We start from the raw sequence: 57,671 nt of genomic DNA, 5'->3' as shown, positions 1-57,671 counted from the left end.
CCCCATTTACATTCATAACATTCTCCTACAATGTCACAAAGTGACATGAAAATATAAAATTACGACATCAACATAAAATAGCGATGTCAATATAATGATTATAGCAAAAATGAAAGAAGCGAGGAGACAAAATGGATATAAAGTTTAATGAGAAGGAAAAACAATTTCATCTTTTTAATTCAAAGATTAGCTACGTAATTGGAATATGCCTAGACGACGAAATCGGCCAGCTGTACTTCGGAAAAAGAATAAATGAAAACCAGGTGGTGCTTGACTACCAGTCTGCAGGATTACGTCCTTTGTGCTGTAACGTTAAGGAAGAGGAAAACTACACTAAGGAGCTGGCTCTTTTAGAATATCCAGCTTTCGGTAATGGAGATTTTAGAGATCCTGCTTACGAGATTCTTCAGGCTAATGGCTCTAGAGTAACAAATCTAATCTTTAGCGGATATCGTATTTACGATAGCAAGGAGACTATACCAGGACTTCCTGCTACATATACAAATACTGATGATGAAGCAAAGACTCTTGAAATCATCTGCAGGGATGAAGTGGCTGGAATAGAAGCTACATTGTATTACACCATTTGGAAAGATTACCCTGTAGTCTGCCGTCATACCAGAATCAAAAATGTAGGAGTAGAAGAATTTAAGATAGAAAAAGCCTTAAGCTGCAATCTTGATATTCCTGATATCAATTATGAGCTTATGCATTTTGAAGGAGCCTGGGGTAGAGAAAGAACACCTATCACACGCGACGTATCCCATGGCATCGCATCAGTAGAAAGCATGCGAGGTCATTCAAGTGCAAACTACAATCCATTTGTAATAATGAAGCGCAAGAATACCGATGAATTTAAGGGCGAGGCTATGGGCTTCAGCCTTGTGTATAGCGGCAATTTCACTGTCATGACTCAGGCAGATACCTTCGGAAAGCTTAGATTCAACATGGGCATAAACCCAAAGTGGTTTAGCTGGCCATTGGCTCCACAGGAGTACTTTGATACACCAGAGGTTATCATCACCTACACTCAGGATGGATTAAATGATTTAAGCCAGAATCTTCACAAGCTGATGAACAACAACCTGGTTAGAAGCTGCTATAAAAACAAGCCAAGACCAATCCTTCTAAACAACTGGGAAGCAACAGAGATGGATTTCACAGAAGAGAAAATCCTTAAGATTGCAAAGAAGGGCAAGGAGGCTGGAGTAGAGCTTTTTGTTCTTGATGATGGTTGGTTTGGAGCAAGAAATGACGACCATGCAGGACTTGGAGACTGGGTAGTAAATACTGACAAGCTTCCAGAGGGAATCACAGGATTGTCTAAGAAGATTAATGACATGGGTCTTAAGTTTGGCCTTTGGATTGAGCCAGAAATGACAAACGAGGATTCCGATATGTACAGAGCACATCCTGATTGGGTACTGGCTGCTCCAAATAGAAAGAGAACCTTAGGCCGTCACCAGATGGTGCTTGATTATTCAAAGCCAGAGGTTGTTGACAATCTTTACGAGCAGCTTTACAAGGTGATATCTACAGCAAGTATCGATTATATCAAATGGGATATGAACCGCTCTATCACAGAATGCTTTAGTCAAAATCATGATGCTAAGGAGCAGGGAACAATTTATCACAAATATATCTTAGGGGTATACAGCCTTTACGAAAGATTAAAGGAAGCATTCCCTGACATCCTGTTTGAATCATGTGCCAGCGGTGGAGCTAGATTTGACGCAGGAATGCTTTACTATGCACCTCAGGCTTGGACATCAGATGATACAGATGGCTACGAGCGTGTAAAGATTCAGTATGGCACTAGCTTCGGTTATCCGATCGCATCAATGGGCTCTCACGTATCAGCTTCTCCAAATCTTCAGACAGGCAGAAGCATGAAGATTAATGACAGAGCCAACATCGCTTACTTTGGAACCTTTGGCTACGAATTAGATTTAAATGAAATCAGTGATGAAGATTTTGAAGAGGTAAAGAAGCAGATTGAGTTTATGAAGGAGAACCGTGAGCTTTTCCAGTATGGCACAATCTACAGATTGCAGTCTCCATTTGACCATAATATTGCAGCTTGGATGGTTGTTTCTGATGATAAGAAAAAGGCAATTCTTACCACGTACAAGAAGGAAAATGTGCCTAACATGGGTATCGAAAAGGTGAAGCTTGCAGGCCTTAATCCTGATTACCAGTACACAATCAACGGCGTTGCTAAGATGTACGGTGACTATTTAATGGAAGCTGGAATATCTATGAGCGAGAAGAATAAATTCTGGTTTGAAAGTGATGGAGATCATTCTTCGCGAATCTATGTGTTAGAAGCGTAAGAACATAAAACATTTAGCACTTTCAGGGGTACTTATAAAAGCAAAATATAAATATCAAGTAATATGATAACTCCCAGCTTCGGCTGGGAGTTTTGGGGTAAATTTGCGTAAATCGTAAAATCCATATATAATAGCTCAGAATGTTTTTAGAATGGAGTTATTTATGTTATTAGATTTACTTACAAAGATTGATGATGTGATGTATTATCCAATCCTTATTATTGTTATGGGTGTTGCAGGATTATATTTCACATTTAGAACCAGATTTGTTCAGATTAGACTTTTTAGAGAAGCCTGCAGGCTTGTAATGGAAAAGCCAGAGGACAAGGCTCATGTATCATCCTTTCAGGCGCTGATGGTGTCTACAGCATCGCGAGTTGGAACAGGAAATATCGTAGGTGTATCTACTGCTATTTGCATCGGTGGCCCAGGTGCCATGTTTTGGATGTGGATTATGTGTATCATCGGCGCAGCCAGTGCTTTTGTAGAAAGTACACTAGCGCAGATATATAAACAGAAGGAAGATGATGGCAGCTGTTATGGTGGTCCTGCTTACTATATAGAGAAGGCGCTTCATGCACCATGGTTATCGGTGTTGTTTTGCATCTTTTTGATTTCTACTTATGCATTTGGATTTAATTTACTTTGCTCATATAATTTGCAGTCGTCATTTGCGGCGTATAGTTTTTATGATCCAAAGCTTACACCAATCATTGTAGGAGTAATAATTGCGGCTCTTGTAGGATTTTGCATCTTAAGCGGTGGAAAAAGAATTATTAAGCTGACAGAAGTGCTAGTCCCATTTATGGGAACCGCCTATGTGGTAGTTGCTATAATAGTTATTCTTGTAAACATCACTAATGTGCCAGCGATGTTTGCAGTAATCTTTAAGAATGCATTTGATTTTAAATCAATCTTCGGTGGAGTTGCAGGTTCGTGCCTAATCTACGGAATCAAAAGAGGATTGTATTCAAATGAAGCAGGTGTAGGTTCAGCTCCAAATGCTTCGGCATCAGCAAATGTTACTCATCCTGTAAAGCAGGGATTAGTACAGACAGTATCCGTTTACATTGATACAATCTTACTTTGTACTGCAACAGGACTTATGTGTCTGAGCTCTGGTGTTGCACCATCTGCAGAAGTAAGTGGAATCCTTTATGTGCAGAAGTCTATATCTACAGTGTTTGGTCATTTTGGCCCAGCATTTATCACTGTTGCAATGATTCTTTTTGCATTCACTACATTACTTGGAAACCTTTATTATGTAGATAATGCTTTGATTTATCTCAACGGTAAGAAGAACCCAAGCGCCAGATTCATGGTAATATTCAGATTATGCTGCGTAGCAGTCATTTTCTTTGGAGCAATCATTTCCATGGACACAGCCTGGGCTGCCGCAGATATTACCATGGGACTTATGACAATCATCAACCTCCCATGCTGCGCTCTTTTGTACGGAGTAGTCAACAAGACCTTAAAAGACTACGAAAAGCAAAAGAAGGAAGGCAAGAACCCTGTATTTATTGGAAGTCACGTAGGACTAAAGGAAGATGAGATAAGCTTCTGGAAATAAATTCAATATGTATATACTAAAACTCCCAGCTCGTGCTGGGAGTTTTTTGAAATATAATATAATTGTTCTAGGATATTACTATCTATGGGGAAAAAATAGCTATAGATAGTAGTCATATGGAAGGACATTACTACCTGCAGTTGAAATATAGCCATAGATAGTAGTCGCTCGAAATGATGTTACTATCTGTAGGAATAAAATAGTCTTAGGGTAGTAGTTTTTGTTAGAGCCACTACTATCTGTGGGCGAAAATATTATATAGGTAGTAGCTAATATGTGAATGTCTACTATCTGTCATGAAAAATGGCTTGCAGGTAGTAGACTGACTAGAAAATGCTACTATCTAGGCAGAATAATTAATGGTAGATAGTAATGTATTAAAAAAATAATAACGAAACACAGTGTTTTAGTAATTTTCCTAACGAGAAAATAAATTTTATACAAACTAGAAAGCTAATATGTTAAAATATCTCTAACCAAATCTTATAATCTGAGTAACAAAATTGCTATTCATACATAAACTCGGGAGGCTTAGATTATGGGAGAGACAAAAATAGTAGGATACAAAGATATATTAAAGATAGCTAATTGCAGGAAGCTATTATTCTCAAATCTTATTAACAGATTTGGAGATTCAATAGATGCCATTGCATTTACCTGGCTGGTGTATCAGTTGACAGGTAGCGCAACTTGGTCAGCGATCATATTCGGACTTAATCAGCTACCAGGAATAGTTGTGCTTCCACTGGCTGGAGCATGGGTAGAGGGAAAGAACAAGAAAAAGATTATCGTATATACGGATTTGCTTCGCGGTATGGTGATAGCAGGATTTGTAGTTTTGTATTATCTGCATTTGGTTAATCCTTTTATCATGGCTGGATTCACACTACTTATCACTACCATTGAATCCCTCAATGAACCTGCAGCAGGTGCCTTTGTGCCAGAGATTGTTCAGGGCGACTATTATACTGTTATGCAGAGTATGAAGATGACAATTGCTCAGGTGGTTAATCTTGTTGGAATGTCATTGGCTGGAATTATTATTGCAGCTTTTGGAGTGGGCGTTGCAATGCTTATTGATGTGGCTACATTTTTTATTGGAGCATTCATTATCCTATTTATTGATTACAGCAAATGTAAGGTTCAGAGTGCAAGCATCAGCGAACAGGATTATATGACCAAGCTCAAAGATGGTTTTAAGTATATGAAGGGTAATGGCACTATCATTTATTTCTGCCTTATGGCAGTATTGTTAAACTTTGTGCTTTCACCACTCAATTCTTTATTAACACCACTTGTATCTAGTGTATATATGAAGGATGCTGATTTTTTGAGTATTGTTATGGCGGGGCAGTGGGTTGGTGCAATCATTGCATCACTGGTTTTGCCAAAGGTTATATCGAAGATTTCATTTGATAAAGCTGTTGGTTGTCTTGGAGCAATTGAGGGGGTGGCTTGTCTTTTGCTTTCAAGAGGAGCGTTAGTAAAAGACAGTATGAGTCTTTCGATTGTGTTGGCAACGGGTAGCATGTTTATAATCGGACTAACAATGTCTATCATCGCTGGTATGTTAAATGTGGAATTGGTAAAGAAGATAGATACGGACTATATGGCTAGATGTAGCAGCGCTTTTAATGCAGTAGGAACAGCTTCACTACCAGTTGGAACATTTTTTGTAACACTAGCTACAGTTAGGCTAAATTGTGACACTATACTTTTATTCACAGGAGTGCTTGGAATCATTATTTTTGGTGGAATCTATTTTGTGAAAAAGATAAGCAACATTAAGGAGAAGAATATAGATGCAGAACAATCTATCAGAGAACATCAGAGCAAACAGGAAGCGGATGCTTCTTACCCAAGAGCAGCTGGCTGAGGCCATGGGCGTAACAGTGGGCACAGTGTCAAAATGGGAAAACGGCAACTGTGTCCCTGATATAAACACAATGATGGATTTAGCCGATTTCTTTAATCTTTCTATGGATGCGCTGGTTGGGTATTCCATGGTATCAAAGAGAGTGGATGATATTATCGAGGAATCATTTGAGTTATACAGGGAACATAGGCTTGACGAGGCAAGGGAGCATCTCGATAAAGCTGTAGTGAGATATCCTAATGATGTAAAGATTTTGAAGAGAGCTGGCAGTGTATATTACATAAGCTGGTATCAGGAGCAGGAAAATGAAGGTTATAGAAATCGAGCTATAGAATTTTTAGATAGAGCATTGCGAATATTAGCTGATTCTCCAGAAAACAAAATTGATGAGATGGAAATCCTTAAGCAGCGTGCACTTGTTGAGAAGGACAAAGAAAAGCAGATAGAAATTATAAAGCGAATAAATGTAGATGGAATATTTAATGATTTACTGGGAGAAATATACTGGAAACAGGGCAATAAGGATGAAGCATTAGATTGTTATACAAAAAAGCTGCATTTAAGCATGTTTGATACGAGGAATGTAGCTGGTCACATGGTTGATTTCTTTCTATCAAGTAAAAAGTATGATGACTTGATAGAATTAAACGAATGGCTGGATAGTACGGCAGTGGGGCTCATGATTCCTGGAAAGATATCTTATCTGACAAGATATATAGCCATGATAAAAACAATCAAAGCTATGTGTTACGAACTTATTGGAAATCATGAGAAAATGATGTCGGAAATAGCGTTAGCCATCGAGCATGCGAAGGCCTTTGATGTAAGCCCAGTGTATGATGCATATACAAATATTAAATTTGTTTATGGGCCTAAGAAAGATATACCTATTACATTTGATGAAAAAGAGGGTGATACGCTCTTGGTAATTAAACAAATATTAGAAGAAACATATAACCAGGATGACCTGGGCTTCACCAAAAAAGAACTGCAAGCTATAAAGCGAGTGCAGGAGTATATGGAAAATCTTATTTGACGCGCGTCAAATAAGATTTGACTAAGGGCTACTGAGAAGTTTTCTCAGTAGCCCTTTTCTTTGCAAAAATAGGCTACCATTTTTACAAATCCATGTTAATATAATAGGGCTGAATTAGTTGATAAAATTAGTCGTTCCTAACTGCCACTGGCATGGGGTTAGGGAGTGTAGCACATAGAACAGGAGTATAGATATGTTAGAAATCAAAAATCTTACATACAAGGTTGATGATGAAAATGATTCCGTTAAAGAAATCATTGATGGTCTTGACCTTACAGTAGAAGATGGTAAGTTTATCGTCATCACCGGTCCTAACGGTGGCGGTAAGTCCACACTTGCTAAGCTTATAATGGGAGTCAATCAGTTGACAAGCGGACAGATTATCCTTGATGGTGTGGATATCTCAGATAAAAATATCACTGAGCGTGCAAAAATGGGAATCAGCTTTGCTTTCCAGGCACCAGTTCACTTCAAGGGAATCAGAGTAATCGATTTACTTCGTCTTGCAGCAGGTGAGCACATTTCTGTTGCAGTAGCTTGTGAGTACCTTTCGAAGGTAGGACTTTGCGCTAAGGATTATGTAGAGCGTGAGGTTAACGGTTCACTTTCAGGTGGTGAGCTTAAGCGTATCGAAATCGCCACAGTACTTGCACGTGGCACAAAGCTTTCTATTTTTGATGAGCCAGAGGCTGGAATCGATCTTTGGAGCTTCCAGAATCTTATTAAGGTATTTGAGAACATGCGCAAGGATATCAATGGAACTATCATCGTTATCTCACACCAGGAGCGCATCCTAAATATCGCAGATGAAATCGTAGTTATTGAAAACGGCAAGGTTAAGAAGCAGGGACCTAAGGATGAAATTCTCCCAGAGCTTCTTGGCACATCAGCAGCTGTTGGAGCAGCCTGCGAAAAGTTAGGAGGTGACCAGTAATGGCTCTTGATGCAATTCAAAAGAACATTTTACACGAGGTTGCTGATTTAGATGGCATACCTCAGGGTGCATATAATATTCGTGCCAACGGTTCCAGCGCAGCACGTAACACTACTGCCAACATCGATATCGTTACAAAGGAAGATAAGCCAGGTATCGATATCATCATCAAACCAGGCACAAAGGGCGAAAGCGTTCATATCCCTGTAGTTCTTACACAGAGCGGTCTTAAGGATATGGTTTACAATGATTTTTATGTTGGAGAGGATGCAGATGTTACTATCGTAGCTGGCTGTGGTATTTCCAATTGTGGTGACCAGGATTCTCAGCATGATGGTATCCACACCTTCCACGTTGGCAAGAATGCCAAGGTTAAATATGTTGAGAAGCACTATGGTGAAGGCGACGGAAAGGGCGCTCGTATCCTTAATCCTGTAACAAACGTATATCAGGAAGAGGGCAGCCATGTTGAGATGGAAATGGTGCAGATTAAGGGTGTAGATTCTACAGTTCGTACTAACTATGCTGAGCTTGCTGAAGGAGCAACACTTCTTATCCACGAGGCACTTATGACTCACGGCAGCCAGAAGGCCACATCAGATTACAAGGTACTCCTTAATGGAAAGGATGCCAGCACAGATGTAGTTTCTCGTTCTGTTGCAAAGGATGATTCAGAGCAGATTTTTGAAGTAGCAATCGAAGGAAACACAGCCTGCAGCGGTCATGCAGCATGTGATGCCATCATCATGGGTAACGCACACGTAGTAGCTATCCCACGTCTTGATGCAAAGAACGTAGATGCAGCCCTCATCCACGAGGCAGCCATCGGCAAAATCGCCGGCGACCAGCTCATCAAGCTCATGTCACTTGGCCTTACAGAAGAAGAGGCTGAGGAGCAGATCGTAGCCGGCTTCTTAAGATAAAAAGGCTTCCCCCTGGGGGTTGCTAGGCTCCAGTGGAGCCTGTTTAGCAACGACCGAGCCGGAAGGCGAGACAAGCTGTCAGCGTAGCTGACTGATGAGGGGTATAATGTGAAAAAATCAAGAATTTAATATCTAAAGTTTGTGTATTTCGGTTTTCAACCCTCCAAAGGTGCTATCATTGTGGTAGTTACTTTTGGAGGTTTTTTTATGGCTATTGCACCTATTGGCGGATTAAGTTCATATAGTCCAATTAGTAGCGTTCAACCTATGAACTATGCCATTGACAATGATGCTGATTTTTCAGATGTGTATACTAATGAATCAGTAAAAAATGGTGCGTCTGTTACAGGCACATCACCTGTACAATATCCTAATGTCACAGTGCAGGAGATTGATAGGGATTTTACAACTGTAGATCCATATCAAAGGCAAAAGCGCAACATTCAGGTATCTAGTGACTTCAATGACATAGCCACTAAATTCCTTTCGGGAAACACATCCTATGGAGTAAATGGAAGGGGCAGCACATACAACACATCAGGCTCACGCTTTGATGCCTACGCATAAATATTTAATAAAAAAGGGATCATATGTTATATGGTCCCTTTTTGCGAAAATAATGTAATGGAGGGGAACATGAGATTCAAGAAGCTATCTATCAGAATTACAGTCTATATTGTTTTAGCTACTACGATAGGATTTTTAACACAGACAATTCTGGCATCCAATAATATGCTGAATATTATGGAAAATGAAGCAGAAACAGAGCTGGAGGGTGTAGTAGAACAGATATCTGCAAGACTGGATGCCTATACACAAAAAGAGTATGCATATCTGGATGGATATATGACATCATCTGAAATGGCTGCTATTATAGAGAATCCTTTTGATGAGGAAGTACAGGCGGCAGCGCAGAATCATACAATGCAATTCATGAATGCAATTCCTAACAGCAAGAGTTTGTTCTATGTTGAATATGATGGAAAAGTATTAACTCATACACGTCCAGATATGGTAGGTTTCCAAAATGATGCTGATCTGATAAAGATGATTCAGGGACTATACTATAATGCTGAAGGCACAAATGTATACAATAGCGTAACTGCAGTGTCTCCTGCTACTGATGAGATTAGTCTTATTTTTGCACGTTCATCATATAAGGCAAATGGTCAGCCGGCAGGATATTGTTCAGTAGAAATTGATAAGACAGAATTCTATGAGCTTCTTGATAATGGTGTTCATATTACTCCTAATCAGGATGTTGTTTTGACTGGCGTGCGAAACCCGGTAGTTTATTATTCCAACAATCCAGATGAAATCACTAATGAATCAACAAACGTAGCAGTGCAGCAGGTCCTTGAAAAAATCAATGCTGGGGACACAGCTGAGGAAGGAATTATAGCATACAAGCAGGCTGGAACCGGTAAAGAGATGTATGGATTTTATAAATACATGTCAGCTAATGACTGGCTGTTGTTTGTTGGCGCAGATATAGACCAGCTTTATGCTCAGGCACATAGCGCATCCAGACAGATGCATCTTTTAGGAACAATTATTGTTATATTGATCGGTATCCTTCTTGTATTTATTATTGGTCACATGATTAAGCCAATCACAAAGATTCAGGAAGCCTTAACGCGTGTAGCAGCCCTTGATTTGGGAGATAATAAAGAGATTGAACAATTTGAAAAACGAGCGGATGAAATAGGAAAGCTGGCTAAGGATACTAAGAGCGTTATCTTCAATCTGAAGGGCGCGGTAGGTGTATTTAGAGAATACAGTAACCTTTTGGATGAAAACTCCGGCAATCTGGATGATGCATCAAAGCTTTTGACAGAGATTACATCAGATAACAAGGGCATAGCTGATAATCTTGCAGTTAAGATTAATGAAACTAACGATGCTATTGAAAACATCCATGCTGAAATTGAAAATATCGTATCTCTCATGGATGTTGTATCTGATAAGGTGGAGATTGGTCAGGAAGATTCAGAGAAGATAATAAAATCTGCAGCTGAAATTAACGAAAAGATTAATGATGAAATCAGTACAAATATGGCAACTTTGCAGGAGACTATGGCACACATGCAGGAAGCTCTAGAAAGTCTTGATGCGGTTGAGCAGATTAATGTATTGGCTGAAGACATCATGTCTATCACATCTCAGACCAACCTGCTTTCACTGAATGCTTCTATTGAGGCGGCTCGTGCAGGCGAGGCAGGACGAGGATTTGCGGTAGTTGCAGGCGAAATCGGTCAGCTGGCAGACCAGTCTAAGAATACAGCGATGAACATTACAGAGATAGTTGCAGCCAGCAACCAATCTGTTGCAAATGTTCGTGACGAGGTTACAAAGCTTATCGACTTTATTAAGAATGATGTAATGGCAAGCTTTGAAATATTCTCAGCGCAGAGTCAACATTATGATGAAGGAATTCAAACAATCAAGGAGGCGGTTGGAGAAATCGGAGATGTAATGAAGTCTCTATCAACATCAATCGATGAAATCGCACGTCAGATAACAGCAGTTACTGATGCATCTCTTGAAAATACAGACGGTGTTTCAAACATCCTTGGTAAGAATACAGAAACAAATGATGTTTCAGGGAACATAGAAAAGCTTGCTAAGGAAACAAAGAACAATGCAAATGATTTGAAGCTAGCCATTAATCAGTTCAACGTGGATTAAAATTCAGGAAAAGAGTGGCAAATGTCACTCTTTTTCTTTTGTGTAAATAATAGTAAAATATAATCACGTTTAATAATAATTAGGGAGGTAGACTAATGAGCAAGGTACTGATTTTTATGGCAGAGGGCCACGAGGAAATCGAAGCGCTTACAGTTGTTGATATTCTTAGACGTGCTGATATTGAAATAGAAATGGTTTCTATCACAGGCAACAAAAAGGTGCCAGGTGCCCACGGTATCGCAACATACTGCGATAAGCTGATTGAAAACACTGATTTTGAAAGTGCAGATATGCTTGTGCTTCCAGGAGGAATGCCAGGTACACTTAATCTTGAATTATGCGAGCCTCTCATGGATCAGGTTCATGGCTTTAATACATCTAAAAAGGGACTTGCAGCCATCTGTGCAGCACCAACTGTTTTTGGTAAGGCTGGTATCCTTAAAGGAAAGAAGGCCACCTGCTATCCTGGTATGGAGAAGGATTTGCTAGATGCAGATTTTTCTACAGACCCAGTTTGTCACGATGGCCACATCATCACAAGCCGTGGCATGGGAACAGCTATCCCATTTGCACTTGAAATCGTAAAGACCTTCAAGGGCGCAGATGTAGCAGACAAGCTTGCCAAGGGAATAGTTTATAACGTATAGGAAGGATTATAGGAATAAATGGAAAGAATTAAGAGCTTTACAATCAATCACAACATCCTTACACCGGGATTCTACATCTCACGTGTGGATGATGGAGATATCATCACTTACGATTTGCGTACTCGCAAGCCAAACGCAGGTGATTACATGGATAATGCAACAATGCACTCAGTTGAGCACATGATTGCAACATATATCCGCAATTCAGAAATCGCAGACCACGTTATCTACTTTGGACCAATGGGATGCCAGACAGGATTCTATCTTGTTGTAAAGGGCGTTGATTCAAAGAAAACATTCGAGGTTGTTAAAAAAGTATTTAAACAGACAGTAGACCACGAAGGCGACGTCTTCGGAAAAAGCGACATCGAATGCGGTCACTACGAGAACCTGGACATTGCCCTCGCCAAAAAGGAGTGCCAGCGTTACTTAGACGTCCTCAACTCATGGACAAACATGGAATTCACATATCCATCGTAAAAAGCTCGTTGTAACTAGTAAGAGTAAAAATAGCCTGTAGGTCTCAAGAGTCTAAAAGTAGCCTGTAGGTAACAAAAAAATATGTTTCCCAAGGAGACATCCCGTCGAGATCGAATATAATTTTTTGTAACCGTAATTCATAAGAGTAAAAATAGCCTGTAGGTAACAAACTATTATGTTTCTCAAGGAGACATCCCGTCGACGGGGAAATATATTTCTTTGTTACCGTAACAGGCGAGAGAAAAACTTAGAGACCGTAACAGGCGAGCCATAAACTAGGAGGTAGAAAATGAAGTTAGGTATTATTGGTGCAATGCAGATAGAGATTGAGAATCTGAAGCCTTCGATTGAGAAGCCAAGATTCGAGACCATCAGCGGCGTTGATTTCATTTCAGGCGAAATCAATGGCGTAGAGGTAGTAGCAGCCGTTTCAGGAATCGGCAAGGTCTTCGCTGCAATCTGCACAGAGATTATGATTTTACATTTTGGAGTAGACCATGTGATTAACATTGGCGTGGCCGGTTCACTTGTAAAGGACCTTAAGGTTCTTGATGTAGCTGTTGCAGATTCTGCAGTTCAGCACGATATGAACACAACAGCTCTTGGAGACCCAGCAGGTCTTGTTTCAGGAATTAACATTGTTAATTTTCCAGCTGATGAGAAGCTTAAAAAGGCAGTTTGTGAGGTTCTTGATGCAAAGGGAATCTATCATCAGACAGGTGTAATTGCATCAGGTGATTTGTTTGTAGACACTGATAAGCAGCGTCAGAATATCCGCATGAAATTCGATGCAATTGCTGCTGATATGGAGGGCGGAAGTATCGCTCACACATGTTATGTCAATAATGTTCCATTTACACTTATCCGCTCTATTTCCGATGCAGATGGTAGTGCAATGGACTACAATACCTTTGCTGGTAAGGCCGCAGAGCAGTCAATTAGCATTGTTTTAGATGTCATTGCAAAGTTAAAATAATAACAATCTGACATCAAATCGCAAAATTTGACCCTTATTAGGTAAAGAATACACTCTACAAAATACACAAAAAAATAGATAATATAACACAGTTAGATAAAAATTTAACAAATTATCAAAATAGGATGTACAATGTACATCCTATTGTTGTATAATGTCAATTGTCTTTTAGGAAATTCTAAAGTATTTAAAGGAGATGTAAAATGAATCACACACAGATTACTGACGAGTACTTAGAGAAAATGGACGCTTACTGGCGTGCAACTAACTATCTCGCAGCAGCACAGTTGTATCTTCTTGACAATCCACTCCTTCGTGAGCCACTCACAAGAGAGCAGGTTAAGAAGAAAATCGTAGGACATTGGGGAACAGTACCAGGACAGAACTTTATCTATGTACACCTCAATCGTGTAATTAATAAATATGACCAGGATATGATCCTTATTTCTGGTCCAGGTCACGGCGGAAACTTCTTCGTGGCTAATACATATCTTGAAGGCTCTTACAGTGAGGTATATCCAAACGTAAGCCGTGATATCGACGGTATGCAGAAGCTTTGCAAGCAGTTCTCATTCCCAGGCGGTATCTCAAGCCACGTTGCTCCAGAAAACCCTGGTTCAATCCATGAGGGTGGTGAGCTTGGATATTCTATCGCTCACTCATTTGGTGCAGTATTCGATAACCCAGAGCTCATTGCAGCTTGCGTTGTTGGTGATGGCGAGGCTGAGACAGGCCCACTTGCTACATCATGGCAGTCAAACAAATTCTTAAATCCTATTACAGATGGTGCGGTTCTTCCAATCCTTCACCTTAACGGATTCAAGATTTCTAACCCTACAATCCTTGCTCGTATGTCACACGAAGAGCTTGTAAACTTCTTCACAGGTATGGGCTGGGAGCCACACTTCGTAGAGGGTGATGACCCTAAGGTTATGCACAAGAAGATGGCAGAGACTCTTGATGAGTGTATGGATAAGATTAAGGCTATCCAGAAGCACGCTAGAGAGACAGGCGATGCTACAAGACCAGTATGGCCAATGATCGTTCTTCGTACACCAAAGGGATGGACAGGCCCTAAGGTAGTAGACGGAAACAAGATTGAAGGCTCATTTGCAGCTCACCAGGTTCCAGTTATGATGGACAAGCCAGAGCACATGGAAATCCTTGAGAAGTGGTTAAAGAGCTATCATCCAGAGGAGCTCTTCGATGAGAATGGTCGTCTTATTCCTGAGCTTGAGGAGCTTGCTCCAAAGGGAGACAGACGTATGGGTGCTAACCCACATGCAAACGGTGGTAAGCTTCTTCACGACCTTAGACTTCCAGATTTCCGCGATTACGCAGTAGATGTTCCAGCTCCAGGCGCTGTTGAAAAGCAGGATATGATTGAGCTTGGTGGATACATCCGTGACGTATTCAAGCTTAACGAGGATCAGAGAAACTTCCGTATCTTTGGACCAGACGAGACAATGTCTAACCGTCTTAACAAGGTATTCGAGGTTACAAATAGAGATTGGAACTCACCAATCGAAGAAGGCACAGATCAGTTCCTTGCAAAGGATGGTCGTGTAATGGATTCAATGCTTTCAGAGCACATGTGTGAAGGCTGGTTAGAAGGTTACCTTCTTACAGGTCGTCACGGCTTCTTCGCAAGCTACGAAGCTTTCATCAGAATCATCGATTCAATGGCAGCTCAGCATGCTAAGTGGCTTAAGGTTTGCAACAGCCTTCCATGGAGACGTCCAATTGCATCACTTAACCTTCTTCTTACATCAAATGTATGGCAGCAGGATCACAACGGATTTACACACCAGGATCCAGGTTTCCTTGATCACATCGCTAACAAGAAGGCAGACGTGGTAAGACTTTATCTTCCACCAGATGCTAACTGCTTGCTCTCTACAATGGATCACTGCTTAAAGAGCAAGAATTATGTAAATGCAATCGTTGCATCAAAGCACCCAAGACCACAGTGGCTTACAATGGAGCAGGCTGTTAAGCACTGCACACAGGGTATTGGTATCTGGGATTGGGCTTCAACAGATACAGGAGAAGAGCCAGACATCGTACTTGCTTGCTGTGGTGACACACCTACACTTGAGGCTCTTGCAGCTGTTGACATCCTCCACAAGGAGATGCCAGAGGTTAAGGTTCGTTTCGTAAACGTAGTTGACCTTATGAAGATGGAGCCAAGCAACAAGCACCCACATGGTCTTACAGATGTTGAATATGATTCAATCTTTACAAAGGATAAGCCAATCATCTTCGCATTCCATGGATATCCAACACTTATCCATGAGCTTACATATACAAGAACAAACCGTAACATTCATGTATATGGTTACCATGAGGAAGGTACAATCACAACTCCATTCGATATGAGAGTTCAGAATAAGATTGACCGTTTCAACCTTGTTATTGCTATGCTTAACAACATGCCACAGATTGGTAACAAGGGCGCATTCCTCAAGCAGAAGATGAAGGATAAGCTTGTTGAGCACAAGACTTACATCCATGATGTAGGTGTTGATATGCCTGAAATCGCTGAGTGGAAGTGGACAGGACTTAACTAATTAAATTCCAATAATAATATAAGCTCATTGCCTGTTGTGCAATGAGCTTATTTTTTGTATGATGATTGTATTGGGTGGGTGAATGTTATGCATAGCATTATTAGAAGATACAATGATCTTAAAATAGGCAAAAAGCTTATTATTATATTTTTATTAATTTCTATAATACCTATTATTCTTTTACAGGTATTTCATTTTACTAGTGTCAGGAAAACTATGACTTCTCAAGTGGATGAAATCATCCAAAGTGATTTAATCCAGATTTCAGAGAGAACAAATCTCAGCTTAGAGAACTATACCAATTTAATGTATCAAATATATGTGGATGAGAATGTTATCGACCAGGTAATGATTCTGATGAACGGTACCCCTACAAGACGGGCGGCGGCAAAAAGCGATATTAGAGAGTTGCTTCATAGATACACAAGTGTGGTAGAAGGAGTGCGTTCTATCAGCCTGGTGTGTAAGAATGGGGAGTCGGTAACATACGATTTTGCTACAGATTCATCTATGTATAATATATGGAATCGTTTTAAAGATATGAGAATAGCGCCACCATACCTGGATGCGGAAAGCAAATCTGGGATGGTCATTACTCCTAGTATGAAGTTTGATGAGAATGGAGTGAAAAAATACTATTTTCATATATCAAAACGACTATATAACTTTGATCAGTTGGAAAAGGGTAGCATAGCAACAGTCATAATGACGATTGATGAAAAGATGCTTAACAGTATTTGCAATTCATCGGAAGAAAGTAAGACAGGTATCAACTTCATCTTGGACGACAATGGCAAGGTAATCTCATATCCTAGTGAAGCTTATGTAGCAATGAGCACTGGGGAAAACTTAGAAGCCTTTGTACGAGAAAGTGGATATTTGCAGAGTAGCCATAATATTGGAATCAATGAATACAAGGATGAATCTACTGGATGGACTTTCGTAAATGCCTATGATACAGATGAGATGTTGAAGGATGTCAGAAGGATTCAAATAATAACAGTGTTAATAAGCGCTATCATCATAACAGCAGTAGCAGTGATTATTATTTACACCACAAGAACCTTCAATAAATCTGTAAATACAATAGTAGAGGGAATGCAGACAGTTCAATCGGGTGATTTGGATAAGCGTATATCAATAAACAGCAATGATGAGTTTGGAACAATATCCAAGAACTTTAACATAATGACAGCTAGAGTGAAGGAATTATTGCAGCAAATATCATCTGCAAAGGATAGACAACGTCATGCAGAACTAAAGGCTTTGGAGGCTCAGATTAATCCCCATTTCTTGTATAACACTCTTGATACCATTAATTGGATGGCAATAGAACATGGCGAAAATGATATAAGCAAAGCGTTAAGCAATCTTGGACTTATATTAAGGCATTCGGTTAGTAAAGTAGAGGAAAAAACGCCTATTGAAGCTGAATGTGATTTCTTAAAAAGATATCTGGATTTACAGCAGATAAGATATGAGGGCGCCTTCAGATATGAAATAAATATTCAGCCAGAGTTAAAACGACTGTATATACATAAGCTTTTAATTCAGCCATTTGTTGAAAATGCAATTATCCATGGATTTGAAGGGATAGAAGAGGGGGGCATACTTTCAATAAACATGGATGTGTCAGAGGATAATAATTTTTTACAGATTAGTATTGCTGATAACGGTAATGGATTTGGTGAAGAGCTGCTAAATAAGATGAACGATAGGGAAGCGGTAATGAGCGATGATGATATGGAAAAGGTAGGGTTAGGTCTTAGAAACGCTTTTTCTAGGCTTGTAATGTATTATGGAGGAATGGCTCACTGGAATATAAATAGTGTTGAAAAAATAGGAACCGAAATAACTCTTTATATACCAATGAGCGAGTGTGAGTAGTATGAATATTGTTATTGTGGAAGATGAAATAAAAATAAGAAATGGTCTATCAAGGCTTTTATCCAGCTATGAAGAACATGAAGTAATTGCCAAGGCGAAAAACGGTAGAGAGGGATTGGAAACCATAGAAAGCCTTCATCCTGATTTGGTATTCACTGATATTAAAATGCCAGAGATGGATGGACTACAGATGTTAGAAGAAATAAAAAATCGCCAGATAAAATGCCATAGCGTAATACTTACAGGCTATGCCGAGTTTGATTATGCCAAGCGTGCTATCACCTGCGGAGCTGATGATTATTTGCTTAAGCCGATTACCGTGGATGCGGTAGACGGGGTGCTAAAATCCATCTCTGCCAAGATTAGTGCAGAGGCCACTAGAATAGACGCTGATCCTGCATCTTACATTAGAGCAATAGTTTCTGGAGCCCTTGAAAACAATGATGAAAACATAGGTAAGGCTGAGCGGATTTTTGAATTATCAAAAGGATATGAATTATGCTTTTTAAGAGGATATAGCACAAGCGGATGCTTTGACAAGACTACCGTTATGGAAAAGTTTAAGGAATATAAGGGCTTGTATGTATCTGAAGATAATAAGGATTTGTTCATGCTTTATGATAAGTCTACCGGTAAGTATTCATCTGACGAGGAAATAGTAGCCATGCTTGACCGCAGAATAGATGTTGTTGATTGCCTAAAGGATTCGGTATGGTATATGGCAAGCTTGTCTGGTTTGAAGGACTTAAAAGATATTGCTCTTAAATCAGATAAGAAATTTTTGTATGGGGAAATGTTAGATACCAGAATTGTAATAGAGGGTAACACGGATATCGTATATACGGATTACAAATATAGTAAAGATACAGAAAAAGAAATAGAAAAAATACTTGTGAATAATGATGAGGAAGGCTGGCAAAAATGGAGTGATGGCTTTGCCAAGGGATTCATAGGAAAAGCCTACGATCCATATTCTGTAAGAAGTGCATATCAAAGCTTTGCAGGGTTTATTTCGCAGCTTGCCATTAAAATATGGCCTGATAAAGGCAGGCAGCTTAGGGAATTAGATACAGTAGAAAAGATATCAAGGGCAAAGCTGTTATCTGAAATAAAGGAATGCTTGGACGAGGCGGCAGCAGTAGTGTTTGCTGGTGAAGCTACCCGTGATGATATTCACAATTATACTATACTAAAGGCAATAGCCTACATCAGAGAGAACTATGCTAACAAGATTTCCCAGGAAGAGGTAGCAGATTATTTGTCTATAACCCCAGAATATTTGAGTACGCTTTTTCATAGGGAAATGAACAAAAATTTTTCTGCATTTGTTAATGAGTTTCGTGTCAGCCATGCTAAGCGGTTGCTTACAGGTAGCAATCTGAAGATATACGAGATTGCAGAACAGGTAGGTTTTACAGATACCAAATACTTTAATAGAGTATTTAAGGATATAGAAGGCGTCTCACCTAAGGAGTTTAGAGAAAGATGAAAAAAGGTCTGAAACTAATAACACTGGCTATGTGCATTGCAATTACAAATACAGCCTGTGGAAGAAGTACTTCTGATGTGGAAAACACACCTGATGAAAAAGAACAATTGTTGATATGGTCTTACTATGAAACAGAAGCACAGGCTAATGGGCTGGATAAGTTAACAGCCAGCTTTAACAAAAGCCAGGATAAATATCAGGTGTCATGGGAGTATGTTCCAATGACAGAATTTGACAAGAAAATCTCCAGGGCATATACAGAACAAGAGCTTCCTGATGTGGTAATTATTGATAATCCTGATATGAAAAAATTCATTCAGCTGGATATGTTTGAAGACATATCTGAGTATGCCAGTACCCTTAATCTAGATACAGATTATTATGAGGCATCTGTAGATACTATCAAATACAATGATAAATACTACGGAGTTCCGTTTAACAGCAACAATGTTTGTTTGATATATCGAAGTGATTTGTTAAAAGAGGCAGGGGTTACACCACCTAAAACCTGGGATGAGCTTAGTGAAACAGCAAAGCTATTATCAAAGGATGGTACCTATGGATTTTTGATGAGTGCCATGGATTCTGAGCAAGGCTCATTTCAGTTATTGTCATGGGTGATGGCTGCCTCTGATTCTGATACACAGCTTACCAGGGAAGCACTCAGTGAATCCTATGATTATTTAGCAGGACTTATAAAAGATGGCTGTATGCCGGCGGATTGTCTTAACTACAGCCAAACAGATATTGCAAGAAGATTTATAGAAGGGGATATAGCTATGATGGAAAATGGACCATGGGTTTTTCCGATGCTAGATGAAGCAGGAATTAGCTATGGCCTTTCACCTATGCCTATGAATAAAAGAAATGCAGTAATACTAGGCGGAGAAAACTTAGGAATAATCAAAGGTAAAAATGTAGAAGGATCCATTGAGTTTATAAAATATTGCATGGAAAAGGGCGGAACGGAAAGATTCTGCAGCGATGCAAATCTACTTCCATCCAGAATAAAATCTGCAAATGAGATAATAGTGGATAATCCTAAGCTGGAAATTATTAGTCAGCAAATGACTTATGCAATCCCTCGTACAGGAATAGAGGGATATTCTAGAATATCAAAGCAATTACCTAAGAGCTTTGCAGATGTAGTGACAGGAGAATTAACACCAGATGAAGCAGCAGGTAAAACCTTGAACTAAAATTTGGATGAATTTTTTCCACCTTTTTTAATTTATTAGAATTTTTTAAAATCAAAACCTCTCTTAGAATACTTATATAAACAAAGGAGATACAAAGTATCTCGGGGGTAAGTATTCGAAGGGAGGTTTTTTATGAGATTTAAGAAAGCCGTATCAATGGCATTAGCAGGTGCAATGGCAGCGTCACTTATGGTAGGCTGCGGCAGTTCAGGAAGTGGAACAGAAGCAACTGGTTCAGGGGAAGGAACACAGACAGCTCAGACAGGGGACAAGCAAGAGGTAGTTATTTGGGATTACTTTGAGACAGATGCTCAGAAGAAAATGATGGAATCCCTGATTAATGGATTTAACTCATCACAGGATGAATACGTAGCAAGTCATACCTATGTACCATTTGCTGATTATGAGAAGCAGTTAACACTTGGTATTGCATCAGGGGAGCTTCCAGACGTAGTTATTCTTGATGGATGCGATATGGCATCATTTATAGCAATGGATTTGTTTGGTGACATTTCAGATGCTGATATTGATTGGTCAGAGTATCTGGAAGGACCAATGAATTCTACAATGATGGACGGCAAGCATTATGGTCTTCCATTTGCAACAAACTGTACAGCTCTTTTCTACAACAAGGATATTCTTGATGATGCAGGAGTTCCTTATCCAGATGAGAACACTACATGGGACGAATTCCATGAGATGGCTAAGAAGCTTACAGACTATGGTGTTACAGGATTTGGTAATGCAGCAATAGGAACAGACGAGGGTACATTCCAGTGCCTACAGTGGTTATACACAGCTGGTGGTTCATACACAGATATTGAAGGTGGCAAGGATGCATATCAGCTTATGCAGGATATGATTAACGATGGTTCATGGTCTAAGGAGTGTGTAAACTGGGCACAGACAGATGTTTGCAACAACTGGAAGGCTGGCAACATTGCTATGATGCAGAATGGTCCATGGCAGATTCCAGGTATCGAAGCAGATGCTCCTGATATGAACTATGGTGTAACTGTTCTTCCTAAGAAGGATGCTTCAAGCGGCCAGGCTACATCTATCCTTGGTGGTGAAAACATGGGCGCTGTTAAGAAGGATAATATGGACGGAGCAAAGGCATTCCTTGAGTACTACAATCAGACAGATGTTATGGTAGATGCAATGAAGCAGTATGGTTCATTCCCACCTAAGACAGAGGCAGCTAAGGATAGCTATTGGACAGATGATCCTATTCAGGCAGAGTTCATTACACAGCTTGAAACTTCTATTCCAAGAGGACCTTCACCAATTTGGCCTTCATATTCAAATGCAATTCAGACTGGTTTCCAGGAAGTACTTACACTTGCTAAGTCGCCAGATCAGGCTGCAAAGGATACACAGGCAGCAGTTGATGCCGTTAAGTAAGAATTAACATTTGGCGGGGAAGTAATTCCCCGCCATTTTTAGAAATAGTTATTTTGGAGGGATGTTATGATTTCTAGAAAAAAGAAGTTGAATGGACCAGGGAAAATGGGATTTTTGTTTTCTCTTCCAGCAGTAATCTATATGCTTATCTTTGTTGGATATCCCACAATTTCAAATATCATTCTTAGTTTAAAGAATGTTAATGTCTTTAATTTTTCAAGACCAGAGGCACAGGAATTTATAGGTCTTTCAAATTATGTAGAGTTATTTACAGACGCTAATTCTGTAATGAGCCGTGCTATTTTGAATACTTTAATATTTACTGTAGCTTCAATCTTTTTCCAGTTTATTATTGGATTTATACTTGCATTATTATTTAGTAAGAAGTTCCCAGCATCAGCATTTTTCAGAGGTGCAACAATGATATCCTGGTTGCTTCCAGTTACTGTAGCAGGTCTTTTATTTAAGTTTATTTTTGCAAGCTCAGGTGGTATAGCAAACCAGCTATTAATGCAATTGCATATTATTAAAACACCAGTTGATTGGCTATTGAATGGCCCAACTGCTATGGTGGCTATTGTAGTTGCGAATATTTGGATTGGAATTCCTTTTAATATGATGTTACTGCTTACAGGTCTAACAACTGTACCAGCAGATATTTATGAAAGTGCAAAAATCGATGGGGCCAATAAGCTTCAGACTTTGTTTAAGATAACAATTCCAGTGATTAAACCAGCAATTATGTCTGTTTTAACACTTGGCTTCGTATATACCTTTAAAGTATTTGACTTAGTTTGGGTTATGACTAAGGGTGGACCAATCAATGCAACAGAATTGGCTTCAACATACGCTTACAAGCTGTCATTTGAACAGTTTGAATTCAGTAAGGGCGCAGCTTCTGCAAACATTCTATTTTTAATTCTATTTGTAGTAGGAATGTTCTACATCAAGCTAATAAATGCAGAAGAGGAGGTAATGTAGGATGAAAAGAGAAAGAAAAGAAAACACCATAAGCTTTATCATTGGAGTGGTGATATTCGTTATTCTTATGTTTCCTCTATATTGGATGATTGTTACAGCGCTTAAAACTCAGGTGGAAATCTTCCAGGTTCCAACACCAATGTGGCCTAAAAAACTTACACTAGAAGCTTTCCAAAGCCAGTTTTCTGAATCATCAGCAACAATGAAGGGCTTTAAGAATAGCTTTTTAATAGCGTTTTCTTCAATGGTAATATCAACAGTATTATCTATACCAGCAGCATACGGACTAGCAAGATTTAGATTTAATGCCAAAAAGCTGCTGATACTGTTTTTTTTAATGATGCAAATGTTGCCATCTACACTTATTTTGACACCACTTTACATTATGTTTTCAAAAGTGGGATTATTAAATAATTACTTAGCGCCAATCCTTGCAGATGCGACTTTGGGAATTCCCTTCTCAATCATCATTCTTCGTACTTATTTCCTTTCTATACCAAAGGAGCTAGACGAGGCAGCGGCAATAGATGGCTGCAATCCGGTAACATCATTTTTTAAAATAATGTTGCCGATTGCAAAGCCAGGTGTGATTGTAGCAGCGGTGTTCTCATTTGTTTATGCATGGGGCGATTTGATTTATGGAATCACATTTATGACTGATCCAAATATGAGACCAATCACATCAAACATTTATAATTATGTTCAGCAATATCAGACACTTTGGAATGCAACAATGGCATTTGGTCTTGTGGCAATCTTCCCAATAGTATTGATATTCATATTTATGCAGAAGTATATTGTTAGTGGACTTACAAACGGAGCAGTAAAAGCATAGGGGGAACAAATGAAATATAATGCAAATTCATCAATTCCAATCAGTGACATAAAAATCACTGATGAGTTTTGGAATAAGTACAGAGATTTAGTAGGAAAAGTAATCATTCCATATCAGTGGGATGTTTTAAATGACAGGTTAGAGGATGTTGAAACCAGTCATTGCATTGAAAATTTTAAGATAGCGGCAGGTTTATCAAATGGAAAATTTGAGGGAGCAGTTTTCCAAGATACGGACCTTGCAAAATGGTTAGAGGCTGTTGGATTTTATCTGGCAGCCTATGGCTGTGATGAAAAGCTGGAAGCTATGGCAGACGAAGCTATAGATTTAATCGAAAAGGCGCAGCAGCCTGATGGATATCTTGATACATATTTCATCATCAATGCACCTGATAAAAAATGGAAGAATCTATGTGAAGGCCATGAATTATACACTGCAGGACATTTTATGGAAGCCGCAGTTGCTTATTATGAAGCTACAGGCAAAAGAAAAATTATAGACGTAGTATGCCGCTTGGCGGATTTGTTATGTGATGTTTTTGGTAAGGAAGAGGGCAAATGCCACGGATACCCTGGACATCCAGAGGTGGAGGTAGGACTGGTAAAGCTATACAGAACTACAGGTGTTAAAAAGTATCTTGATTTGGCAAAGCATTTTATTGATATCAGAGGTGTAGGAGATAATTATTTTCTTAATGAAGAAAAGCAACCTGATTTTGAGAGAATCTTTCCAGAATTTATAAATTATGATCCTAGCTACAGTCAGTCCCATCTTCCAGTAAGACAGCAAAAAACTGCAGAGGGACATGCTGTTAGAGCAGCTTATTTGTATAGTGCTATGGCAGATGTAGCTGTAGAAACAGATGATAAGGAACTGTTAGATGCCTGCAAGGTGCTTTGGGATGATATGGTTCACAGAAGAATGTATGTAACAGGCAGCATAGGCTCATCAGGTTGGTTGGAAAGATTTACAACCGATTATGATCTGCCGAATGATTGTAATTATTCTGAGAGTTGCGCATCCATCGGATTGGCTATGTTTGGAAAAAGAATGGGTGAAATCACAGGGGAAGCCACATATTTTGATGAGGTAGAAAGAGCATTATATAACACAGTATTGTCGGGAATTGCTATGGATGGAAAAGGCTTTTTCTATGTAAATCCTTTGGAAGTTTGGCCAGCTGCATGTATGGACCACACTTCAAGACTTCATGTAAAAAGCGAGAGACAGAAATGGTTTGGCGTGGCCTGCTGCCCACCTAACATAGCAAGAACACTTGCATCCTTGGGACAGTATATAGCATACACATCTGACGATAAGATTTATTTGAATATGTATGTTTCATCTAAGATAAAGGCTGAAGTTTCAGGCAAGAAAGTCAGACTGGATATCAAAAGTGAAATACCTTGGAATGGCAAAGTATCAGTTCATGTAGAGTCAGATGAACAAATGGTAGGAACCCTTGCACTTAGAATTCCTTATTATGCAAAGAATCCAAAAATCTGCGTTAGTGGGGCAGGACTTGATATGAAACAGGACAAAGGTTATATCAATGTGACCTTATCTGGCACGAGCATGGATATAAATTTTGAATTTGATATGAAAGCAAGATTCATCCGCTCTAATCCAAAGGTAAGAGCAGATGTTGGAAAGCTTGCAATCATGAAAGGACCATTAGTGTATTGTCTAGAGGAAATTGATAATGGGGAAAACCTGGCATGCACCTTTGTATCTTCAAAAACTAAATTTGAGGAAGAGTTTGATAATAGCATTTTAGGAGGCACCACTAGAATCAGCTTTGATGGTTATCGCCTAAAGGAAGAAGGCTGGGATTCTAGTACATTATATGGTGAGCTTGAAAATAAATTTGAGGAGGTGAGACTGACTGCGGTTCCTTATTGTTATTGGGGAAACAGAAAGAAAAACGAAGAAATGTTAGTTTGGATGAAGGAGAAGTTTTAATGTAGTAGAAAGGAGAATTAAGGGGGACAAATGTCAAACACGAGAATGAAGAAGAAGGTTCTGTCGCTTGCACTGGCTACAATTACAGCATTTACAACTTTGCCAGGTAGTATGGGGACAATTGATGTGTTGGCTAAGGAAGATAAGGCAACAAGTCAAACAAAGACGACAGAGGAAGCAGATGGAAGCTATACATTATCCAATGATTATTTCTCTGTAAACATAGGAAAATACGGCCAGATTAGAAAGCTGTATATAGTGGGAGATAAATATCCTACAAACTATGTGATGAACGAAGAAAATGCTCCGTCTCAGGGGGCTAGCAGCACCCACCAATGGATGGGTGAGCTGATGCTTGCAACTAAATTTTCTGATGGTGAATATAGGGAAGGATACACAAGCCAGTCTGACTCGGATAGAACCATCGAACTTAAAGATAACAAGGTAATAGTTACATACGGCGGGAATGCAACTGAAGCTAAAGGAATAAAAGGCTATCAGGTTAAGGAAACCTATACTCTTGTTAATGACAGGATAAAGTGGGACATCGAAATAGAAAATAAAAGTGAAGATGTCCTTACCGTAGGGGATTTAGGACTTCCTATTACGTTTAATGAGTATTGGTCAGGTGGAGATGAAATCTACGAGACAAGAGTTGTAGACCACAGCTTTGTGGGAAAAAATTCATCTTATATCTATGCAACCAGACCAAGTGGACAAGGCCAGTTTGTACTTTTTACTCCGGATGATGCCACTGATGCCAGTTTTGAATATCAGGACCATTGGCGTACGGAGGAAAGAAGCGCCAATGAAAAATCCTGGTGTCAGGATCAGGATGGATGGGCAAGTGGCCTGAATGTTTTCTACATCCATTCAGATGTTATCAAAAAAACTAATCGTGGTTATCTTGATAACACATCATTAAAGCTAAAGAAGGGCGAGTCAAAGAAATATTCCTTTGATTTTAGTCCTGTTGATAATGAAGATGATATGAAGTCTACCTTGTATGACGAGGGACTTGTAGATGCTGTGGTAGTTCCAGGTATGACCTTTGCTAAAAACATGCCAGCAAAAATGTATCTTCATACAAAGTATGATGCTAAGGATTTGAAGGTAAGTATCAAATGTCCTCATGAGTTGAATCTATTTGAGGACAATAAGAATAGTGTCAGCAATAATCTTCCATGCGAAAAAAGCGAAGCTGGTACTTATGCAAAATACGAATCCACAAAACTTATAGACGGCGAACAATATCATATATACGATATAGCCTTTGATGATTTAGGACAAAACGATGTAGTTGTTTCCTATGATAATGGAACAAAGGAAACTGAGCTGCAATTCTACATTATGGATGATGTCAGCAATGCATTGAATACTCATTCACAGTTTATGGTAGATAAGACCCAGTGGGATGCTGAAGGCGAGCTTTATGATAAGGTATTTGACGATTGGATGATGGATACCAAATCAAAGCGCGGTGTTTTCAATGGATATTGGGGCTGGGGCGATGATTGGGGATTAACCCACGGTGAATATATTGCTGAAAAGAATGTTTACATCCCAGTAGAAAGGGAAATTACTGCTATTGATGAATACCTGGATACAGCAATATGGCATGGACTTATGCAGGAGCATCAGGAGGATTATCTTATCCACGATTTCCAAATGAAGGAACCAAATGATACACCTACATACAGAGGCTATGCATATCCTCACATCTACAACACCTACTATTCAATGTACAAGATTGCCAGCAAATATCCTGACATTGTAGAGTACATTGAAGATAAGGATACCTATCTACTTAGAGCATATAACATAATGAAGGCTCTTTATACAGACGGGGTGTATTATAACTGGTCAACAGGTGTAATGGGAGAGCTTACTACACCTGACATTATCGCCTCTTTAAAGGCAGAAGGATATACCGATGAGGCTGCTGAGATTGAAGATATTATGGCAAGAAAGTATAAGAATTTCTCTAGCACCAAGTATCCTTATGGCTCAGAGTATTCTTATGACAATACTGGTGAGGAAGCTGTATATACTCTTGCTAAGCTAAATCTTGGAAGTGATGAAGCTAATGCCCTAAGCATGATGCAAAAGATTGATTTGAAAACAAGGGCATGTAGAGGACTTCAGCCAGTGTGGTATCACTACGCTAATCCTACCACTATCTGTGGCGAAAGCTGGTGGAACTTCCAGTATACAGCAGCACTTGCAGGATATTGCATGGATGATTATTTGCGACTTGAAAATAATGGATTAAATTCTATTGAATCGGCTGAAGCAGAGAGGGTTAATTACGCAGCAAAGCTGGCAAACCTCACATGCATCAATTCAGGTCAGATAGATGCTGACCCTGAGAATATAGGGACAGTTGCCTGGACTTATCAAAGTGAAATGGGAAATCTAGGTGGACAGGGAACTGGAGGTGGAAAGATTCACAACGGCTGGAGACAGATGGCTGGTGAAGCAGATTTGGGTCTCTTTGGAGCACTTCAGATTTTATCTGCAGATGTTGCTACAGATCCAGTGTTTGGTTTATTTGGATACGGCTGTAATGTGGTTGATAATGGAGATAGTTATTCTATAAAACCACTTGATGGATTGAACACCAGATTAAACCTAATCGATGATGGTTGCTATGTAGAGCTAGATAGGGACAGATACGTAAATGCGATAATTGCTAAGGATTGCAGTGATGTAAAGCTTACTGTAACAAATCTTGAAAAAACAGCGCATAATACAAGCATTGATTTAACAGGACTTGCAGATGGCAGCTACACAATCCTGGTTGATGGTAAAGCTCATGGAACATTTAAGGCAGCTAAGAATCAGACTGTGACAGTGTCAGTTCCTCTTGGAAAGAAAGATACATCAGAAGTTGAATTTAAGATTGGAGCAGCTGCAAAAAACACAGCTCCAATTGTAGATGCAGGCAATGATATTGAAACATATCTTCCAGAAGTAGATGGAATAGATGAGGCTACAATAGTCATTGACTTCAATCTTTCTGCAAATCAGGAGAATGGAACAAGACTTATCGAATTTGGCGATTTAGATGAAAACTACTTATATGTAAGCTTCAAGGGAAATAATCAGTTAAGCATCGCTGCTACTGACATGAAATCAAAGAAGCTGAAAACAGTGGATACCGTATATGCGATAGCACCAGAATATGATAAGAAATTAGTATTAACAAATGATAATGGAAATATTGCTGCTTACCTTGATGGAGATAAGATTGCTACATTAGATTCAGGCTTTGTATTTTCAGATTTAGGAGAGGCTCAAAGAAACTATCTGGGACGCTCTCACGAGGAATCTATTAGCTTCTTAAATGGAAAAATTAAAGGCTTTAGTATGTATTCAAAAGCATTTAATGAAGAAGAGGTTTCAAAGCTTTTTGGAGATTTGGCAGATAGAGAAATTGTATCTATAAAGGATGCAGCAGTTGTAACTAAGATAAACGAAGCACCTAAACTTCCGAAAGAAGTTAGCGCCCTGTATTCAGATGGCGTATATAGAAATGTGGAAGTGAAATGGGATGAAGTATCTGCAGAATCTTATGGTGCTAAGGGCGTGTTTATTGTAGAAGGTTCAGTAGATAAATCTACTGTTAAGGCCAAAGCTAATGTTGTTGTAGTTGATGGAAAAGAGGTAAATCTTGCAGCTTACGCAACACCTAGCGCTATCGTAAACACTCCACAGGATTTAGGTGGTGTAGCTGGTTTAAATGATGGTTATGACCCATCAGCTTCAAATGATACATCCCATGGAGTATGGCACAACTGGTTAGGAGGCGCTCAGGGCGCACCAGCATGGGTAATGTACACCTGGGATGATGAGGTTATTATTACCGGCCAGGATGCATACTATTTCAAAGATAATGGAGGAAACTTCTCACCTGCAGCTGTAAAGCTGGAGTATCTTGAAGGCGGACAGTGGAAGGAATGCGATATAGTAGAAGGTCTTGGAACAGAACTTGATAAATACAACACTACAACTATCAAACCTATTCAAACAACAGCACTTAGAATGACTCTTAATCCTAAGACATTAGCCTGTGGCGTAATTGAGTGGAAAGTATATGGATTTAAGGAAGGCGCTGTTGATAAGTCTGGATTAAATAGTGCTATTTCAAGAGCTGAAAAGGTTGATCCATTCTTTGTTAAATCAGGATATTCTGATATGAAATCTGTTTTGGCAGAGGCTAAGGAATTGGTTGCAAAGATGGGTGTGTCTCAAAAAGAATTAGATGAGATGGCCGACAGACTTAACGATGCCATTGCCGCGCTTGATATGGATATAAATTTGGCTTTAGATGCTTCAGTTTCCACAAGCTATGTTTCTAGCTGGGAAACATTAGGTGCAGTTAATGATGGAGTGTCATCATCTGCATCAATGGAAAAGCCAGCAACTGGTGCTTATGGCTCATGGGGTAACACATCAGAATACGAGACCATTACATACACCTGGGATAAAAAGATAAGCATTAGCAAATCGGCTATTTACTTCTGGAAGGATAATGATTCTGAGGAAGTAGTGGGAATTCAATTCCCTAAGAATTACACCATTAGTTACAAGGACGGTGATGATTGGAAAGAAGTAAAGGATGCATCAGGCTATGGTCTAGAAGCTGATAAATATAATGTTACATCCTTCAAGCCTGTTATGACTGATGGATTGAGAATTCAGTTAAATAAAAAGGAAGCAAATAATTCAGGCGTTGGTGTAATTGAATGGGCTGTCCTTGGTGGTGAGCCAGTGGAAGAAGAGCTTGAAGAGCTAGAAAAGGAAGATGTGGAAGAATTGCTAGAAAAGGATGTGGAGTCAGAAGAAAAGAAAGAAGAGAAAGACTCTGATATCGAAGAAGCTACTGAAAAAGATGCTGAAACAACAGAGGAAAACACAGATGAAGTTGAATCTGTCACAGCAGAGGATTCTAACCTGAAAGTTACAACAGATGAAGTAGTGCCAGAGGAAAAGCTGACAGAATTAGAAGAAGCTACAGGAACAAACTTACTTTTAGGAGCTGTTGCAACTACAAGACTAAGAGCATCAGCTATTGACGATGGATATCCTAATTCTTCATTAGAATACAAGTGGACAGTAAAGAGCAAGCCAGATAATGCGGCAGTAGCTATCGACAAGGATAATCAGGCAATCACTGATGTAAGCTTTAATCAAGTTGGTAACTATGTACTTACACTTACAGTCTCAGATGGAGAACTTTCATCATCTGATGATATCAAGATTAAAGTGGCAAAGGCTGAGGCGCTTCCAGAAAAGCTTTGTGAATATGATTTCACTGAAAAATCATTAGACAAGAAAGCTAGATTAGTAAAGGATATCAATAATACTGGATATGATTCAAACTACAGCTACAATCCAAATCCTGTATTTGCAGCAGTGGATGGAGTAAGCTTTATTGACATGGCAGGCGGCTTCTGCGGATATGTTAAGCTTACAGATGAATTGACAAAGGGCAAGATAAAAGAAGCCAAAACAAAGGAGCCTATCATTAATCCAGTTAATCCTTTCAAGCCATCGCAAGGTGGAAGCACAGGTACCGCAGCAGTTAGTCATGTAGTAAACAAAGTTGTAAGCCCAGCAAAGGACATCACAGGAATTGATAGTCCTAAGGCACCTACTGCTGGAAACAATAAAGTTGCTAAAACAACTGATAAGGTAAAGGCAGCTAATAGCTCTAAGCAAAAGTCCGAAGCTGAAAGCAGTGTAGATGAGAAATTAGAAAATAGTGAAGATTCTACATTGGAAGATTCAGCTGAGAACACATTAGAAAAGAATAATGAGCAATCAGAAGAAATCATATCTGATGAAGAAACACCTACTACAGGCGAGAAAAAAGATAGTAATGCAATTCTGATATTAATACTCATTGCACTGGCACTAATTCTTGTAAGTGGCGGATATGTAGTTTTTACAAAAGCATTGAAAAAGGGCAATAAGTAATATAGAAAGACCTATTTGGTGATAAATGCCAAATAGGTCTTTTTCAGAGGGATAAATTTATTTTATAGCAAAAATTGTTTTTAGCTATTGCATTATATGGTGGCTAATCTTATACTGTAGGCGAAACAAAAAACAAGACAAATGCAGAGTAGAATTTAAAGCGTTAAGTGCCGTTTGCACAGGGAGTTGGCAGATGGACGAAGGATGTTACCGCGGTTTTAAATTCGCATCCCGCTGCTACATAGTAAGGTAAGCTATATACACCTTCATTGTAGGAAAAGGAAACTGCAAAGGAGGTGTATTTTTTATGAAAAAACTTATGAACACAAGAACACTTACACTTGCAGCTATGCTTACAGCCATCGGCATTGTGCTGGGCTTCTTTAAGCTACCAATCAATCAGCTGATTGAAATCAGATTTGGTTCCCTGCCAATCGCATTAGCAGGTATGCTGTTTGGACCAGGCGTTGCAGGTGTAGTAGGCGCCATCACAGATATCGGAGGATATTTGGTTAAGCCTACAGGCCCATTTTTCCCAGGCTTTACTATCAGTGGAATAGTAAGTGGAATCATTTTTGGATTAATGCTTCACGGTAAGAAGTGTACATTGCCTAGAATTTTTGCAGCCCAGGTAGTACACACCTTTATTGTAGGCGTAGTCATGAACAGCTACTGGCTCAGCCTTCTTTATCTAAAGAACGGCTATCTTGCAGCAATCGTTACACGTCTTCCTAAGGAACTTATCATGATTCCTGTGTACACCGTGCTTATGTATGCAGTTCTTAATTCACTTGAAAAGGTAGGAATAAAGAGATTAGCAGTATGATGAAATATAGCTATGATGAGGCAGTGAATTTTTTCAAGAGTATGCCACATTTCATGCCGCCAAAGGATGGCAGCAGTGGAAAGAATATGTTTTCGCTGGATGCGGAGCTGGCACTTCTAGAAAAGCTTAACAGGCCTCAGGATAAACTTAAATATGTTCATATAGCAGGAACCAATGGCAAGGGTTCCACCACTACATATTTGGCTAATATTTTAAATGAGGCATCCGTTGTTACGGGTGCCTTTACTTCACCATTTTTATATCGCTATAACGAAATGTTTAGGGTGAACGGCATTGATATTTCTGATGAAGATTTTGCAGAGGTGTTTTCTCAGGTTAAGCCTTCTTATGATGAGTTGTCAGATGAAGGAATTTTTGTTAGCGAATATGAATTCCTGACGGTAATGGCCTTCATTTATTTTATTAAGATGGACTGTGAGCTGGTGCTGCTAGAAGTGAGCATGGGTGGCAGGATGGACACTACTAATGTAATCCCTGCACCACTTGTATCGGTTATCACTTCTATCAGCTACGACCACATGACTATTCTTGGAAACACACTTACGGAGATTGCTACTGAGAAAGCCGGTATAATAAAGTCTGGAACTACAGTAGTAAGTGCTGTGCAGGAGCCAGAGGTTGAACAGGTTTTAAGGAAAGTCTGTAGGTCATTTGAAGATGTTCCTATAGAATTCGTCCAATCATCTAAGGTAATCACTAGGGATATTCATGGACAGAGGTTTATGACGGCAGATGGTAAAGAGTATTTCACTACTATGCTCGGTACCTATCAGGTTGACAATGCAGCTTTAGCTATTGCAGCAGCAAGAACGCTGTTCGCCCTAGGTTATCCAATTAGTGAAGAAGCTATAGTAGAAGGTATCGCAAATACGAAGTGGTTTGGAAGGTTTACACTGCTTTCCGATAATCCACCGGTAATCATAGACGGAGGCCATAACAGACAAGGCGCAACAGTTCTTCGTCAGTCTTTAGAAGAATACTTCCCAGACAAGAAGATTACATTTGTACTTGGCATCCTTGCGGATAAGGAAGTGGACATCATCCTAGACACACTGCTTCCTATTGCAGATAAGTGCTATACTGTAGCCGTCCCAAATCCTCGTACCATGCCACCAGAGAAGCTGGCAGAGATGATAAGCGCAAGAGGCGTGGATGCAGTCGTACTCGGTGCTGATATAACACTTGATTGCATCAAGGAAAAAGCAGATGTAGTGTGTATTGCAGGTTCACTATATCTAATATCTCAAATAAGTAATGAATCAAAAGCCTAGGCTTTACCACTGAAAATAGAAGAATCTGTTTTACAGTGGTAAAGATACTAAGAAATTACCACTGAATATGGAAGAAGCCGATTTACAGTGGTAAAGATTCCAAGAAATTACCACTGAATATAGAAGAATCTATTTTACAGTGGTAAAGATTCCAAGAAATTACCACTGAATATGGAAGAAGCCGATTTACAGTGGTAAAGATTCTTAGAAATTACCACTGAATATAGAAGAATCTGTTTTACAGTGGTAAAGATACTCAGAAATTACCACTGTATTTGCAAGAATCTGATTTACAGTGGTAAATTCAGGCGCTGTGCCCGCCCCAATTAGATATAAAAAAATAATTAACATTACTTAGGTTGACATGCCTAACCAGAAAACTTAAAATTAAAAGAGTTTTAAGTTGAAAACAAGGAGATGAATATTATGTACAATGATGATTATAAGCGCTGGTTAGCAGCGGATTTAGATGATCCAGATTTAAAGCCTGAGCTTGCAAAGATTGAGGGTAACGATGACGAGATTAAGGACAGATTTGCAGTAGCACTTGCTTTTGGTACTGCTGGTCTTCGTGGTGTCCTCGGTGCAGGTACTAACAGAATGAACGTATATGTAGTACGTCAGGCTACACAGGGACTTGCAAACTGGGTTAAGACACAGGGCGGCAACCAGACAGTTGCTATCAGCTACGATAGCCGTATCAAGAGCGATGTTTTTGCTAAGGCAGCTGCTGGTGTTCTTGCAGCTAACGGTATCAATGTTCGTATTTATGATGCACTTATGCCAGTTCCAGCACTTTCATTTGCTACTAGATACTATAATTGTAATGCAGGTATCATGGTTACAGCTTCACACAACCCTGCTAAATATAATGGATACAAGGCTTACGGTCCAGACGGATGCCAGATGACAGATGATGCAGCAGCTATCGTATATGCTGAGATTCAGAAGACAGATGTCCTCACAGGTGCAAAAGTTATGTCTTTTGCTGAGGGTGTTGAGAAGGGACTTATCAAGTTCGTTGGTGATGATTGCAAGAACGCATTCTACGCAGCAATCGAAGAGCGTCAGGTTCGTCCAGGTCTTTGCAAGACAGCTGGTCTTAAGCTTGTTTACAGCCCACTTAACGGTTCTGGTTTAGTTCCAGTTACACGTGTTCTTAACGATATTGGTATTACAGATATCACAATCGTTCCTGAGCAGGAATATCCAAACGGATACTTTACAACATGTAGCTATCCAAACCCAGAAATCTTCGAGGCACTTGAGCTTGGCCTTGAGCTTGCTAAGAAGGAGGGCGCAGATTTAATGCTTGCTACTGACCCAGATGCAGACCGTGTTGGTATCGCTATGAAGTGTCCAGACGGAAGCTATGAGCTTGTTTCTGGTAACGAGGTTGGTGTACTTCTTCTTGATTACATTGCAGCAGGACGTATCGAAAAGGGCACAATGCCAAAGAACCCTGTAGCAGTTAAGTCAATCGTTTCTACACCACTTGCAGATGCAGTTGCAGAGCACTACGGCGTAGAGCTTCGTTCAGTTCTTACAGGCTTTAAGTGGATTGGTGATCAGATTGCTGGTCTTGAGGCTGATGGAGAAGTAGATAGATTCATCTTCGGTTTCGAGGAGTCTTACGGATATCTTGCTGGTCCTTACGTACGTGATAAGGATGCGGTTATCGGTTCAATGCTTATCTGCGAGATGGCTGCTTACTACCGCAGCATCGGAAGCTCTATCAAGCAGCGTCTTGAGGAGATTTACGCTGAGTACGGCCGTTACCTTAACAAGGTAGATTCATTCGAATTCCCAGGCCTTTCAGGTATGGATACAATGGCAGGCATCATGAGCCAGCTTCGCGAGAACCCACCAAAGGATATCGCAGGCATCGCTGTAACAAAGGTTACAGATTACAAGAACACAGCTGAGACAGGACTTCCTTCAGCAAACGTTCTTATCTATGGTCTTGAGAATGGATGCACAGTTGTTGTTCGTCCTTCAGGTACAGAGCCAAAGATTAAGACTTACTTCACAACAAAGGGTAAGGATCTTGCTGAGGCACAGGCTATGAAGGATAAGCTTGCAGAAGCACTTAAGCCACTATTTAAATAAAAATGACAAAAACCGCTATTATGGGAAACCATGATAGCGGTTTTTTCATTTGATGGAAACTGAACAAAAGATATTGAACACTTTCTCGTAAATGAGTATGATAAAAACATAGGGTTTAGGTGATAATTCATATTATGGGGGGATATTATGAACGAGAAGGTTGCAAGGCTGAAGGCTGCAATAGAGCAGCGTATTGTTGGAAAGTCAGATGTAATTGATAAGCTGATAGCTGCTTTTTTGGCAGAAGGCCATGTACTATTGGAGGATGTTCCAGGGGTTGGTAAGACTTCACTTGCCAAGGCGCTGGCAGATTCTGTAGCCTTGTCATTTGCCCGTATTCAGTGTACGCCAGATACCATGCCATCGGATATTACCGGTGTTTCTATTTTCAATTCTAAGGACCAAAGCTTTCAGGTGATGCCAGGTCCCGTTGTCAGCAATATAGTTCTTGTTGATGAACTCAATCGTACTTCCCCAAAAACACAATCTGCACTGCTTCAGGTAATGGAGGAGCAACAGGTTACAATAGATGGAAATGATATTCCTGTACCATCGCCTTTTATGGTAATAGGTACCCAAAACCCAGTGGAGATGGCTGGAACCTATCCACTTCCTGAGGCACAGCTTGATCGTTTTATGATTAAGCTTAGCGTAGGTTATCCTAATCAGGATGCCTCTGAGGATATGGTAAAAAGATTTTTGGAAGGACAGCTACATCAGGAAACAACACCTGTTTTGACGGCGGATGATATAAATGAAATGCGAAGAATGGTTAAGGCTGTAACCATAAAAGAAAACTTAAGATGCTATGCAGTAGAAATAGTAGAGGCCACCAGGAATAATCCTGAGATAGCCTGCGGTGCCTCACCAAGAGCGCTTTTATCTATGCTTAGATGCGCTCAGGCTTTGGCATACATGGCGGACAGAGATTACTGCATTCCTGAGGACGTAGCAAATGCTGCAACACTTACATTGACTCACAGAATTATTCTTACAAGCGAGGCAAGACTTAGTCGTACTACTAAGGAGTATCTGGTAAGGAAGATTCTTGAACAGGTGAGATGTAATGAATGTTCAAATTCATAAAAGGGGAGTAATTGCATATCTGATCGGGCTGGTGCTTAGCGTCATTTTTGCCAGCTATTATGGAGGGCCAGCTTCTTTTGTATGGCTCTATGGAATGCTGCTTGTGATTCCAGTTTCTATTTTATACACCCTACTAAATTACAGATTTCTAAATATATTCCAGGAGATAGAGGTTTACAAGCTCACCAAGGGAGAGGAGCACAGATATAGAGTGCTGTTTGAAAACGTGGGATTATTTCCTGTTCATCAAATGGGCATTTTTACTTTGGATGATAGATGTAATCTATACGCCATAGAAAATGGTCATAAGCTTTCGCTGGACAGTCATCAAAAGCAGGAGCTAATGTCTGGAATCACCTGTAAATATGCAGGTGCCTACAACATAGGAATAGACAAGATTTCGCTGACGGACCCATTTTTCCTATATACAGTGGAATTGGATGTTCAGTATAACTTCAGGGCAATTGTAAGACCACAGATAACCGATGTTGCAACAAAGGTGTTAGATATAGAAAACCTTATCAATAATACAGGATTAAAAAGTAACAGGCTTTTCGAGGATATACCGGGCAGTGACATCAGACCATATATTAAAGGGGATAGCTTAAATACAATAAACTGGAAGGTGTCCGCAAAACAGGGAAATCTGATGGTAAGGACACCGGATAAGATGGAAAAAAGAACAGTCACCATTCTTATGGAGGCGGCTAATCCACCTGAAAACAGGGAGGATTTGGACTATCTGAAGAAGAGAGATATTTTCTTAGAATTTGTTGTATCGGCAGCCTGGCATTTCGGCGAACAATCAGTTCCAGTTCGACTGATATATCCATCAGGGGATGTTAAGGAAACTACCGTGGATTCTAAGGAAAGCTTTATGGAGTTTTACAGTATAGTAGCGGATGGTATTTTCTATGGCTCATCTAAAGCCGTTAATGAAATCAGAAGGCTGGCGACAGAGCGGAGGTCAAAGGTCAATGAAGGCGATACCTGGATTATCATCAGAGAAAATCCTGATGAGGGAGAAAGCAGCTGCATTATTTGCGGTTGAGAAAAAACTTCATTTGTTCGTATTTGCGTTAATCACCATTTGTCTGGAGATTTTTTTGATTGCAAAGGGGGAAGGCTACGACATTAATAGAAGTAGCTTTGTTTTTGCGTTCATTTTATCTTTTTTCTTATACGCAGTTTTAGAGTTCATATTTCATGGCATTGTGGAAAATAAAGCTATTCCACTGTTCTCGCTGATTCCAGCAGTGTTAATGTTTTTCCTTTTAAAGGTTAATGGTAAATGGGGCAATATCGCCATGGCTGTAATCCTGGCAGTGATTGTAAGAATCATTTTTGATTACATGCCAGGTAGAGATAAGGTGATATTGTTTGGAAGCCTTATTCTTGATGGCGTTGCATTTTTCCTGCGAATAAATTGGAGTGCGTTTTGGGGCGATAGGCTATTAGACAAGCTGTTATTTGTGGCCCTTGCAGTGCTTACCTTTTCTACGATTCAAAAGATTATATGGGGAAGAAAGGAAGGGGAATTTCCATTTCATTACTTCCTTTTGATGGGATGTTTTTTGCTGTTTATCCCTATGAATCGAACTCCCATTGACTGGTCCAAAATAGAAGGGGTATTAGGAAATGCAGCAGATGCTACGGCATATTATCTATGTTCCACAATTGGGGACAAGGAATATACCACAGGCTACGGCTCTTTCAAGGTGACAGGAAAACGAATATCAAATTCAGATAAGCTACAGCTTGTTTTGGAAACTGTGGAACGGCCTTACTTCGTATATACGGATTCAGAAACTGGCAAAAATATGAAGATGAGACGAGTGCTTTATCTGGCCGGTGGAAAAGGTGTTGATGGAAAAGCCTTAGTAGATTGGCTTCAGTTTCTGAAGGATAATGGAATTACAAGGGCGGAAGCAGCCACCTTCTCTCAGATTTCCAAGCTGGAGGTTGAATATGTTTATCTTGATACAGCTGACGAAATTGCCCCTGAAGGAGCATTGGTGCTTACTAATGAAGAAGGCGTTATAGAAGAAGGACGATGTAATAACAGACATCGTAAAGGCTACAAAATCAAGGCAAAGTATTTGGATATAGATTACGGCAGCCCAGCGTTGGTAGGACTTTTTGAAAATCCAGCTGGTGGGCTTGTTGACAGAAATCCTATGACATATCAGGAGGCAACCGATTATTATTTGACTCTTTATAATCAGGATTTGCCAGATGTGATGACGCAGATTGAATATAACAATTATGTTCATCAGTCTGATATGTATAAAAGCTATGGTGATACAGATGGTATCACTGACAGGATGAAGGATTTGGCATTAAAAATTTCAGCAGGTGCTGATAATGATTACGACAAGGCCAGACTGATAGAACAGTATCTTCGTCAGTATACTTACAGCACCAAAGCGGTGGGGGGACACAATCCGGATTCCGACATGAGTACCCCTGCGGGCATGGCTGATATTGCAGATAGATTCCTGTTTGAAACTGAATCTGGATACTGCGTACACTACACATCATCCATGGTGATGCTACTTAGGGCAGCAGGAATACCAGCAAGGGCCATGAACGGCTATAGATATAGCTTCCCATTTGAAGTTCAGGAAAAATATGTGGTGGAAGCCAACTGTGCCCACGTCTGGCCAGAGGCATATATCCAAAATGTAGGCTGGCTCCCATTTGAACCTACCAGCGCATACACTACGGCAGCCGATTACAACTGGCATAGAGGCGAGGCAGCAGGTGAAAAATCTGATACAGAAAAACTGAATGAAATATCAAAGCTTCCCGATATTCCAGAGTCCGACGAAGCTAAGGTTGACTATCAAAACGATGGGGTGCAGCTGTTAAAAATAATTGGAATTGTGCTGCTTAGTATCGCCTTGCTTATCCTGATTATTTGGGTGGGAGCAATCCTGCTAAGGCGAATCATTTATAAACTGGCATCCCCAGAAAAGAAGATAAAGATAGATGTAGCAACAACAAAGGCTAGACTAATCAAGGAATCAGGGGATGAGTTTAGGGACAGAGGGTTACTGTCAGATTATCTAAATCTGGCTCCTGAGGAAGAAAGAGATGAAATTAAAAAGCTCTTTGATTTATACTATAAGATAGTTTATGGAAATGACTAAGGAGAGAGTAATGGAGTACAGCGCATGTATTAATGGCTATGATATAAAGGCACATTACAGTGAAGAAAATATTGAAAAAATCTTTATCCCACTCTTGCATCGATTAACAAAAATGCAGCAGGAAAAGGGCCGCAGAATTTTAGTCATGTTAGCAGCACCACCGGGGGCAGGTAAAAGCACCTTGTTAGATTTCTTGGAGCATTTATCTAAAACCACAGATGGGGTCAAGGAAATCCAAACCATCGGCATGGATGGATTTCATCATTACCAGGACTATCTACTCAGCCACGAAACAGTGCGAGATGGCAAGACCATAAAGATGGTAGAAATAAAGGGCGCACCTATCACATTTGATTTGAGGGCGCTTGAAGATAGAATCAGTCTGGTAGCTAGCGGCGCTATCTGTGGCTGGCCTACATACGATAGAAATTTGCATAATCCCGTAGAGAATGCCCTGCAGGTAACATCGGATATTGTTCTGCTCGAGGGAAATTATCTGTTGTTAGATGAGGAGGGATGGCGTGACTTGTCTGCTTATGCAGATTACACCATCTTTATATCAGCAGATGAAAATATGTTACGTAGTCGGCTTATAGAGCGAAAGGCAAAAAATACCCCGTTGGAGCAGGCCAAGGAATTTGTAGAAAAATCCGATATGCGAAACGCGATAGAAGTGCTGCATGGCTCAAAGAAGGCCGATTTGAATCTTAGGATTAATAGTGACGGCGAAATTGAAAATGTAATATAAATATAAAAGAAAGGTATTGACAACGTATATAATAGGTGCTATGGTTAATTACACAAGTAATTAACCACTCAACCAAAGGAGGTGAGCTCGTGTTAGATAACTTAGGGGAAGATAAATCAATCTATCTGCAAATAAGTGAGATGATAGAGGACGAAATTTTAAGGGATATTATTAATGAGGAAGAGCAAGTGCCTAGCACTACAGAGCTATCAAAGTTTTATAAGATTAATCCTGCAACGGCTGCAAAGGGAATAAATATTTTGGTAGATGAAGGCATTTTATACAAAAAGAGAGGTATAGGAATGTTTGTACAGGCAGGAGCAAAAGAAAAGGTAATGGAGTCTCGAAAGAAAAAATTCAAGGAGACATATTTAAAAAAGATAATCAGTGAGGCAGAGTTAATAGGACTTAGTAAGTCTGATCTTAAGAGATTGATAGACGAAACAACAGATTAGCCTTCTGAGGCGGCGAGGAGGATATATGAGCACATTATTAGGAAAAAATATCGTAAAAAAATATGGTAAAGATACAGTTCTAAAGAATGTAGACGTGGAAATTGAGACTGGAAAGATTTATGGATTGATTGGAAGAAATGGCGCAGGTAAAACAACACTTCTTTCTATTCTTACAGCTCAAAATCCAGCTACAGAAGGAACTATTACACTGGACGGTGAGCCAGTTTGGGAAAATGAAAAGGCACTTTCACACATCTGTTATTCAAGAGAGATTTCTCAGGTAACAATGTTTGGCCCTAACACAATTAAGGTAAAGGATTATCTTGCAACAGCTAAGGCATTTTATGCTAACTGGGATGAAGAATATGCTAAGGAATTGATAGAGCTTTTTGGAATTAATCCTAAGAAGCGTATCAACAAGCTTTCAAAGGGTATGCTTTCAGCAGTAACCATCATCGTAGCTATGGCCAGCAAAGCTGATATCACTATTTTGGATGAGCCAGTTGCAGGGCTTGACGTAGTTGCCAGAGAGCAGTTCTACAAGCTTGTTATTGACGAGTATGCAGCTACAGGCAGAACCTTTGTAATCAGCACACACATTATCGAAGAGGCAGCATCATTATTTGAAAAGGTTATCATCATTGATGATGGTCAGATTATAATCGAGGAAAACACTGAGGATCTTCTTGCCAGAGCATATCGTGTAAGCGGAGAAGAAACTAATGTAGATGCAGCGGTAAAGGATTTCAAGACATATCATCCTGAATCTATCGGAAGAAACAAGGTGGTAACTGTTCTTGCTGATGAGCCTGTAGATGGTTTCAATGGTGATGTACAGGTTGAGCCTGTACCACTGCAGAATCTTTTCTATGCCATGTGTGTAGATGGCAGAAAGGAGGCTTAGTATGAGTAGTCTCGCAAAACGTTCTGCAAAGTACTTCTTCAAGGAAGGCTTAAAGACTTTGGGGCTTGTACTTGGTCTGGAGTGCCTGCTAATTATCGAATGGTTGATTATCGGTTCAGATGAGAAATCCCTTGTAGAATATGTACTTAACATGTTTATGAGTGTTGGTAGCATTTTCATCATTATGATGAACATGATGTATTCATTTTATGGACCTAACTGGTATGACAGCATGGCATTATCCATGGGAGCCAGAAGAAAAGATATTTTTGTAGGCGAGTTGATAAAGCAGTTCACATTCGTATTTGGAAATTTTATAGCATTATCACTTGTTGCAGTAATCTTCCAGCAGTATAAATACATAATACTCATTTTAATTTCATGCATTATAGCTATCGCATTAGGACCTATAGGACTGATAGTTGGTCATAAGGTAAGCAAGTACGGAAAAGTAATAATAATGATAATAGCGATAATTGGTGGAGTTTTTGGTGCATCCTTGGCTATAGGTGGCTTTTGGATGAAAGAGTATGTTACTGAGCTTTCTGGTTTTACATTTCCACTGTTAATCGTAGGTGCAATTGCAATATTCGCATTGGCAGAGCTATGGGCATACAAATTGAACCAAAAGAGCATGGTTAAATAAGGGGAAAATCTATGAGTAGAAATAATATTAAAGCAATATGCCAACTTAAAAAGACAGGAGAAATATGGAATTTATTCCTACTTGCTCTTGCAATTCTAATTGGTGTTGTACTTGAATTCGTATTCAGATCCACAGGAATGGAAGATGATACACCTTATGGAGATTTAATCGCAGGGATTTTAGCCTATGGCTATGTAATAATAAATGTTTTTATAAAAGTCTTTTTGCAGGCAGACGAGGTTCCACGTGGTCTTTGCTTTGGAATGACTAGAAAAGTACTTTTTGGTTACAGTAGAATAGCTGATTTTTTAGAGATAGCCGTTTTTGCAATCATTGTGAGCTTGATATCAGCATCAGTGGCAACAATCACTGTTTTTAAAATAGCAATAATTGTATTTGGCCTTATCATGTGGATTGAGGCTACCGCAGGAAATGGAATGCTTAGATATGGAAAGGTAGTATATTGGATTTATTATATATGCTTCTTACTAATAATAATCGGTGGCCCACGATTAATTGGAGAGGTCACAGGTGCATCAGATGCTACAGCACTTCTTGTAGATATGGTTATAAATCCGTTTTATAATCAGCTTCCAGTTTGGATTGGAATGATAGCCTTTGCAGTAGCAGGCTTAGTAGTTAACTGGATTACTTTTAGAAAGATACCAGTAAATGTTAGTATGTAATAGGGAAAGGGAAAAATAATGATGACAAATGAAAACAAACTAGAAACAGCCAAGCTAGTGATTTTATTTTGGGCGGAATTAGCAATCGAATTATTGTTAGGGTTTATATTCGGACGATTGGAAAACGCAGGTATAGTAATCCCAACATATCTACATGTATTTATACTTGATATCTGTTTATTGATTCCAGTATTTGCTTATACAATCAAAAAGGGTGATTCCATTGTAGAAGCATTTGAATTCAAGAAGATAAAGGTTAGCACATTCTTCTTTACAATATTACTTGTAATTGTTGCACAGCCTATGGTAATGCTTGCAAATGTTGTATCTCAGTTCTTTGTTCCAAATGTTATGGTTCAGGCTGTAGATCAGTTTGCAACAGAATCAGTTGGACTTACACTTCTTGCAACAGTAATTAGTGCACCAATCACAGAGGAAATAGTATGTAGAGGCTTCTTTACTAACAGATTAAAGAAGGTGTTCCCATTTGCAGTAGCAGCAATTTTTTCAGGATTGATGTTCGGCATAATTCATTTAAATCTGAACCAGTTCTGCTATGCAACAGTACTTGGTATCATATTTGCATATGTAAACAGAGCCAGCGGAAGCATTTTTACATCAATTGAAATGCACATGGTATTTAATGGAACAAATATGTGCCTACTTTTCATGATGAATGCTGTAATGGAAGCAGCTGGAATGGATTTTGCAAAAGTTGCAGAGCAAAGCCGTGCTGCCAGCTCAACTCTTCCTACAACAGCTATAGTGCTTGCAATCCTTTCAATACCATCATTCTTCCTTGTGCGCTTAGTCATCCGAGCTATTGCAAAGCGTGAAGGAAATCTAGAAACTAAATAATTAATCGTAAGCCAGGGAGATTTATCCCTGGTTTCTTTTATTTTAGGAATTGGTTATAATATTTATATCTATGAAAACAGGAGGATACTATGGCTAATATTTTATGGCAGGATAGAAAAAGATATTTTGGTCTTCCAATCAGCTTTACTAAATATAGCATGAGCGAGGACAGACTTTTTGTTGAGACAGGTTTGCTTAACCTTTCTCAGGATGAGGTGAGGCTCTATAGAATTTTGGATTTAAAGCTTAAAAGAAGCCTTGGCCAGAGAATTTTTGGCGTGGGTTCAATTATTGTTAGTTCATCAGACAAGAGCCTTGGAACATTTGAAATAAAGAATATTAAGAATTCTGCAAATGTTAAGGAGATGCTTTCTGTGCAGGTTGAGCAGCAGCGCGAGGCAAAGAGAGTCTACACAAGAGAGAACATGGTTAATGATGTAGACGATGATGATCTTCATGAAGGAGAATTTTAATACCTATGACTAAAAAAGCAAAAAACGGACGAGTTGAGCTATTACGCTTTATTTTTGCCTTGGGCATTTTATTTTTCCATATACATAAGAGATTCGCAGTAAATGGAAATATCAGTATTGGAATTAAGGGAGTTTATTTCTTTAATCATGGATACATCGGAGTGGAATTTTTCTTCCTTGTTTCTGGTTATCTGCTTGCAGCCAGTGCATTCGCTAAAAGTTCACAGCGCTCAGAATACATAGGTACAGAAACAGCTAACATGATGTGGAAGAAATTCAAGCATGTTTTCCCATATCATCTATTTGCATTGATACTTACAGTCATCGTAAATGGATATTTCTTACACAATACTGCAAAGGCAAGAATAGCTTATGCAGTTGATTCATGGGCATCCCTTTTCTTTGTACAGATTTTTGGATTTGATAGTTCATGGGTAAATAAACTTACATGGTATTTAGATGTTTGGCTTGTTGTTACATTTATTTTCTGGTATTTCCTAAGAAAGCACTATGATGTGTTTGCAAAAATCGTATGTCCTCTTATCGCACTTTTCGTGCTTGGATATATGTCTCACGAATTCCACAGCCTTGCAGGAATTGATGGCTGGACAGGGCACTTCTACAAATGCTTCTTAAGAGGACTTGGCGAGATGGCTTTGGGCTGTAGTGCTTACAGCATCACAAGACAGCTTAACAAGCTTAGCTTTACTGTGGCAGGAAAGAGAATACTCGCTTTGATAGAGCTGGCATGCTATCTACTGGTACTCAGATATGCAGTTACTGGAGTTGATCCAAAATATAGCTTCGTAACATTATTTATCATGTGCACAGGATTGATTCTTACATTCTCGAATGTAAATCCATGTCATAAGATTTTTGATAAGCCAGTGTTTGCATGGTGTGGCAAAATGAGTTTACTCATTTACCTCAACCAGTTTTACAGTATCAGATTAATCCAGTCACTTTGTTCAAATTTAAGCTTCCCAGTAAAGGCAGTGCTTTGCATTATCACCACCTTTGTTGGAGCTCTCATTTGCGACCAGGTAGTTACATTTTTCAATAAAACAAAACCTTTCACCAAGCTGATGATTGAAGGAGAGGGAGAATAATTTGGTTTTCAGCTCACTATTATTTTGCACAATATTCCTACCTATCTGCCTGCTTGCCTACTATGGCATTCCAAGGCTGATAGGCGGGGGATTTGATAAAAGACTAATAATATCTAATTACATATTGCTTGGCTTCTCATTGCTGTTCTATGCATTTGGAGGAGCCAAATATCTTATCCTGATTTCACTTGTAATATTTATTAACTGGGGAGCAGGATTTTTGTGCTCTAATAACCGACACGCGGATGGAGTAAGACGCGTAGGTCTTATCTTAGCTATCGTGGCAGATTTAGGGCTGCTTTTCTTTTTTAAATATTTCAACCTGTTTATAGCTACAATTGAAAACATATTCTTTGGAGGCAATTTAAAATTTGCCGAAAGAATGAACGGGATTTTCACAGGCACAGGCACTGGGGCACTTGGCATTCCAGAGATTGTGTTACCAGTAGGAATTTCATTTTTTACATTCCAGGCATTGTCCTATGTTATCGATGTTTACAACGATGATGTGTCACTACAGCCCAACATTCTAAATTTCGCATTGTATATAGCTTGCTTTCCACAGCTAATCGCAGGTCCAATAGTTCATTACAAGGATATATCTACACAGCTTACAGACAGGTCTGTAGGCAGCTACGAATTCGCAGCTGGTATAAAGAGATTTTGCTTTGGACTGGGCAAAAAAGTAATTATCGCAAATACGTTAGCACAGGTTGCAGATAAAATATGGGCTAGCGACATAGGAAGTCTTGATGCGACAGTGGCATGGCTTGGAAGCATTTGCTACACCTTCCAGATATATTACGATTTCAGCGGATATTCAGATATGGCCATCGGACTTGGCAAAATGTTTGGATTTGATTTCAAAGAAAACTTTAATCATCCATATAGGGCAGATTCCATTCAGGAATTTTGGAGAAGATGGCATATCTCCTTATCTACATGGTTTAGAGATTACGTTTATTTCCCATTGGGAGGAAGCAGATGCAGTCTAAAGAAAACCTGTCGTAACATCTTCATCGTTTTCCTTTTGACAGGTATCTGGCATGGTGCTAACTGGACATTCCTTGTGTGGGGTCTTGTATACGGATTGCTTCTTATACTGGAAAGAGCATGGCTTGGTGCAATCCTTAAAAAGAATAAGATTAGATTTTTCAATCGTCTGTTAACATTCCTTGTAGTTAACTTCCTTTGGGTGGTGTTCAGAGCAGACAACATCATGGAAGCAGGACTGTATCTTTCAAGGATGTTTGTAGGAGGAATAAGAATACTTAATCTGCTTACTTATCTTTCTGGCTTGAGTGTGATAACAATAATCTGCGGTGCATTATTTGGCGGATTCCTTCAGGCTCACATGAGTGTTAAGGCAGTAAAGGGCAATATGATAGTTTGCCTGGCTATATTACTTTTAAGTCTACTGTTTTTGGTAAACGGAACCTATAATCCATTTATCTATTATCAGTTTTAACAGGGTGAACGAATATGAATCTTACAAGAATTAAAAACAAAATATTCATATTGGTATTCATGGCTATCCTGGTGCTGCCTTGGATAGCAGGTGGAATGGTGAGGATTGTTAATAAGGATGCCTACCACAAGTTGTCTATCGTAGAAACAGAAAAAAGGCAGATGGCCCAGATAGAGTGGTCAAATCTGTTGAACACTGGCGAAAGTATTTCAAACTTTATCGATGACAGGATTCCATTTAGATATACATTGATGTCTTGGTATAAGGGACTTAACAATGCCATTGAATCTAAATATCAAATAATCGAAACAGCTATTGGTTCAAAGTTCTACACTCCACCAGAGGAGGATGAGACAAAGGAACAATTGGCAGCCACAGTACCAGCAGAGGAAGCGCCTGCACCAGAGGAAGCGCCAGAACCTTCTCCATACGAGCAGTACTTCCCATTAAATGTTTACAATGACGTTATTATAGGCCGCGATGGCTGGTTGTTCCTATATGGCGAAAACGAAATCGAATGCTATCAGGGTACAAATATTCTTACCGAGGAAGAAAAACAGGCTTACGTGAACAAGCTGAAGGAACTGAAATCGGTCTGCGATGCACATGGTAAAGAAGTATATGTTTACATCGCCCCTAACAAATCATCGGTATATTATAAATACATGCCAACAGTTGATATCGCAAGCTCATGGAGACGTATCCAGCAGCTGTACGAATATGTTAATGAAAATTGTGACACACCGTTTATCTATCCTTTGGGTGAGGAACTGTTTGCCACAGGCAGATATCAGGTTTACTACAAATACGACAGTCACTGGAACCACATTGGAGCGCTGTTTGGAGTAAACGCCCTGTACGACAAAATGGGCGTCGAATACATAGACCCAAGCTATTACATCACTGGAAATATGCCAGCTGAACGAAATGATCTTTATCTTTACATGGGGGTTCCAGAATCGGAAATGACCATTGATGATGTGGAAACCACAGTAGATTACAAACCAGAGATTACCGTCAACGGACTGGATATTCATGCTAACATCAACAGAACAACATCCGATGGGCCGGTGGACAAGAAGCTGTGCTTCTTAGGTGATAGCTACAGAGAAGGCATGATGCCTTATCTTGCAAAGGATTTTACCCATTGTTCATTCATACATCGTGATTATATGTCTGATGCAAAAGAGGATATCAAAAATGCGGATATCATCGTAATAGAAGCCATTGAAAGATATGATTATCAGGCATTTAGCTGTGCGCAACGTGTGATTAATACATTGACAGAATAGGAGTTATTGTTTTGAAAAAGAAAATAGTAATAACACTTTGGTTTTCTCTTGTGATATTGATAATTGCTTTTATGGGCTTAGTTTATACTCAGAATCAGCAGGAGCGAGCTAGGCTTGCTGAAGAAGCCAGAATCGAAGCTGAAAAAGAAGCGCAGGAGCGTGAAAAGGAAAAAGAAGAGGAAGAGGCAGAAGCTTTAAAGCTAGCCGAGGAAGGCAAGGCAGAAGAATACACCTTCAAGGATTTGGAGGTTACTTATTTCGCAAAGGACAAAGCTATAGTTAGGGAGAATCCTTACGATGTAGCTGAAATCCTTGGTACGCTTTCTTTAGATCAGCGTGTTTCAATTGTTGGTCAGTGCAATGAAACAGATTATTATAAAATAAAAATAAATGGAGATTACGGCTATGTGTCGCCAGATGATGTTTCCGAGGAATATATCGATATACCATTGCCTAGTGCATCAGGCGTACCATCTGCTACAAAGGACATTCTGTTTATAGGTAATTCCATTACATTATATCCAGCTACTGCTGATTGGTGGGGCTCGGGCTGGGGCTGCGGAGCAACAGCACCAGAAAAGGATTATGTGCACCAGACAGTAGCCGCAAAGGGATACAATTCCTACGATTATATGTCGCTTCGTTCATGGGAATTTTCAGCTACAAGAAACTACGAGCTGGATGACTTGGACAAATACATTAGTAAATATCAGTACGGAACTATCGTCATCGAATTAGGTGAAAATGTTAAGGGCCACGAGGAGCATTTTAAGGAAGATTTTGCTGATATGATTAGATATATCAAGCAATACAATCCAAATGCACGAATTGTGATACTTGATAATTTTTGGAAATATGATAGCATAATCAAAACGAAAAAAGCGGTTGCATCAGAAATGGGCTGCACCTACGTAAGTCTTTCAGACATTCAGGGTGTATCTTCATATCAGCTTAAGCAGGGTGACCAGTACACTGCGGCAGATGGAACCGTATATACGATAGGTTCCTTCCTTGCGGGACATCCAAATGATGCCGGATTCGAAGCTATCGCACAGCGCTTGATTGCAGCACTGTAAAATCATTAATGCTTTATGTTTAAGAAAGAAGGACTAAAAATGAGAGAGTTTAATGTTGAAAAACAGACAAAGCAATTAATTGAATACACTAGAGAGTGGTTCAACAAATTTGGAACAGATTCAAGAGCTATTATAGGAATTTCTGGCGGTAAGGATTCATCTGTTACTGCAGCAGTTCTTAAGGAAGCAATTGGTACTGAGCGTATCAGAGCTATCATCATGCCAAACGGCGAAATGAGCGATCTAGACGATGCTAAGCTTTTAGTTGACCACTTGGGACTCACATACGAAATCATACCTATCACAGACTATTACAATGCAGCCATTTCTACATTTGAAAAGGCTACCACCTTCGAAGTAACAAAGGACTTAAAGATAAATCTTGCACCACGTCTTCGTATGTCTACACTTTATGCAGCAGCACAGGGACAGGGCGTAACATCCTTCGTAGTAAATACATGCAACGCATCTGAGGATTACGTAGGCTACTCTACAAAATACGGTGATGCAGCAGGTGATGTATCACTTCTTCAGGACTTCACAGTACATGAGGTTCTTCAGATTGGCGAATACCTAGGTCTTCCAGAAAGCCTTGTACACAAGACACCATCTGATGGTCTATCAGGAATGTCTGACGAAGACAAGCTTGGATTTACATACGCGCAGCTTGACGAATATATCTCAGGCAACAAGGAAGGCATCCCAGCCGACATCATCGCATCTATCGAACGCAAGCACGTGGCAAACCTCCATAAGCTCCAGCTCATGCCAGCCTACAAGCGCAGCTAGTCTAGCGCCCAAAGACTTCTACATTGAGGTTGAGCTTGCCTTTTTTGGATAGGCCACCTTCGCTTATAAGATTGAATTTGCCGAAGCCGCGGACGGAGACGGTGTCACCGGCAGCAAGAAGCTTGTCGTTGTTTTCTACTATGTGCCCGTTGACTGAGACCTTCTTTTCGGTGAAGTAAGGAATGGTGTCCTTGCGACTTAGGTTGTATACTTTTGCGATAACTGCATCAGCCCTAGGGGAAGCTACCTGTATGGTGACTTCTTTTAGGGCTGCTTTTTTGTATGAATCAGGTAGTTCGCTGAAGCTACATTTTACGGCGTTGCGGCCTACAGATACAAAGTTTTCCAGAAGATAGTCGGCAGTGGAATCGTCTACGTACATATAGGCATCCATGCCATCTACAAATATGTCCCCGAATTTCTTTCGGTCTATTCCAAGACTCATAAGGCTGCCCAGATAGTCGCGGTGAGTATATTCCTTTGCAAATTTCTTTGCCAGTGGCTCTACCTTGATGCATTTGATAGGAAAATCCACTTCATAGCCGAAATCCGCTTCACTTCCGAAGCGAGCCATCTGGCGTTCACAGTTCTCATATCCTCCGAATAGCTCATATTTTATAGGTGCAAAGGCCTTATCCCTTGCAGCCTGATACAAGACCTCCTGCTGGCTTAGGCTGAGGAAGTCACTAAAGCAATATATGTTGTTTTGATAAGCTCTGTTTGAAAGCTCGATTAAGCGCTTGTATAAAAGCTGTTCATCATCTGTCATAGTTCTTCATCCTTTGATAAATCTGTATCAATTATACTTAAAATGCGGTAAAATATCATCGATTAGTTTAGAAAGTAAGGTTTTTAACATGAAAAAGATTAATACAGATGGAATCATTTTTGATATGGATGGCACAATCTGGGATAACACCCCAGTGTTTGCGCCTAGCTGGGAGAGAGCCTGTAAGGATATGGGATATGATGTTAAGTTTGATGAGGATAAGCTAAAGGGGCTCTTCGGCAAGACTATGACAGATATTGCAGATGCCTGCATACCAGATGAAAATGCTGATAGACGTTATGCTACACTCCGTCTTTGCGAAGAGTACGAAATGAAGGATTTAGCTGAAAGTACAGTTGATACTTCTTATCCAGGCTTGAAGGAAACTCTCGAAGCCCTTAGTAAGCGCACAAAGCTTTACATCGTAAGCAATTGCCAGTCGGGCTATATCGAAACCTTCCTTGAGCGAAGCGGCTTAGGTTATCTTTTCACAGATTTTATCTGCTACGGAGATAATGGCCTTGGCAAAGCCGATAACATCAAGGGATTAGTTGCAAAGAATCAGCTTAAGCATCCAGTCTACATCGGCGACATCCAAGGAGATAAGGATGCCTGTGACAAAGCAGGTGTGGATTTCATCTGGGCAGCCTACGGCTACGGCAAATCAGTAGACGGTTATGTTGCAAAGGTTGATGATATAAGAGAGCTTAATGACGTGATTGAGTAAAAAGGGAGAAAACTATGGGATATAATGTAGAAAAAATATTTGAGGATGCGGGACAACTTAGCAAGGTCAACAACAAGAAAGCTTATGAGGCCAATATAGAGATGTTCAAAAGCAATAGATATGAATTGCTTAATGACCTGGTGGAGGCTGATGAAAGCGAATTACAAGAGCAGGCAAAGCAGCTATGCGAGGATGTTACAGCAGCCTTCAAAAAGTTTGGAAAGGTTCGAGGTGGGGATTTAATGAACCTTAACTATTTTATGATTTTTTATGTTTTTCCATCTATTCAGCAGATGGAGGAAAATGAAAAAGCAATTCGTATATGCGATATTTTGAAAGATACATGGAACAGTCATTTCAAAAGTAATATCAGATATACAGATTATGAAACATTAGCAGAAGGCTTCCAAGCTAAATTTTTTGGAATGCCAATAGGAAAGAACTAAGATGAAGAATATTTTAATGATTGCAACAGGCGGAACTATCGCCTCAAAACAAACAGAAGCAGGGCTAACACCAGGACTTACAGCAGAGGATATCTTATCCTACATACCAGCCGTAGAAAAGGTGTGTCAGGTTCATGCTCTGCAGCTGATGAACATTGATAGCACTAATATGACACCTGAACTTTGGGTGCGTATTGCCAAATGCATTAGGGACAATTACGACGATTATGATGGATTTGTAGTGTGCCATGGTACAGATACACTGGCATTTACTGCAGCAGCTCTTAGCTATATGATTCAGAATTCAAAAAAGCCAATTGTTGTAACCGGCTCGCAAAAGCCTATCAGCAGGGACGTTACAGATGCCAAAACAAATCTTTTAGATTCCTTCATCTATGCATCAGATGACAATTCTCAGAATGTCAGCATAGTATTTGATGGAAAGGTAATCTGTGGAACTCGCGCTAAAAAGGAGAGGGCAAAGAGCTACAATGCATTTTCAAGCATCAATTTCCCATATCTTGCAGTAATACAGGATGGGGTGTTGCTTAGATATATCCCTGAGACAAAGATAACAGGTGATGTGAAATTCTATTTCGACATGTCGGATAAGGTCACGTTGCTAAAGCTTTATCCAGGAATGAATCCATGTATCCTAAGCTTCCTTTTCGAGCAGTACGATATTATCGTAATCGAAAGCTTTGGTGTAGGTGGAATGCCAGAAACACTGATGGAAGCATTCTACAAGGAGATGGATAAGTGGGCAGGCCAGGACAAGCTGGCAGTTATGACTACACAGGTTGCCAATGAGGGCAGCAATATGACAGTCTACGAGGTAGGCCGTCAGATTAAGCATGATTTCCACATGATAGAGGCTTACGACATGACATTGGAGGCTACTATAACAAAGCTTATGTGGATAGAAGGAATGGGCTATACCGGAGAGCAGTTAAGGAACACCTTCTACACAGAAATAAACAGAGACATGCTTTACAGAAAAAGCAAATAGATTGGAACGATTATGAAGACAGAAGCATTATTTGACAGGGATGCCTATGCCAAGGAGTTTGTAGGTAGGGTTATTTCCTGCGATGAAATTACAAAAGATGAAAAAACAGCCTACAAGGTGGTGCTTGATAAAACACTGTTTTTCCCTGAACAGGGTGGCCAAAGCAGTGACATAGGAACTCTTGATAATGCTAAGGTTATAGATGTGCAGATAGCAGATGGCGTGATTTATCACTACGTCACATCGGGATTTCTTATCGGCGAAGAGGTCAAGGGTGTAATAGATTGGCAGCACAGATTCAACAATATGCAGCAGCATACAGGGGAGCACATCTTTACAGGAATTGCTCACAACACATACGGTGCTGAAAACGTTGGCTTCCATCTAAGCGATAATACAGTCACACTGGATCTTAATATTGAACTTACAGATGAACAGGTTGATTACATCGAAACAACTGCCAACGAAATCATTGCAAAGGATGTGGCGGTGAAGGCATATTATCCTAATCAGGATTTGTTGGGCGCTATCAATTATCGCAGCAAAAAGGAAATAGAAGGGGCTGTTAGATTAGTAGAAATCGAAGGCGTAGACCTTTGTGCCTGCTGTGCCCCACATGTTAAATCAACAGGTCAGGTGGGATTACTTAAGGTGGTTTCCTACGGAAAATACAAGGGCGGCACCAGAGTGTACATTTTATGCGGTATGAGAGCCCTTGCAGATTATAATAGAAGAATGAAAATCCTTGCCAGCGCTTATCAAAAGCTTAACTGTAAAGAGGAAGAGCTTCCTGAAAAGGTTGAAGGATTAATTGAGGATAATAAGCAGTTGAAATATCGTATAAGCGATATTAAGGCTGGACTTTTGAATGATAGAATTGAAAGCGTTGTTCCAGAGCTTACAGATGTAATTATCTTTATGGAAGATTTAGACACAAAGACCATGAGAGATGGTGTAAACAAGCTTGTAGAAAGACATGACGGTTTATGTGCAATCTTCTCAGGTGATGATGAAGAAGGCTACAATTTTGTGATAGGCAGCAAAACCAGAGACTGCGCAGCAATAGCTACAGGATTAAGAGAACTACTTGGTGCCAAAGGCGGAGGCAGCAAGCAGATGGCTCAGGGGAGTATAAACGCTACCAGAACACAGATTGAGGGTACACTGTAATAAATTTGTAACAATTATAGACTTTATGTTATACTTAATAAAGTTTAAAGATTAAGAGGGATGAATAATGGGAGAATTTTTAGATTTGATTGATGATGTGCATTATGGAATGCGCAGGCTTTTCAAAAACAAAAAAAGAACAAATGGTATAAGCATCAGCCCTAATGTTAAAAGATGGGGAATAGAGCTTGGTGTTGCGCTTGTGGTTGGTATCTTAACAGGCTGTATTACCTTTGGCCTTCTTAACAAGGAGGAAAAGAGCCTTAAGGTGAGCGAGGAAAAGGCTGTTGCCATTGAAGATAGTAAAACACCTTCAGCAAATGAGAAAGCTGATGAGCAGGCTCAACCTGAGGAGGATTTCTCAGATGTTGTTATAACAGTGGTTGATCCTAGCGCTTATGCACCAGCAGTTGCAGATTGGTCTGCAGACCAAATCAATGCGGCAATCAGTGAAAGAAGCGGATATCTTGATGGTAACAAATATTGGCCAGCGGTTTCTTCTTACTGGGAAACAACAAGAAGTGTCACAGATATTAGCTGCTATTGCCAGTATCTATTTAACACTGATAAGAAAGTTTATCAGGCCAGCGATTTCAGTGGACTTGCGCCAGAAGTTATTCATATGGCTAAAAACGAAATCTATGCTAGACATGGATACGCCTTTAAGGACAAAGAAATATACAATTATTTCATGGGACAGATTTGGTACACACCAAGCATCCTTCCAAAGGATTTCACTGAGGATATATTCTCAGAAACAGAAGTAAAGAATTTGGATCTTTTAAATTCCTTAGATCCAATGTAAGAAAGAGGTTATATATGGAAAAATTTAGTTTCACACCAAAGGGAGTTTGCGCTAGAAAGATTGATTTTGAAATCGAAGATGGCAAGCTTCACAATGTAAAATTTACTGGTGGCTGTGACGGCAATACAAAGGCTATCAGCAAGCTTTTAGAGGGCGCTGATGCAGCACATACAGTAGAAATCCTTAAAGGAAATAGCTGTGGTTTCAAAGGCACCAGCTGTGCAGATCAGCTTGCTCTTGGAATTGAAGAAGCAATGAATAAATAGGATTGAAAAAGGGCTCCGTTAAGGAGCCCCCAGACTGTAGACAAAGAGGATGCTGCAAAACTCGGTTTTGCAGCATCCTTTCCTTTTTCCAAGATTCTTTTTTGGATTTTTGTTAAAAATGGCCTTTCTTTAGGCCATTTTCAATTCCCATTCTTGTTGCATTTTTGCTAGTTTCTTTAAATTCATACACGCAAAGGTAAGCGCGACTTTCATTGTCATGCGCGCTTTACCATACATCTGTGTATACCTAAAACCATGATTCTCTTTAGCTGTTCCAAAGATTCTTTCTATGGTTTCTTTTCTGTGAGAGTATAACTCTTTCATACCTAAGGTCTGTCTTATATCTTCACATGCTTCCATGTATTCTTCCCAGACATGACGGTTTACAACTTTTACGTGATTCTTACTTGCTGTACATTGTCCTAAGAACTCACATTTCTCACATATGTGACTGCAACTTTTGTATTCCTTGTAACCATCTCTGTTTGTAGTACTGTATTTTAATATTTGGTTATTAGGGCAAATATAACAGTCGTTGTATTCATCATAGACATACTCATATTTCTTGAAGAAACCATCTTTTGTCATTGGTGCTTTGTATGGAAAAACAGGTTTTACACCATCATCGAGTAATAACTTCGCAATGGCTGGAGTTTTATATCCTGCATCAACAACACATTTTTCCATTCCAATATTTTGAAGCTTATCATACAGACCTTTGAAAGTTCTGCTGTCATGCTCATTGCCAGGATTAACATCAAAACCTAAAATCCACCCATTTTTATCACAGGCAGTTTCTATTCCATAAGCAAAGACATGTTTGTGCTCACCCTTTCTAAACCAACCACTTTCAGGATCAGTAGTGCTACATTTGATTGTTTTACCATCCAATGGAACATCATCAGTGTATTCTTCAAACTTATCATTACCTCCTGACGAACCAGATGAGTGGTTATCATCATCTTTATCTTTCAATGGCTTTTTACCATGAGCAGCTCTATCTGATGATATTTCTTTTCTTAGCATCTCTTCATAAAACAATGCTTCCTGCTGAGCGATTCTTCGTTGCATCTTTTTATTATTAGCTCTTGCTTTTACATGAGTTGCATCAACAAAAATTTCTGTTGGGTCAACAAGTTTGAAGCGATAGCATTCTTCCAAGATGTGCTGAAAGATTTGCTCAAATAAATCAGTACCTTCGAATCTTCTTGAATAGTTCTTACCGAAGGTTGAAAAATGAGGAACCTTATCATAAAGTTCAAGCCCAAGAAACCATCTAAAAGCAACATTCACCTCAATCTCTTTTATAGTCTGGCGCATGCTTTTAATTCCGTATAAATATTGAAGCAATGGGATTTTGATTAGAGTGACAGGATCAATACTTGGACGCCCCTGATCAGGAGAATATTTATCTCTGACTAAATCATAAATAAAAGACCAATCAATTGCTTTATCTATGATTCTTAGAAGATGATCTTGAGGAACTAAATCATCAGTACATACAAATTCAATCTGCTTTCTAGCCTTCTCATTTTGTTCTGTAATCATTATTCTAACCCCTTGTTTTGATAGTTTTATTATATCAAAAAAGTGGCTATAAAGCTTGTAAAATCAAGGCTTTCTAAGGTATAAGTTGGTTTAAAAATGAAAGAACTGGGGTCCTCTGACTCCAGTTCCTCCTTATAAAAAAAGAAAAGGTCGCGGCGGAAGCCGCGACACTTTGTCTACACTCTGA

Annotated in this window: 48 protein-coding genes and 1 riboswitch (1 of these 49 running past the window's edge); of the genes, 44 read left to right on the top strand and 4 right to left on the bottom strand. The window is 39.6% G+C overall.

The window, feature by feature from the left end; genetic code table 11:
* Nucleotides 1–16: the 5' portion of an AraC family transcriptional regulator gene (locus G611_RS14465; RefSeq protein ID WP_051195185.1), read on the bottom strand. It extends 818 nt beyond the left edge of the window; the window shows 16 of its 834 coding nt (coding positions 1–16); the start codon lies at nt 14–16; its stop codon lies off the left edge, out of view.
* 115 nt (nt 17–131) lie between these two features.
* On the opposite strand from G611_RS14465, the gene G611_RS0108855 reads away from it, so the two are divergent.
* The 22 genes from G611_RS0108855 (at nt 132) to G611_RS0108750 (ending at nt 33,893) form a co-directional block, all read left to right on the top strand.
* Entirely contained in the window at nt 132–2,333 is a 2,202-nt protein-coding gene (locus G611_RS0108855; RefSeq protein WP_028243321.1) for an alpha-galactosidase, read from the top strand.
* Between the two features lie 163 nt (nt 2,334–2,496).
* Nucleotides 2,497–3,906, top strand: a complete 1,410-nt coding sequence (locus G611_RS0108850; RefSeq protein ID WP_028243320.1) for an alanine/glycine:cation symporter family protein — start codon at nt 2,497–2,499, stop codon at nt 3,904–3,906.
* Between the two features lie 538 nt (nt 3,907–4,444).
* The gene (locus tag G611_RS15380) at nt 4,445–5,782 is read left to right on the top strand and encodes an MFS transporter (RefSeq protein ID WP_051195184.1); all 1,338 of its coding nucleotides are present in this window, start codon (nt 4,445–4,447) and stop codon (nt 5,780–5,782) included.
* Complete coding sequence (locus G611_RS0108840) at nt 5,709–6,818, top strand: helix-turn-helix domain-containing protein (RefSeq protein ID WP_081657019.1); 1,110 nt, start codon at nt 5,709–5,711, stop codon at nt 6,816–6,818. The genes G611_RS15380 and G611_RS0108840 overlap by 74 nt, the downstream gene beginning before the upstream one ends.
* Before the next feature lie 193 nt (nt 6,819–7,011).
* A complete protein-coding gene (locus G611_RS0108835; protein WP_028243318.1) occupies nt 7,012–7,752 on the top strand; it encodes an ABC transporter ATP-binding protein in 741 nt (246 codons plus the stop codon).
* Nucleotides 7,752–8,675: a SufB/SufD family protein gene (locus G611_RS0108830; protein WP_028243317.1), complete on the top strand. Its 924-nt coding sequence runs from the start codon at nt 7,752–7,754 to the stop codon at nt 8,673–8,675. Before G611_RS0108835 ends, G611_RS0108830 begins: the two co-directional genes overlap by 1 nt.
* Nucleotides 8,676–8,882: 207 nt before the next feature.
* On the top strand, nt 8,883–9,242 hold the full coding sequence (locus G611_RS0108825; protein WP_028243316.1) for a hypothetical protein: 360 nt from the start codon (nt 8,883–8,885) through the stop codon (nt 9,240–9,242).
* A 69-nt stretch (nt 9,243–9,311) separates the two neighbouring features.
* Nucleotides 9,312–11,363: a methyl-accepting chemotaxis protein gene (locus G611_RS15375; RefSeq protein ID WP_028243315.1), complete on the top strand. Its 2,052-nt coding sequence runs from the start codon at nt 9,312–9,314 to the stop codon at nt 11,361–11,363.
* Nucleotides 11,364–11,458: 95 nt separating this feature from the next.
* Nucleotides 11,459–12,010: a DJ-1 family glyoxalase III gene (locus G611_RS0108815; protein ID WP_028243314.1), complete on the top strand. Its 552-nt coding sequence runs from the start codon at nt 11,459–11,461 to the stop codon at nt 12,008–12,010.
* Between the two features lie 18 nt (nt 12,011–12,028).
* A complete protein-coding gene (locus G611_RS0108810; protein ID WP_028243313.1) occupies nt 12,029–12,490 on the top strand; it encodes an S-ribosylhomocysteine lyase in 462 nt (153 codons plus the stop codon).
* A 289-nt stretch (nt 12,491–12,779) separates the two neighbouring features.
* A complete protein-coding gene (locus G611_RS0108805; protein WP_028243312.1) occupies nt 12,780–13,466 on the top strand; it encodes a 5'-methylthioadenosine/adenosylhomocysteine nucleosidase in 687 nt (228 codons plus the stop codon).
* Nucleotides 13,467–13,669: 203 nt separating this feature from the next.
* Complete coding sequence (locus G611_RS0108800) at nt 13,670–16,036, top strand: phosphoketolase (protein WP_028243311.1); 2,367 nt, start codon at nt 13,670–13,672, stop codon at nt 16,034–16,036.
* Between the two features lie 216 nt (nt 16,037–16,252).
* On the top strand, nt 16,253–17,923 hold the full coding sequence (locus G611_RS0108795) for a sensor histidine kinase (RefSeq protein WP_196801558.1): 1,671 nt from the start codon (nt 16,253–16,255) through the stop codon (nt 17,921–17,923).
* Nucleotide 17,924: 1 nt separating this feature from the next.
* Nucleotides 17,925–19,412 carry a response regulator transcription factor gene (locus G611_RS0108790; protein WP_028243309.1) on the top strand — a complete coding sequence of 496 codons (1,488 nt, stop codon included), beginning with the start codon at nt 17,925–17,927 and terminating at the stop codon, nt 19,410–19,412.
* A complete protein-coding gene (locus G611_RS0108785; protein WP_028243308.1) occupies nt 19,409–20,611 on the top strand; it encodes a sugar ABC transporter substrate-binding protein in 1,203 nt (400 codons plus the stop codon). The genes G611_RS0108790 and G611_RS0108785 overlap by 4 nt, the downstream gene beginning before the upstream one ends.
* Before the next feature lie 132 nt (nt 20,612–20,743).
* Nucleotides 20,744–22,015, top strand: a complete 1,272-nt coding sequence (locus tag G611_RS0108780; protein WP_028243307.1) for an extracellular solute-binding protein — start codon at nt 20,744–20,746, stop codon at nt 22,013–22,015.
* A 66-nt stretch (nt 22,016–22,081) separates the two neighbouring features.
* Entirely contained in the window at nt 22,082–22,996 is a 915-nt protein-coding gene (locus G611_RS0108775) for a carbohydrate ABC transporter permease (protein ID WP_330362040.1), read from the top strand.
* Nucleotide 22,997: 1 nt separating this feature from the next.
* Entirely contained in the window at nt 22,998–23,831 is an 834-nt protein-coding gene (locus tag G611_RS0108770) for a carbohydrate ABC transporter permease (protein WP_028243305.1), read from the top strand.
* 9 nt (nt 23,832–23,840) lie between these two features.
* A complete protein-coding gene (locus G611_RS0108765) occupies nt 23,841–25,793 on the top strand; it encodes a glycoside hydrolase family 127 protein (protein WP_028243304.1) in 1,953 nt (650 codons plus the stop codon).
* Nucleotides 25,794–25,823: 30 nt separating this feature from the next.
* The gene (locus tag G611_RS15370; protein ID WP_051195183.1) at nt 25,824–31,775 is read left to right on the top strand and encodes a DUF5695 domain-containing protein; all 5,952 of its coding nucleotides are present in this window, start codon (nt 25,824–25,826) and stop codon (nt 31,773–31,775) included.
* A gap of 142 nt (nt 31,776–31,917) precedes the next feature.
* Nucleotides 31,918–32,014: riboswitch (THF riboswitch) on the top strand.
* A 68-nt stretch (nt 32,015–32,082) separates the two neighbouring features.
* Nucleotides 32,083–32,601, top strand: a complete 519-nt coding sequence (locus G611_RS0108755; RefSeq protein WP_028243303.1) for a folate family ECF transporter S component — start codon at nt 32,083–32,085, stop codon at nt 32,599–32,601.
* Complete coding sequence (locus tag G611_RS0108750; RefSeq protein WP_051195182.1) at nt 32,598–33,893, top strand: bifunctional folylpolyglutamate synthase/dihydrofolate synthase; 1,296 nt, start codon at nt 32,598–32,600, stop codon at nt 33,891–33,893. Before G611_RS0108755 ends, G611_RS0108750 begins: the two co-directional genes overlap by 4 nt.
* Nucleotides 33,894–34,097: 204 nt before the next feature.
* On the opposite strand, the gene G611_RS15905 is transcribed toward G611_RS0108750, so the two are convergent.
* Nucleotides 34,098–34,244 carry a hypothetical protein gene (locus G611_RS15905; protein WP_207636292.1) on the bottom strand — a complete coding sequence of 49 codons (147 nt, stop codon included), beginning with the start codon at nt 34,242–34,244 and terminating at the stop codon, nt 34,098–34,100.
* Between the two features lie 75 nt (nt 34,245–34,319).
* Here G611_RS15905 and G611_RS0108745 point away from each other — a divergent pair, with 75 nt between their 5' ends.
* From G611_RS0108745 to nadE, 16 genes are all read left to right on the top strand, one after another.
* Nucleotides 34,320–36,002: a phospho-sugar mutase gene (locus G611_RS0108745; RefSeq protein ID WP_028243301.1), complete on the top strand. Its 1,683-nt coding sequence runs from the start codon at nt 34,320–34,322 to the stop codon at nt 36,000–36,002.
* Nucleotides 36,003–36,149: 147 nt separating this feature from the next.
* Nucleotides 36,150–37,088 carry an AAA family ATPase gene (locus G611_RS0108740; protein ID WP_028243300.1) on the top strand — a complete coding sequence of 313 codons (939 nt, stop codon included), beginning with the start codon at nt 36,150–36,152 and terminating at the stop codon, nt 37,086–37,088.
* Nucleotides 37,069–38,139, top strand: coding sequence for a DUF58 domain-containing protein (locus tag G611_RS0108735; RefSeq protein ID WP_051195181.1), 1,071 nt, complete (start codon nt 37,069–37,071; stop codon nt 38,137–38,139). The genes G611_RS0108740 and G611_RS0108735 overlap by 20 nt, the downstream gene beginning before the upstream one ends.
* Nucleotides 38,066–40,240, top strand: a complete 2,175-nt coding sequence (locus G611_RS0108730) for a transglutaminase domain-containing protein (protein ID WP_196801557.1) — start codon at nt 38,066–38,068, stop codon at nt 40,238–40,240. The genes G611_RS0108735 and G611_RS0108730 overlap by 74 nt, the downstream gene beginning before the upstream one ends.
* Nucleotides 40,241–40,250: 10 nt before the next feature.
* Nucleotides 40,251–40,988, top strand: a complete 738-nt coding sequence (locus tag G611_RS0108725) for a nucleoside/nucleotide kinase family protein (protein ID WP_028243297.1) — start codon at nt 40,251–40,253, stop codon at nt 40,986–40,988.
* Between the two features lie 89 nt (nt 40,989–41,077).
* Nucleotides 41,078–41,443 (top strand): GntR family transcriptional regulator, encoded by a 366-nt coding sequence (locus tag G611_RS0108720; protein ID WP_028243296.1) that lies wholly within the window; start codon nt 41,078–41,080, stop codon nt 41,441–41,443.
* Nucleotides 41,444–41,468: 25 nt separating this feature from the next.
* Complete coding sequence (locus G611_RS0108715) at nt 41,469–42,347, top strand: ABC transporter ATP-binding protein (RefSeq protein ID WP_028243295.1); 879 nt, start codon at nt 41,469–41,471, stop codon at nt 42,345–42,347.
* 1 nt (nt 42,348) lies between these two features.
* Entirely contained in the window at nt 42,349–42,993 is a 645-nt protein-coding gene (locus G611_RS0108710) for a hypothetical protein (RefSeq protein WP_028243294.1), read from the top strand.
* An 11-nt stretch (nt 42,994–43,004) separates the two neighbouring features.
* A complete protein-coding gene (locus G611_RS0108705) occupies nt 43,005–43,679 on the top strand; it encodes a hypothetical protein (protein ID WP_028243293.1) in 675 nt (224 codons plus the stop codon).
* Nucleotides 43,680–43,697: 18 nt separating this feature from the next.
* A complete protein-coding gene (locus G611_RS0108700; RefSeq protein ID WP_028243292.1) occupies nt 43,698–44,537 on the top strand; it encodes a CPBP family intramembrane glutamic endopeptidase in 840 nt (279 codons plus the stop codon).
* Nucleotides 44,538–44,626: 89 nt separating this feature from the next.
* A complete protein-coding gene (locus G611_RS0108695; protein WP_028243291.1) occupies nt 44,627–45,010 on the top strand; it encodes a PH domain-containing protein in 384 nt (127 codons plus the stop codon).
* Between the two features lie 5 nt (nt 45,011–45,015).
* Nucleotides 45,016–46,119 carry an acyltransferase family protein gene (locus tag G611_RS0108690; RefSeq protein ID WP_028243290.1) on the top strand — a complete coding sequence of 368 codons (1,104 nt, stop codon included), beginning with the start codon at nt 45,016–45,018 and terminating at the stop codon, nt 46,117–46,119.
* A gap of 1 nt (nt 46,120) precedes the next feature.
* Nucleotides 46,121–47,587, top strand: coding sequence for an MBOAT family O-acyltransferase (locus G611_RS0108685; protein WP_028243289.1), 1,467 nt, complete (start codon nt 46,121–46,123; stop codon nt 47,585–47,587).
* Between the two features lie 14 nt (nt 47,588–47,601).
* The gene (locus G611_RS0108680; RefSeq protein ID WP_028243288.1) at nt 47,602–48,879 is read left to right on the top strand and encodes an alginate O-acetyltransferase AlgX-related protein; all 1,278 of its coding nucleotides are present in this window, start codon (nt 47,602–47,604) and stop codon (nt 48,877–48,879) included.
* Nucleotides 48,880–48,890: 11 nt separating this feature from the next.
* The gene (locus G611_RS0108675) at nt 48,891–49,955 is read left to right on the top strand and encodes an SH3 domain-containing protein (RefSeq protein ID WP_028243287.1); all 1,065 of its coding nucleotides are present in this window, start codon (nt 48,891–48,893) and stop codon (nt 49,953–49,955) included.
* 39 nt (nt 49,956–49,994) lie between these two features.
* Nucleotides 49,995–50,744: an NAD(+) synthase gene (gene nadE, locus G611_RS0108670; protein WP_028243286.1), complete on the top strand. Its 750-nt coding sequence runs from the start codon at nt 49,995–49,997 to the stop codon at nt 50,742–50,744.
* 1 nt (nt 50,745) lies between these two features.
* Here the strand turns inward: nadE and G611_RS0108665 are convergent, their stop codons facing one another.
* On the bottom strand, nt 50,746–51,513 hold the full coding sequence (locus tag G611_RS0108665) for an RNA-binding protein (protein WP_028243285.1): 768 nt from the start codon (nt 51,511–51,513) through the stop codon (nt 50,746–50,748).
* Nucleotides 51,514–51,601: 88 nt separating this feature from the next.
* Between G611_RS0108665 and G611_RS0108660 the strand changes: the two genes are divergently transcribed.
* The 6 genes from G611_RS0108660 to G611_RS0108635 all read left to right on the top strand — a co-directional run bounded on the left by G611_RS0108660 (nt 51,602) and on the right by G611_RS0108635 (nt 55,936).
* Complete coding sequence (locus G611_RS0108660; RefSeq protein WP_028243284.1) at nt 51,602–52,240, top strand: HAD family hydrolase; 639 nt, start codon at nt 51,602–51,604, stop codon at nt 52,238–52,240.
* A gap of 14 nt (nt 52,241–52,254) precedes the next feature.
* Nucleotides 52,255–52,686 (top strand): hypothetical protein, encoded by a 432-nt coding sequence (locus G611_RS15365; protein ID WP_051195180.1) that lies wholly within the window; start codon nt 52,255–52,257, stop codon nt 52,684–52,686.
* A 1-nt stretch (nt 52,687) separates the two neighbouring features.
* Entirely contained in the window at nt 52,688–53,695 is a 1,008-nt protein-coding gene (locus G611_RS0108650) for an asparaginase (RefSeq protein ID WP_028243283.1), read from the top strand.
* A gap of 12 nt (nt 53,696–53,707) precedes the next feature.
* Nucleotides 53,708–54,865: a serine-tRNA(Ala) deacylase AlaX gene (locus tag G611_RS0108645; protein WP_036948841.1), complete on the top strand. Its 1,158-nt coding sequence runs from the start codon at nt 53,708–53,710 to the stop codon at nt 54,863–54,865.
* A 67-nt stretch (nt 54,866–54,932) separates the two neighbouring features.
* Complete coding sequence (locus G611_RS0108640) at nt 54,933–55,670, top strand: YARHG domain-containing protein (protein WP_028243281.1); 738 nt, start codon at nt 54,933–54,935, stop codon at nt 55,668–55,670.
* 14 nt (nt 55,671–55,684) lie between these two features.
* Entirely contained in the window at nt 55,685–55,936 is a 252-nt protein-coding gene (locus tag G611_RS0108635; protein WP_028243280.1) for a TIGR03905 family TSCPD domain-containing protein, read from the top strand.
* A gap of 129 nt (nt 55,937–56,065) precedes the next feature.
* Here G611_RS0108635 and G611_RS14440 read toward each other — a convergent pair whose 3' ends face one another.
* A complete protein-coding gene (locus G611_RS14440) occupies nt 56,066–57,484 on the bottom strand; it encodes an IS1182 family transposase (RefSeq protein WP_155942219.1) in 1,419 nt (472 codons plus the stop codon).
* Nucleotides 57,485–57,671 lie beyond the last annotated feature (187 nt).

Origin of the sequence: Pseudobutyrivibrio ruminis AD2017, from assembly GCF_000424305.1 — a bacterium.
GTDB lineage: Bacteria > Bacillota > Clostridia > Lachnospirales > Lachnospiraceae > Pseudobutyrivibrio > Pseudobutyrivibrio ruminis_B.
This window is presented reverse-complemented; position numbering and strand designations above follow the sequence as displayed.

What these genes read in the sequence shown, in the direction of transcription:
- G611_RS0108855 (WP_028243321.1), top strand. Translation starts at nt 132, where the DNA reads ATGGATATAAAGTTTAATGAGAAGGAAAAACAATTTCATCTTTTTAAT.
- G611_RS0108850 (WP_028243320.1), top strand. Translation starts at nt 2,497, where the DNA reads ATGTTATTAGATTTACTTACAAAGATTGATGATGTGATGTATTATCCA.
- G611_RS15380 (WP_051195184.1), top strand. Translation starts at nt 4,445, where the DNA reads ATGGGAGAGACAAAAATAGTAGGATACAAAGATATATTAAAGATAGCT.
- G611_RS0108840 (WP_081657019.1), top strand. Translation starts at nt 5,709, where the DNA reads ATGCAGAACAATCTATCAGAGAACATCAGAGCAAACAGGAAGCGGATG.
- G611_RS0108835 (WP_028243318.1), top strand. Translation starts at nt 7,012, where the DNA reads ATGTTAGAAATCAAAAATCTTACATACAAGGTTGATGATGAAAATGAT.
- G611_RS0108830 (WP_028243317.1), top strand. Translation starts at nt 7,752, where the DNA reads ATGGCTCTTGATGCAATTCAAAAGAACATTTTACACGAGGTTGCTGAT.
- G611_RS0108825 (WP_028243316.1), top strand. Translation starts at nt 8,883, where the DNA reads ATGGCTATTGCACCTATTGGCGGATTAAGTTCATATAGTCCAATTAGT.
- G611_RS15375 (WP_028243315.1), top strand. Translation starts at nt 9,312, where the DNA reads ATGAGATTCAAGAAGCTATCTATCAGAATTACAGTCTATATTGTTTTA.
- G611_RS0108815 (WP_028243314.1), top strand. Translation starts at nt 11,459, where the DNA reads ATGAGCAAGGTACTGATTTTTATGGCAGAGGGCCACGAGGAAATCGAA.
- G611_RS0108810 (WP_028243313.1), top strand. Translation starts at nt 12,029, where the DNA reads ATGGAAAGAATTAAGAGCTTTACAATCAATCACAACATCCTTACACCG.
- G611_RS0108805 (WP_028243312.1), top strand. Translation starts at nt 12,780, where the DNA reads ATGAAGTTAGGTATTATTGGTGCAATGCAGATAGAGATTGAGAATCTG.
- G611_RS0108800 (WP_028243311.1), top strand. Translation starts at nt 13,670, where the DNA reads ATGAATCACACACAGATTACTGACGAGTACTTAGAGAAAATGGACGCT.
- G611_RS0108795 (WP_196801558.1), top strand. Translation starts at nt 16,253, where the DNA reads ATGACTTCTCAAGTGGATGAAATCATCCAAAGTGATTTAATCCAGATT.
- G611_RS0108790 (WP_028243309.1), top strand. Translation starts at nt 17,925, where the DNA reads ATGAATATTGTTATTGTGGAAGATGAAATAAAAATAAGAAATGGTCTA.
- G611_RS0108785 (WP_028243308.1), top strand. Translation starts at nt 19,409, where the DNA reads ATGAAAAAAGGTCTGAAACTAATAACACTGGCTATGTGCATTGCAATT.
- G611_RS0108780 (WP_028243307.1), top strand. Translation starts at nt 20,744, where the DNA reads ATGAGATTTAAGAAAGCCGTATCAATGGCATTAGCAGGTGCAATGGCA.
- G611_RS0108775 (WP_330362040.1), top strand. Translation starts at nt 22,082, where the DNA reads ATGATTTCTAGAAAAAAGAAGTTGAATGGACCAGGGAAAATGGGATTT.
- G611_RS0108770 (WP_028243305.1), top strand. Translation starts at nt 22,998, where the DNA reads ATGAAAAGAGAAAGAAAAGAAAACACCATAAGCTTTATCATTGGAGTG.
- G611_RS0108765 (WP_028243304.1), top strand. Translation starts at nt 23,841, where the DNA reads ATGAAATATAATGCAAATTCATCAATTCCAATCAGTGACATAAAAATC.
- G611_RS15370 (WP_051195183.1), top strand. Translation starts at nt 25,824, where the DNA reads ATGTCAAACACGAGAATGAAGAAGAAGGTTCTGTCGCTTGCACTGGCT.
- G611_RS0108755 (WP_028243303.1), top strand. Translation starts at nt 32,083, where the DNA reads ATGAAAAAACTTATGAACACAAGAACACTTACACTTGCAGCTATGCTT.
- G611_RS0108750 (WP_051195182.1), top strand. Translation starts at nt 32,598, where the DNA reads ATGATGAAATATAGCTATGATGAGGCAGTGAATTTTTTCAAGAGTATG.
- G611_RS15905 (WP_207636292.1), bottom strand. Translation starts at nt 34,244, where the DNA reads ATGTTAATTATTTTTTTATATCTAATTGGGGCGGGCACAGCGCCTGAA.
- G611_RS0108745 (WP_028243301.1), top strand. Translation starts at nt 34,320, where the DNA reads ATGTACAATGATGATTATAAGCGCTGGTTAGCAGCGGATTTAGATGAT.
- G611_RS0108740 (WP_028243300.1), top strand. Translation starts at nt 36,150, where the DNA reads ATGAACGAGAAGGTTGCAAGGCTGAAGGCTGCAATAGAGCAGCGTATT.
- G611_RS0108735 (WP_051195181.1), top strand. Translation starts at nt 37,069, where the DNA reads ATGAATGTTCAAATTCATAAAAGGGGAGTAATTGCATATCTGATCGGG.
- G611_RS0108730 (WP_196801557.1), top strand. Translation starts at nt 38,066, where the DNA reads ATGAAGGCGATACCTGGATTATCATCAGAGAAAATCCTGATGAGGGAG.
- G611_RS0108725 (WP_028243297.1), top strand. Translation starts at nt 40,251, where the DNA reads ATGGAGTACAGCGCATGTATTAATGGCTATGATATAAAGGCACATTAC.
- G611_RS0108715 (WP_028243295.1), top strand. Translation starts at nt 41,469, where the DNA reads ATGAGCACATTATTAGGAAAAAATATCGTAAAAAAATATGGTAAAGAT.
- G611_RS0108710 (WP_028243294.1), top strand. Translation starts at nt 42,349, where the DNA reads ATGAGTAGTCTCGCAAAACGTTCTGCAAAGTACTTCTTCAAGGAAGGC.
- G611_RS0108705 (WP_028243293.1), top strand. Translation starts at nt 43,005, where the DNA reads ATGAGTAGAAATAATATTAAAGCAATATGCCAACTTAAAAAGACAGGA.
- G611_RS0108700 (WP_028243292.1), top strand. Translation starts at nt 43,698, where the DNA reads ATGATGACAAATGAAAACAAACTAGAAACAGCCAAGCTAGTGATTTTA.
- G611_RS0108695 (WP_028243291.1), top strand. Translation starts at nt 44,627, where the DNA reads ATGGCTAATATTTTATGGCAGGATAGAAAAAGATATTTTGGTCTTCCA.
- G611_RS0108690 (WP_028243290.1), top strand. Translation starts at nt 45,016, where the DNA reads ATGACTAAAAAAGCAAAAAACGGACGAGTTGAGCTATTACGCTTTATT.
- G611_RS0108680 (WP_028243288.1), top strand. Translation starts at nt 47,602, where the DNA reads ATGAATCTTACAAGAATTAAAAACAAAATATTCATATTGGTATTCATG.
- nadE (WP_028243286.1), top strand. Translation starts at nt 49,995, where the DNA reads ATGAGAGAGTTTAATGTTGAAAAACAGACAAAGCAATTAATTGAATAC.
- G611_RS0108665 (WP_028243285.1), bottom strand. Translation starts at nt 51,513, where the DNA reads ATGACAGATGATGAACAGCTTTTATACAAGCGCTTAATCGAGCTTTCA.
- G611_RS0108660 (WP_028243284.1), top strand. Translation starts at nt 51,602, where the DNA reads ATGAAAAAGATTAATACAGATGGAATCATTTTTGATATGGATGGCACA.
- G611_RS15365 (WP_051195180.1), top strand. Translation starts at nt 52,255, where the DNA reads ATGGGATATAATGTAGAAAAAATATTTGAGGATGCGGGACAACTTAGC.
- G611_RS0108650 (WP_028243283.1), top strand. Translation starts at nt 52,688, where the DNA reads ATGAAGAATATTTTAATGATTGCAACAGGCGGAACTATCGCCTCAAAA.
- G611_RS0108645 (WP_036948841.1), top strand. Translation starts at nt 53,708, where the DNA reads ATGAAGACAGAAGCATTATTTGACAGGGATGCCTATGCCAAGGAGTTT.
- G611_RS0108640 (WP_028243281.1), top strand. Translation starts at nt 54,933, where the DNA reads ATGGGAGAATTTTTAGATTTGATTGATGATGTGCATTATGGAATGCGC.
- G611_RS0108635 (WP_028243280.1), top strand. Translation starts at nt 55,685, where the DNA reads ATGGAAAAATTTAGTTTCACACCAAAGGGAGTTTGCGCTAGAAAGATT.
- G611_RS14440 (WP_155942219.1), bottom strand. Translation starts at nt 57,484, where the DNA reads ATGATTACAGAACAAAATGAGAAGGCTAGAAAGCAGATTGAATTTGTA.